Genomic DNA, 44863 nt, shown 5'->3' on the forward strand with positions numbered 1-44863 from the left:
CGGGTGTTACCATCCGGGTGAAGAATAAAACAGCCGGTACATTGACGGATGGGGAAGGCAAATTTTCCATTACTGCCAGCATTGGCGATACTTTGATTTTCAATCACCTTTCCTATAATATGCTGACGATTCCCGTTAAAAACGGGTCGCCGTTGACGATATCGCTGGAATCGCTCAGCAAAACCGTGAACGAAGTGGTAGTAGTGGGTTATGGCACGCAGAAAAAAGCTACCCTCACAGGGTCCATTTCCCTGGTGAAGGGCGCCGACATCGTGCAAAGTCCGCAGCCCAACGTATCCAATGCCCTAACGGGCCGCTTTTCCGGGATCATTGCGAACAACCGTTCCGGAGAACCCGGCTACGACGGCTCCCGCATTACCATCCGCGGTCTGGCAACCACCGGTAATAACGATGTATTGATAGTAGTAGACGGTGTGCCGGGGCAAATAGGCGGTTTGGAACGCCTGGATCCCAACGACATAGAAAGCATTTCCGTTCTGAAAGACGCTTCCGCCGCTGTATATGGCAGCAGGGCGGCCAACGGCGTTATGCTCATCACCACCAAAAGGGGAAAAACGGGTAAGCCGATCATCAACTACAGCTTCAACCAGGGCTTTTCGTCTCCTACCCGGCTCCCAAAAATGGCAGATGCAGCCACCTATGCGCAAATCCGGAACGAGATACAATATTATACCAACAAGGCCGGTGGAATGAACCAGTTTTATACGGAAGAACAATTACAGAAATTCCGGGATGGGTCTGATCCGGTGAACTATCCCAATACCAACTGGCGGAAAGCTACTCTGAAAAACATGGCTACCCAAAACCAGCATAGTCTTTCTGTAAATGGTGGAGGTGAAAATGTACGGTATTATGTATCGCTTGGCATGCTTGGCCAGAACGGGTTGTATAAAAACGGGGTTACCAAATACAATCAATATAATTTCAGGTCCAACATCGATGCTGATATCACCAAAAGATTAAAGGTGAGTTTGTATGTATCCGGCCGTGAAGAGGACCGTTTGTTCCCCACTACCGGCGCCGGCGATATTTTCCGGAGCATCTACCGCGCCTATCCCACAGTGCTGGACCGGTATCCGAATGGCCTGCCTACCACCGGTATAGAAAACAATAACCCGGTGATGCAGGTAACAGACGCAGGAGGTACCAACCGTAACCCTACGCAGGTATTTAATGGTATATTGAAAGGATCCTACGCTATTCCCGGTGTAGAAGGCCTATCACTGGATGGTTACCTGTCGGCCGATAAATCCTGGACCTTTGGTAAATCATTCAGCACTCCTTATAAAGAATATACCTTTAACAAAACTACCCAGGCCTACGATAAAACCGTTGTAGGCGGTTCTAATGGCAAGGCGTCCCTGCTGGAGCAGCATCAGAATATGTCGCTGATCACGAGCAACATTAAACTGAACTATGCCCGTCGCTTTGGCCAGCATAATGTGAGTGCGTTTGTTGGTTATGAGCAGAGCAAAACGGCGCGGGATAGCCTCAGCGCCACCCGCCTGAACTTCCCTACACCACAAACACCTGAACTGTCGCAGGGAGGATCTGCCGCAACAGATAAAAATAACTCCGGTACCAGTTACAGTTTCACCAGGAAAAGTTATTTCGGCCGTATCGCCTATGACTACATGGAGAAATACCTGCTCGAAGTACAGGCGCGTGTCGACGGTTCTTCTACCTTCCCTAAAGGCGAACAGTATGGCTTCTTCCCATCAGTATCTGCCGGCTGGCGTATTTCAAAAGAAGACTGGTTTGCGCCGGTTAAGTTTATCAACGACCTGAAACTTCGTGGTTCTTACGGTACCTTAGGTAATGATAATGTGGGCCTGTTCCAATACTTCGATAACTACTCCTTTTTAAACCAGTATGTTTTGGGCGGGCAGATTCAACCCGGACTGGATCTCACCAAGCTGGCTAACCCACATATTACCTGGGAAATAGCCAAGAAGATGGATCTCGGGTTGAACGCAGTTTTCCTGGAGCACTTCTCCCTGGAGTTTATTTACTTCCAGCAAAAGCGTTCCAAGATATTAACCCAGCGTAACGCCTCCCTGCCGCAAACATCCGGTATTGTAAATCCGTTCGATAAGAATAACCCGCTGGTACCTGCCGAAAACATCGGCAAAGTGAACAGCAATGGTATAGAAGCCACACTGGGCTATGACAATACCACCAACGGCGGTTTCCACTATAATATTTCCGGTAACATTACCTATGCCAAAAACAAGATCATCTTTATGGACGAAGCTGCCGGCGCATTGCCCTATCAACGGGAAACCGGCGGACCGATGAATACCGAACTGTTATACAATGTGATCGGTATTTTCAGAACAGCGGACGATCTGAAAAACCATGTACACCTGCCCAATGCACAACTGGGTGACCTGATTTACCAGGATTACAACAACGATCAGAAGATCGATGCCAATGACGCCGTAAGAAGTAAATACGGTAACATTCCTGAGATCACTTATGGTATCATCTTAGGCGGCGATTACAAAGGGTTTGACCTGTCTGTGCTCCTGGCCGGACAGAGCCATGTAAGCCAGTACGTACTGCCGGAATCCGGCACTATCGGTAACTTCTACAGCAGCTGGGCCGACAATCGCTGGAGTCCGTCCAATACCGGTGGCAGCTATCCGCGGGTAGACGAGCGCGCTTCTTCCTCTATCAATGGCGGACTTTATAAGAATAACTTCTGGTTGAACGACGCGTCATTCCTGCGGTTAAAAAATATCTCGCTGGGATACACCATTCCTGCAACGCTGTTATCGCGCGCAAAAATCGGGGGATTACGCGTATACGTTAACGCTTTTAACCTCTTCACCATTACCAAGGTAAAAGATTATGATCCGGAAGGCTTCAGCAACAGCGGGCAGTTTTATCCGCAGCAACGGATCGTGAATGTGGGGGTAAATGTTAAGTTCTAAACCGTAAAAAAACAAGCAATGAAAACTTCGAATATCATATACAGCCTGGCTTTAGCAGCCGCGGGATTATTTTCCGCCTGCCAGAAAGATTACCTGAACATTACGCCAACGGACCGGGTGCTGGGCAGCGCCGTACTGGCCGATTCTTCTTTATTTGAAGACTATGTGATTAATCGCTACCTGAGTATCAGAATGCAGGATAAAGAAGGGGAAGGCACCAACCCCGGATTTGGAAGAGGCTTTGAATACGGGCTGTGGAGTTCTGTTACAGACGAATCTATTTACAATAACGATGATAATACCTGGGTTATTCAGCAGGGCCAGATGGCGCCGGAAAATACCGGTATTGCAGGTACTATCTGGGGGAGAAGTTATCGCAGTATCCGCGAATGCAACTACGCCATTAACAACATCGACAGCGTAGAAATGAGTGCAGATCTGCGGAAGAGGCTGATGGCCGAACTCCGTTTCATCCGTGCCTTCCGTTATCATGACCTGATCCGTAACTATGGCGGTGTAGTGATGATGGGTAATAAGGAATATAGTTTGAATAATGACCTTACAGATCCTGCTTTGTTCAAAAGAGCTACCATAAAGGAATCCATGGATTATGCCGTTGCAGAGCTGACAGCAGCTGCCGCCGATCTTCCCACCGCCAATGGCGACAAGTGGAAGGCTGGTCGCGCTACGCAGGGAGCTGCACTGGCACTGAAAGCCCGCCTGCAGTTATATGCAGCAAGTCCCCTGTATAATGCAGGCACCTGGACTGCCGCTGCTGCCGCTGCCAAAGTGGTGATGGACCTGAGTAAATATTCGTTGGCAGCTGATTACAGCCAGTTGTTCTTAAAATCAGACAACAACGAGATCATTTTTGCCCGTCAATATGCAGTAGGCGCCCGTCACGTATGCCTGGAAATATCCAATGGCGCCAACGGTTACGGCGGATGGGCCGGTAATACCCCGCTGCAGAATATGGTAGACGCTTACGAAATGAAAAACGGTAAACCTATCACCGACGCCACTTCCGGGTATAATCCACAAAAGCCATATGAAAACCGCGACGCCCGGTTTTACGCCACCATTCTTTACAATGGCGCACCATACCGCGGATCTACTATCCAAACATTTTCACCCGGTGGTAAAGATGGCAAGGATGGTCCTTCCAACTGGAATTCCACCAAAACAGGTTACTATCTCCGTAAATTCATGGATGATAATAATCCTATCGACAATCCCTGGGACGTGGCCGGGCTACAACCCTGGATCTACCTGCGTTATGCCGAAGTATTGCTGAACTATGCAGAAGCTCAAAACGAAGCAGCAGGTCCGGATGCCAGCGTATACAGCGCCGTTAACCAGATCCGGCAGCGCAGCAGCGTTAACCAGCCAGCGCTGGCGCCCGGGTTATCAAAAGACCAGATGCGGGACGCCATTCGTCGCGAAAGACAGGTGGAGCTGGCCTTTGAAGAGCACCGTTTCTATGATGTACGCAGGTGGAAGATTGCCAACGTAACAGAAAACACACCCGCTTATGGCGTAGATGTTTCCATTAACGGTGGCGTATATACGTATACCAGGAAAACAGCGCTGCCCAATAAATCGTTCAGTGATAAAAATTACTGGCTGCCTATCCCAAGAGCAGAAATACTGGCCTCCAACAATAAACTGGAGCAAAATGCCGGTTATTAATTCATAGTGTCAATGGTAACCGCAGCGCCGCAAAAGAAACAAGTGACATTACCACCGCAAAGCAATAGATACCGGTCAACATTCTTTTAAAATATTCAACCTGTATTTTATTACTTTCGGACCTCACTTCCATCTTTTGCGGCTTTGCGTGAACCAGGCCGCTTTATTATTGAACATGAAAAAAATATTTAGCCTGCTACTATTGTGTTTTATGCTACAGAAAGGCATATCGCAGCACAACAGGTCCGTTACCGCCACAATAAATCTTCACCAAACGGTGCAAACCATTCAGAACTTCGCGGCTTCTGATGCCTGGGCGTGCCAGTTTACCGGCCATTGGCCGGACAACAAAAAAGAGCAGCTGGCCGACTGGTTGTTTAGCAGCGATACCAGCGCCAGCGGTCAACCCAAAGGCATTGGTTTATCGATGTGGCGGTTTAACATCGGCGCCGGCAGCGCAGAACAAGGCGACGCCAGCGGCATCAAAGATGAATGGCGCAGGGCCGCATGTTTCCTGCAACCGGATCATACCTACAACTGGGAAAAACAATCCGGGCAGCTATGGTTTTTACAGGCAGCCAGGGCAAGAGGCGTTACCCGTTTCCTGGGATTCCTGAATAGCCCGCCGGTGATGTTTACCCGCAATGGCAAAGCCTTTGCCGACAAAGGCGCCTGCAATATTGCACCAGATCAATATACCGCCGTTGCCGTTTTTTTGAAAGATGTGATACGCGGTGTACAAAAAAAGACAGGAGTTGCGCTCAGTTATATCAGCCCGATAAACGAGCCGCAATGGGATTGGAGTGACGGTGGACAGGAAGGTTGTCCCTATAACAATGAACAGATCTACGGACTTACCAAAGCCATTGATCAACAGTTTAAAGCGGACCAGGTGCCCGCCAAACTGCTGATCACAGAAGCCGGACAGCTCAATTACCTCTATTCGGGCGAAAAGAAGCCCGAGAAGGGCATGCAGATAAACGCTTTTTTTAATCCCCACAGTGCTACCTATTTGGGTAGCCATAAAAATATTTACCAGGGAATAGCAGGTCACAGCTATTTCACTACTTCCCCTGTTGATACGGCCATCGCTATACGAAAAAGACTGGCCGCCGCATTGAAGGGTATTGAATTCTGGCAATCGGAATACTGCATACTGGGTGATAATGCCGGCGAAATAGATGGCGGCAAAGCAGACCTCAGCATGGATGCCGCGTTGTATATGGCGCGTGTGATCCACACAGATCTTACCGTAGCGAATGCGGCCGCATGGCAGTGGTGGCTGGCGATATCTCCCTATGATTATAAAGATGGATTGATTTACGTGGATAAAAACAAAACAGACGGAGAGATCCGCGACAGCAAAATGTTGTGGGTATTAGGTAACTACAGTCGTTTTGTACGTCCCGGGGCTAAAAGAATTACAACAGCACTGAACGATAGTACAGCAGGGAAAAATTTCTTACTGTCTGCCTATAAAAATACAGACAACAGTATAAACATTGTTATCATCAACAACGGTGATACCAGTGTAACGGTTAACCTTGAGGGCAAAGGCATTGGTACTGGCGGCATGCGCAGCTATACCACTAATGCCACCCAAAACCTTGCGCCCGCTTATATTTCCGGAAACACAGCGAGCATTCCGGCACGCTCTGTAGTAACACTGACCAGAAAAATAAAGTAATAAAACGTAAATGATGAAAAAGATCAGCGTAGTAATTTTGATGATGTTGTGCTGCTTCCAGCTATCGGCGCAGCATACCTTTCAGCTGGGCGACTCCACGTTCCAGCTGGATGGGAAACCATTCCAGATGATTTCCGGAGAAATCCATTACCTGCGTGTGCCCCGGGAATCGTGGCGCGACCGGATCAAAATGGCCAAGGCCATGGGACTGAATACCATTGGCACCTATGTATTCTGGAATATGCATGAACCGGAACAGGGGCATTATGACTTTTCCGGTAACAATGATGTAGCTGCCTTTGTAAAAATAGCCCAGGAAGAAGGTATGTGGATCATATTGCGTCCCAGTCCCTATGCCTGCGCAGAATGGGAATTTGGCGGCTATCCTTACTGGTTGCAAAATAAGAAAGGACTGGAAGTAAGAAGCAAAGAGCCGCAGTACCTGGCAGCCTATCACAATTATATCAAGGCCGTAGGCAAACAGCTGGCTCCGCTGCAAATCAATCATGGTGGCAATATCCTGATGGTGCAGATAGAAAATGAATATGGCTCTTATTCCAATGATAAATCCTACCTGGAAATTAACCGGAAAATGTTTGTTGATGCAGGATTTGATGGTTTATTGTATACCTGTGATCCGGCGGCAGACGTGGCCAGCGGTCATTTACCAGGGTTATTGCCGGCGGTAAATGGCGTGGATGACCCGGTAAAAGTAAAACAGCTGGTGCGTGACAATCACAATGGCAAAGGACCTTTTTACATTGCAGAATGGTATCCCGCCTGGTTTGATTCCTGGGGACAGAAGCATCATACAGTACCTTACGAAACTTTCCTGAGCCGCCTGGATCGGGTACTGGCAGCGGGTATTTCCATTAACATGTATATGTTTCATGGTGGTACCACCCGTGGTTTTATGAATGGCGCCAACTATAACGACAAGAGTCCTTATGAGCCACAGGTAAGCAGCTACGACTACGATGCGCCGCTGGACGAAGCCGGTAATGCGACCCCTAAGTTTATGAAATTCAGGGAAGTGATTGCCAAACATTTACCGGCAGGGCAAACATTACCGGAAGTACCGGCAAAAAAACCGGTGATCGCCACGCCTGTTATTACGTTTAGCCGTAACAGTGATATTTTTAAAATGTTGCCGGCAGCTGTTAAAAGCGTTAACCCGTTAACGTTTGAGGACCTGCAGCAAGCATACGGATATGTATTATATCGTACTACCATCACCGGTGGCAAGGAAGCTTTGCTTAAAATAAAGGACCTGCGTGACTATGGCCTGGTATTTATCAATGGTAAAAGAGTGGCTGTTCTGGACAGGCGTTTAGCGCAGGACAGTGTGGCAGTGAATCTTCCGGCAGGTAAGGTAACCCTGGATATTTTGGTTGAAAATCTCGGTCGCATCAACTTTGGTCCTTATCTTCTGAAAAATAAAAAGGGTATTACCAATGAAGTGCTGCTCAATGGGCAGGCGATACACAACTGGCAGCAGTTTAAATTACCGTTTGATAAACAGCCGGCTGTAAAGGCCGGCCCGGTTAATCCCGAAGCGCCGGTACTGAAAGAAGGCAGCTTCCAACTGGATGCTGTTGGCGATACCTACCTGGATATGACCAATTGGGGTAAAGGCGTGGTATGGGTTAACGGCCATCATTTAGGCAGATACTGGCAGGTAGGTCCGCAACAAACTTTATATGTGCCGGCGGAATGGCTGAAGAAAGGCAGTAATAAAATCACAGTGCTGGAAATGATAAAGCCCGCTGCCAGTACGTTACAGGGGATAGATCACCCGATACTGGACGTATTACAATAAGACACTGACATTTACAAAGCTATTGGAGCGGATCTTTCCGTTTCAATAGCTTTTTTTTATGCGGCATCCCTCACAAGAAAAGTATAAGTGATTGGAGCGGTTTTTGCAATTGTAGTAACGTTAAAAAGCGTTACTGTTTAGCCAATCATCCCGCAATTGCCTGTTATGAAAAAATATTTTTTGTTAGTTATTATCTGCATTGGCAGTTTACATGTTTCTTCACAAAATTTTATACACGCTGCCGGGCTTTCAGTATTCATTGATCATACGTCCCGCTCTCCTAACATTGCCAGTTACGGCCTTACTTATTCGCCTCGTTTTAATGTAATGCAAAACAGCAAAATGTCGGTATCAGTGGGTATTCCGCTAACCGTGGGTGGTTCCGGTGGCAGTGGCGGGAAGCAGCCGGATGGTTATTGGATCGACGATCAATATTATTACAATTATGATAACGGTTATGAAGCACCAGAGGTGAAAGCCAGGTGGATGGTAGATGTACCGGTTATTGTAAGCCTGAACTTCGGGGCTCTTTCTTCCCTATACAATACCCGGAGAATAGGCTTTTTCCTGGGTGGTGGATTTGGTTATCATTTGGGGCCTGTAAATGTGGACCACAGGGATCTCAGGGGCAATCACTATATTGATTCCACTTACCAGAATTTAGCCGGTCCTGTGGGCAACCTGGGTATCCGCATCAGAACCGGTCCAAAATATTCGACAGAAGGTATTGAAATAAAGGGTTCCTATATGAAAAGTGTAACCAGGAAACAACCGGATGTTTATGGTATCAGCATTATGTACGTGTTTAGATGACCCATACGCCGCTAGCAGTTGTTAACGTTTAGGCGACACCGTTACTTCTACACTCCATTCGCTGCCGCTTCCGATATGATGTACAGCGGCAAAATTATCCTGGTTCAGTGCAAAAGAGAGTTGCAATAAACTGTTCAGGTAACTGAGCGGTTTTCCTACGGGCACTGCCCCAAAGGTTTGGCTGTAAGGCGCATCCGTTTCATATACTTTTTCCCCTTTGTGGAAGAAAACCACATGGAGCATGTCTCCATAATTTAGCGGCAACCGGTTTACCAGGTCGGTAGTGATGTTTGTCCATATGTTACCATATTGCACATCCAGCACGGAAATATTTCCTTTCAGTTTTCCTCCTTCCAGTACAGCAGCCTGGTAAGGGATATTTATCACCTGTTTAGGCAGCTGCGGCCCCACCTGTTCGTAAGTGATGGTACCGGATGCCAACCTGGCGCCGGTATACGCATATACATCCCTGCCATGGAAGGTGTAGGATTGCCGGGAATCTTTGCGGCGGTTTACGGCTTCATCTATTTCTCGTATGGCTGCAATACCTAGTGAAGCAGCCACGAGGGTAAGCGTACCATTATCCGGTGTAACAATAAAATGGCCGCTGTTTGTTTTCAGCACCACTGATTTGCGGTCGGTACCCACACCCGGATCTACTACGGATACGAATACGGTGCCGGCCGGCCAGTAAGGAACAGTTTGTTCCAGCCGATAGGCGGCTTCCCATATATTATACGCAGGTATTTCGTGGGTGAGATCGTAGAGTTTAAGATCCCGGGAAACGCCGGTGGCTACCCCTTTCATGGCAGAAACGGCGCCATCTTTAAGACCGAAGTCGGACTGAAAAACCAGTACTTTGTTTTGGGCATATCCAATGCCGGCAACAAACAATAATAGCAGGCAGCTGATAAAACGGGCATTCTTTCTCATGGGAGTTAATTAGTCTGCGAATTTAGCAGATTACATGAAAATGGTTAAAAATTCTTACCTTGAAGATAATTCATCTGCCCGATAATGAAGTACCAGGAAATACCACCTCCAGCTTATCTTCAGCACTATGTCCGTTATTTCTGGACACTGGAAAGTAGTGGTAAGGAACATTTACCGCATATCTTCGGCCCGGTGGCGGATGGCTGCCCGGGGCTTATGTTTCAGCAATCGACCAATGGAAGTCTCTTCCTGGATAATAGGCAGTTGCCCGACCTGTTGTTATATGGGCAAACTACGCGATATACAGAACTGCATTTAACGGGTGTTTTTTGTTCCATAGGCGTTTGTTGTTATCCTAATGCGTTGAAATCTATTTTTGGTTTGAATGCCGACGAGTTGACCAACACCTGCCTGGATCTGGATTTGCTGGCGGCAAGCAAAGATTTTCATCTTGCTGAAAAATTATGGGACATGCCTTCGATGGCAGGAAAGATCGATATCATTGCATCGTTCCTGTTTAAGCAGGTCAATAAAAATGATGGGGCAGCAGATGAAATTACCCGGTTTGCGCTATCGCAGATCATTGCGTCAAAAGGCAGTATTCCATTAAAGGATTTGCAGCAACAGTTGCAGTTAACGGAAAGAAGTTTTGAGCGCCGGTTCAAACAGGGCGTGGGCATCTCCCCCAAATTATTTTCCCGGATATGCCGTTTTCAGAACTCGCTGGAGCAATTGAGGAACAATAATTTCAGTAAGCTCTCGGACATTGCTTTTGAAAATGACTATGCCGATCAATCCCACTATATCCGTGCCTTCAAAGAGTTTGCCGGATTCTCCCCTTATCAGTATCAAAAAAAGTCAAACGAAGTAGTCGCTAATTTCCTGTTGATGGAGAAATAGCCGGTGTTGTTTTTTGGCATTCCTTATTGGAATATCCTTTAAATTGGGGCCAACAAAACGAAAACGAGCAATGGAGATATTTGCCTCAACCACACGGCTGATCCTCAGAGAAATGATTCCCGCCGATGCCCCGGGCATGTTTGCCCTTGACTCTGACGCAGCAGTGCAACGTTATGTAGGCAATAGGCCTATCACCACCATCGCAGAAGCCAGGGAAAAGATCGCCTATATCCGGCAGCAATACCAGGAGCTGGGTATTGGCAGATGGGCAGTGATAGAAAAAGCGTCCAACACATTTGTGGGCTGGGCTGGTCTGAAGCTGGTGAAGGAGCCTATGAACAATCATACAGACTATTACGATCTCGGATACCGGTTTATTAAAGACTACTGGGGGAAAGGATATGCGACTGAATGCGCGGTGGCATCGCTGGAGTACGGCTTTGGCCGGATGAAACTGGCAACGGTTTATGCCTGGGCGGATGCCGGCAACCAGGCGTCGTGCCATGTACTGGAAAAGGCCGGGTTAGAGATGATAAAAACGTTTTACCATGAAGAGGCGCTGCACCAATGGTTTAAGATCAGCCGGGAGGACTGGGAGCAGCGCCGTTAACAGGCCGATACTGACTGAGGTGTAGTTACAGCAGGGGGTGTTAACTTGCTATACACAATTGTAAGCCGGTTACAATCCATTACCCTCAATCAGTATCCCATTTATGAAGATTAACAGTATACAATTCCTACGTGCCATAGCAGTGATCCTCGTTGTACATGTACACGCCATTGATACACAAGAGGCTTTTGCAGTATCCCATCAGCAAAAATTCTATTTCCTGGAAAACTTCGGCGCCATTGGTGTGGATCTGTTTTTCGGTATCTCTGGTTTTATTATCAGTTATGTTGCCAACAGCTATTTTGGTGTAAGGGAAGGCGTGGATTTTTTGAAGAAACGTTTTTTAAGGATCAATCCTATATACTATGTAGCCAGTTTACTGTTTATGGTGATGTTTTGTTTTTTCGACAAATTCTTCCCTGTAATAGCGGTATTGAACGGGTTAAGGGATACGATTTTAATGTTGCCGGTATTGAACGTACAGAAGTGGCTGATGCCGATATTAATTGTGGGTTGGTCACTCAGCTTTGAGTGGTGGTTTTACATGTTGTTTTTCCTGCTTATTTTATTCCGTGTAAAAAATAAAGCGTTCTTGCTGTTACTTGTTATTCCGGCTTTGGTGGTGATAGGCAGATTGCTGCATCCTACCGATTTCAGGATGATCTTTTACACCAACCCGATCATGCTGGAGTTTCTTTTTGGCGTTATTATTTACTGGTTGTACCGTCATGTTAATGTAGCCACCGGTATTGCCGCGTTGCTGCTGGTATTGGGAATTGGTGGTTATGTGTATAATGTGATCTACGGTTTTGGCAACATTTCCGAACTGGGAAGTGTGACCAGTGGTAGCGGCAGTTTGAAAAGGGTATTGTTATGGGGTTTGCCCAGCGCCTGTATACTGGCCGGATGTATTTTCCTGGAGAAGAAAGGAGTATTTGCCAAACTATGGAATAACCGGTTTGGTCTGCTGGTGGGAGATGCCTCATATTCCATTTATTTAACACACTACACGTTTTTCTATGTATTGAGCCAGGTGTATCTGTATACCGGGTATTTCCTCAATGCAGATCTTTCCATATTTGTACATATGGCGCTGGCGGTGGGTGCGGGCATTTGGTTCTACCTGAAGGTGGAGCGCCCGTTGATCAAGCTGCTGCATTCCAAGCCACCTGTACAAACGCCTGTCCATGCTGCTATGCCATGATTCAATATCAGGGGGTATTGGGTAACCAGCCCCCTCTTTTCATCCACCAGATCATAGGGTCGAGCCATTCGTTTACGGGTAACCGTTGGGTGAAGCCATGATTGCCGGTGGGATACAGGTGCAGTTCGGCAGGGATTCCTCCTCTTACCATTGCCTGATAGAAGGCTATGCTGTTGTTAACGTTTACCACCATATCATCGTTGGTATGCGTGATGTATGCGGGCGGCGTATTATTATTTACCCATTCTTCGTTGGAGAAAAAAGCGATTTTTTCCGGAGCCGGGTCATTTCCGATTAAACTCACCCGGGAACCTACATGAGCCAGGTCTTTATTCATGCTGATGACGGGGTATACCAGGATCATAAAATCGGGGCGTAGTTCGATATTTTCCTTATTAGGAATATAGCTTTTGCCGCTGTGGGTACCCAGCGTAGCTGCCAGGTGGCCGCCGGCGGAATATCCGGCGATACCAATTTTATTTTTATCCAGGCCCCATTCGGCGGCATTCATCCGCACCAGTTTAATCGCCTGTTGGGCATCCTGCAGGGGGCCCATACTTTTGTCCCGCATGGTGGCATCGGAGGGCAGCCGGTATTTGACCACAAAGGCCGTCACACCTTTTGTTTTAAAGGCTTCCGCTATTTTAATACCTTCTTCGTCGAAGGCCAGGAAAGCGTATGCACCGCCGGGAAAAATGATCACAGCTGTACCATTCGGCTTCGTTGGTTTATAAATAGTAATCGTAGGGGCGTCGACTTTACCGATGCTGTTGGGGATGGAGTCCTTATACAGCGGTCGTACTTCCTGGGCTTTTAATAGCGGGGTAACAAATAGTGCCGGTATAAAAAACAAAAGGGCCAAAGACTTTTTCATGCGCAGATAATTGTGTTCAGTTATCTGTCAAAAGAAAAAATTTTGGCCCGGAAATATGTTTACAGATTGTAAACACACCGCTGATTAACAAATGCTTTACTATTTCTCTGCCACTGCCAGCAGGAACCAGGCGGCAGCCATTGTATTTATCTCCTTAAAATAACCCATAGATTTTTGACAACAGCAGGCATTGTGAAAATATATTTTACTGATTATCAATATATTATAAAATATCTGTCACGTTTTTTAAAAAAAAATAAAAATCCCGTCACGTTTTGCTCCGCTTCTCTGTCTTATTACCGTAACTCGTTTATAACAACAAAAAAACATACAAAAATGGAACAGCGAATTTCTTACCAGGACACCAGCAAAGGTCTTTTTGACGGATTAATGAAAACAGAATTTTACTTCAAGAAATCAGGAGCGGATCTGAAATTACTGGAGTTGATGAAGTACCGGATTTCCCAGATCAACGGATGTGCTTATTGTTTGGATGCTCATCACAAAGAATCGATCCATATGGGTGAAACAGAGCAGCGGCTGCATTCATTGGCAGTATGGAGAGAATGCCCATATTATAACGACAGGGAAAGGGCGGCACTGGCATTTGCAGAAGCGCTGACCAATACCAGCCGGGAAGAGGTAAATGATGAATTGTTTACTACACTGGAGGGCTTATTCACCAAAGCAGAGATAGCTGACCTGACCGTGGCCATTGCGCAGATCAATGCCTGGAACCGGATCAATAAAGCATTCCGTACTACGCCCGGTAACTATAAAGTGGGGCAATTTTAATATTATTGTGCCGCTTTACACTGGCTGTTTCAAATATCTTAACCTAAATTATCACCTGTGTTGAAAGACTATCAGCATATATTATTTCCATACGCCTATAATATCCTGGGGGCTGTAGAAGATGCAAAAGACGCCATCCAGGATGTGTTGTACAATTATCTTGCTACGCCCAGGGAAAATGTGGATAACGAAAAAAACTACCTGATCAAAAGCGTGATCAACCAGGCGATCAATATACGGAATAAGAAAAAGCAGGTGAAGCTGGGAGATGTGTGGCTGCCGGAACCGGTGGCCACGGAGGGGGCAGACAGCAATATCAACCTGCACGATATTGCCTCATATTCCATGCTGGTATTGCTGGAGCAACTCAATCCGAAAGAGCGGGCGGTATTTATCCTGAAAGAAAGCTTTGGTTATTCGCATGAAGAAATTGCGGAGGTGCTATCCATCACTACGGAGGGATCGCGGAAATTGCTCAGCCGTGCACGTACACGGCTAAACGAATCAAAGCAGCCGGCCACCAACCGTAAAGCTATTCCCAGTGGGATACTGGACGATTATATTCATGCTATCAGGAGCCGCAATACACATACCCTGGAAAATTTACTTTCGCGGGAGGTGACCTTCTTTGCGGATGGAGGCACTAAGATGAATGTGGTGAAAAAGGTATCTGTTGGTTTGCATGAAGTGGCCGAACTGCTGCTCTACATCTATGAAAAATATGATAAGGACCTATCGGTTGTTACAGCGGAGATCAATCATCAACCGGCATTGCTGTATTACAATGATACCAGGTTAGTGGCCTGCCAGGTATTTGGCGTATCAGCGGCCGACGGCAAAATATTCCAGATCAATAATGTGGTGGATCCGGATAAACTCAAAACTATCGATAAAGCATGAGCTGAGCATTACGAATTTCAAATTACGAATTACGGCTTAGTGAAAGATAGCAGCGAACGTTTTTCGCGTCTATTAATTTCACTAAGCCGTAATTCGTAATTTGAAATTCGCAATGCTCGGCCTCATCTGGTTTCCCTCCCGGCAAAATCGTTATTCTACTAATACTCCCGCGTGTCGTGGTTTCCCCATTCTTAACCTATAAATAATTTCCGCTGCGTTGGAGAAAGCAATATTCCGGTGTATTTTTAAGTATAAACCTCTCCACTATGAAGCAAAAAACCCTCTTCCTGGCTTTGGCCGCCCTTTCTTTCTTTGGTTGTAAAAAAGACCTGGTAAACCCAACTGCCAACAACGGCATTGAAACAGGCAACAATACCCTTACAACCTCCACGTTAACAGTGTCTCTCCCTGGCTGGATGGGATCTGTTGCAGACAACACCAATCTTGCTGCCTTGTCTATTCCCGGCACGCACGACAGTGGCGCCCGCACGGAGCCGGTTAGTGGTACTGCCAAGTGTCAGAACCTGAGTATCCGCGAACAGCTGGATGCAGGCACCCGCTTCCTGGATATCCGCTGCCGCCACATTGGGGATGCCTTTGCCATACACCATGGCTCTATTTACCAGAATCTGAACTTTACCGATGTATTAACCGCCTGCTACAGTTTCCTGGCGGCCAATCCAACAGAAACTATTGTAATGTGCGTAAAAGAAGAGTACGACCCAACCAACAACACCCGCACATTTGAACAAACTTTTGACAGCTATACACAGCTGCAGCCTTCCAAATGGTATTTGGGAGATGCTGTTCCCAACCTGGGTTCCGTAAGAGGCAAAATTGTATTGCTGAGAAGATTCGGCGCATCCAACACACCAAAAGGTATTGAAGCCACCAACTGGGCCGATAATACCACCTTCTCCATTAACAATACCAACTCCAGTCTGCGTGTACAGGATCAATATGTAGTTCCCGACAATAATGGAAAATGGACCGGGATCACCAACCTGTTTACCGAAGCTAAAAACGGCAACCAGTCAGTATTATACCTCAACTTCACCAGTGGCTACAAATCGCTGATCTTTGGTATCCCCAGCATTACCACCGTTTCCAATGCTATTAATCCACAGATCAATACCTACTTTACCAATAATACGCATGGCAGGTATGGTATTATACCCATGGATTTTGCTGCAGCAGACAGGAATACGTTGATTATTAACACAAATTTTTAAAGACGCTGAAAGCATAAGGCAGAAAGCAAAAAGCTATCGAAGCAATTGATCAATGCGGAAATTCCATGTTAATCAATTGCTTCGATAGCTTTTTGCTTTCTGCCTTATGTCTTCCGCTTCCCCAATGTATCGATTTCCCGCTGCAGGGTTTTCTTTTCTGTCGCGGATTTCGTGAGCGTAATCGCTTTTTTATACAAAGCGATGGCTTTGTCAATATCGGTATCGGCGTATAGCCATGCCAGTAAGGAATGATAATAGCTGCTGTTTGTCAGTTCCAGCTTTTCTGCTTCTTTTAAGGCAGTCTGGTGCCCATACACTTTTGCAAACGCAAAAGTTCTGTTCAGAGCGGTCATAGGAGAATATTCCACCAGGATCAGCTGATTATACAACTGTAAAATATGTTCCCATTTATTATCGCCGGTAGGAGTAGTATGCCAGTAAGCAATCCCTGCTTCGAGATGGTACTTCGACAGTTCATTGCCGGTACAGGCATTGACCAGGTAATAATTCCCCTTTTCTATCAACTCAGTGCTCCACCGGCTTCTGTCCTGGTGTTCGAAGAGGATGGTTTCCCCGCTGTCGTCTTCCCGGGCGTCGAGCCGGGAGCTTTGAAAGCACATCAGCGACAGCAGTGCATTGGCTTCGGTGGTATTGGTCAGCGGACTCTCTGTAAGAATAAGCGCAAGCCGCATCGCTTCGGAGCAAAGATCCTTCCTGATCAGTTGATCACCGGACTGAGAAAAATACCCCTCATTAAACAGCAGGTACAATGTTCTCAGCACCACCTCCATCCTGGATTGTATGATCCCTTCATCCAGCGCCCTGATCTGAAAATTATCTTCCCGCAGTGTAGCTCTTGCCCGCAGTAAGCGTTTTTTTATCGTTTCTTTTTTGGTGAGAAAAGCATCTGCAATTTCTTCCACACTAAACCCGCAAAGGATTTGCAGTGCCAGGCATATTTGCGCCTCTTTTGAATTAGCCGGATTACAAACTGCAAAAATCATCGCCAGCTGGCTATCCGTAATTGTTTGCCTGTTGAACTCAAACGCCGGCCCGGGTTCATAGTCCGTTGTTTTAATAGCCCCCTTTATCTGCGTTTCGAAGAGGCTGATGCGGCGGAGATAGTCTTTCGTTTTATTCTTTGCCACCGTATATAGCCAACCTGCGGGGTTCTCCGGGATACCGCTGACAGCCCATACCTCTGTTGCCTTTAAAAACGTTTCACTGGCAATATCTTCTGCTGTTTCAATATGTTTTAAGCCAAAATGACGGCATAGCACGGCCGTCATTTTGGAATACTCCAACCTGAATAAGTGAGGTAACAACTCCCGGTATGATGCCCCCTGTTCACTCATGGGTACTAATCTTTATCTTCCGGTGTTAGTATTTGTCTTATTTCTATATTTCCACCAGTTTTGAAAGTAGGGTTAGCCTTGGCCATTTCCACCACCTCTTCAATAGAATCGGCTTTAACAATCAAATAACCGCTGATAAATTCTTTGATTTCCGTGTAAGGGCCATCTGTGACCACATTTCCGGGTTGCACCGTTTTAGCCTGGGAAGCAGATAACCTGTTGCCTTTATCCACCAGCTTGTTCTGGGCAGCAATACTTCCCATCCAGTTCATCCTTTCCTGCAGCTGCTCCGGCGACGGGTTGCCGTGTGGATTAGTACTGTTCCTGAAAATTAATACGAACTCTTTCATTGTAATCAGATTTTATTGTTCATCCCAATGACGATCGATAGCCCGGGATGGGGACAAAGTCACCTACTTTTATGCCTGTCCGGCGCTAACAAAGTAGTATCACCGGTTTAGCTACCGAAGATAATGAATCCGGTTGGTATGAAAATGCGCGTTCAATATCCCAGGTCCTTCCAATAAAGGCTATACAAATTTTCCGTTTCCAGCAACGACTCGTGGCAACCGCTGCGTTCAATTGTTCCGTGTTCGATGATGAAGATCTTATCGCATATGGACTTTAGTACATGCAGACGGTGGGTTATAAAAATAATAGCCATTTCTTTTTTCAGCTGCGACAACAGGTTTAACAAAAACTGCTGTGAATCACGATCCAAGGCGGCATTTGTTTCGTCGAGAATCAGCAGTTGGGGCTGATGATACAAAGCGCGGGCAAACGCAATGATCTGTTTCTGGCCACCGGATAAATTAACACCCGCTTCTCCCAAAATGGTCATATACGATTGCGGTAAACTTTCCAGGAAGGGCGCAAAGTGATACTGTTGTATAAATGCCAGTACCCGTTGCGGGTTATTATCGGCATCTTCAAATGCTATATTCTCCAGCACATTTCCGTTGAAAATATGTACCTGTTGCTCTACTACCGCTATTTTTTTCCGCCAGGAAGAAAGTGAAATATTATCCAGCGGGATATGACCATTAACCAGTATTTCCCCATTTTCAACCTGGTAGCGCTTCTGCAAAATTTTACCAAGCGTACTTTTGCCACAACCATTTTCTCCCATCAGCGCTATAATTTCTCCTTTCCGTACCTGCAAACTGATATCCTTTAACAGCTCTACCCTACCCGGAAAGCGGAAAGAGATATGTTGCACAGATACTGAGGTGACTTCATCTACGGCGATACCCGCATCATTTTCGGTATCCATACCGGCATATTCGAACATCCTGTTGAAAGCTATCTTGGCTTCGTTCAGCGGAATGGTCACCAGCGCCAGGTTTGATACGCTGTTCAGCAAGGAAGAGCACATTCCCAGGACGGCAATCAATATCCCGGCTTTCATATTGCCGTGTAATACACTCCAGGAACAAAACAACAGGATCGACATCAGGAATATAACGCCAGCGGCATTTGCCAGAAACGTTAACCTGATCTGCGTTTTTCCAAGTACCAATACACTGTCCTGGTACTGCTCATAAACAGTTTTATTTCTACCTGCAAACAGGGCGTGCTTATCATAATTCTTGATATGGTCTATCCCCTGGAAAGTGGAAATATAATTTGACTCTGCATAGGCATAATTACTCATGATATTACGTTGCTGGGAAAGGATAGGTTTATTAAATCTATATATCAGCAGGTAGTAAAAGGGCAGCGTAACAATACATACCAGGGGCACCTGCCAGGAGTAAATAAACAACAGCGAAAGAGTTACCAGTGTTACCAGCGCATCGATAATGGTATTACCCACCAACTGGCTGATCACCTTTTGGATACGTGATGTATCGGAAAGGCGGGCACTGAATTCCCCTATCTTCCTGGTATCAAAAAAAGTAGCGGGTAACCTCAACAAACGGGTAAAAAAACTGTCCACAATCCGCAGATTGAACCATTTGCTCTGGCTGATCAGGAAGCGGGTTCTCATTACTGCAGCCCCTTCTTTCATCAACAGCAGCAGGAAAACGAGGGCGGCAGAGAGATACAGCTTATGAAAATCCCGGTCAGGAAGAATATGATCAATCAGTCGTTGTGAAAATATCATCATGGTAGCGCCCAGCAGCGCAATCAATATTCCCAGGAATGCAGAGATGACCAACAACGGGTAATCTTCTTTTATCAGTTGCTTAAACCAGGCTCGTTTCCTGTTTCGCACATCGGTCGATTTCTCAAAATGCCTGGCTGGTTTGAGTGTAAGACAATATTTTGATTTCCAGATATTTTGCAGTTCTTCTGCAGACATCAACCGGATTCCCTTACCGGGATCTCCGATCACAAACATATTTTGTGTACCCTGCCTGATCTGCCCATAGCACACCACATAGTGTTGCAAATAGTCGTTGATATGCACATGCAGGATCAATGGTTCCGGGTGGGTGGTTAAGGCCTCCCAATCGGCCTGGCAGCCCGCTGCATCAAATCCCGTCTTTTGTGCTGCGTGTAACAGCCCCAGCAGGGTGGTGCCGGTTTTGCTTGTTCCGCTGATATTCCTGAGCTGCTCAATATTACTATCTCCGCCATAGTACCTGGTCAGTGAAAGTAAACAAGCCACTCCACAATCAGAATAATCATGTTGCAGGAAGAAAGTTTTCCTGGTATGTTTTAGCTGTTGCTTGTTCATAAGTAACCTTTATAATTTTATCAGCGTATCGCTCAAAAGGTTGTTGATACGGGTTTCGCCCAGGAACTTATTCACCAGCCGGTTGTTCTTATATACGTAAAAGCTGGGGATAACACCTGCACCAAAATAGCCGGGAAACTTTATACCCGGATCCGACAATACAATGATGTTAGGCATTGTATTCAATTTATAGTCCTGGTAGAAATGAGCCACAGACAGGCTATCGCTAAAGGTGACCATCAGTATTTTACAGTTTTGCAGCTTCTCTTTTTCGGCTACATACTTTTGCGCAGTATATTGACAATGTTCACAATCAGGGCTGAAATACTCAATGATCAGGCGATCGGAGTAGTTATGCAAACTATCCAGGTTAAACTCTGTCTTATCCTGTTTATAAAACCGGAAGGCAGGCAGCGTATTGGCCTGCTGCCCGATTTCCTTTTTCTTTTTGATAGTTTTGAATATATGATAGCCCATAAAGGATACAAACAGCAGCAGTACGCCGCCGATTACCATAGACAGTTTCCTTTTCATGATTAGCTGAATTGAAGGGAGATAAAAATGATGACAACGATCCATACCAATAGCAGCGCGCCGTAGGTAGATGCGACTGTTTTCAACGCTTGTCCCCATTTCTGCTGCGAGAAATATTTTACCCCCATGGCGAGCAACACCCAATATGCCACTTCAAAAAGATTAAGCTGGGATAGCGGGTAGATAAAGTATTTGGGGATGGTGTTGATATTCATTAGCTGTGTGACCGACAGTGGAAAAAAATATTGGAATGACTTTGGTGACAATGAAGGCAGCAGCAGGAAGCAGGATATTTTTATAAGGGTAGACAAAAATGTTACCATCTCCGCCAGTATTACGATCCGGAGACAGTTCTTATATTCAATAGCAGGCCCGGACAGCATAGCGCCGGTATAAATGGCGCCGGAAAAGATCACACAGCGCAGCAGGAGCAGCAGGGGTTGCGCTACATAGCTGATCCATAAAAAATGCTGCCTCATTTCGATGGTTTTTGTGATCCGCTCTTCGTCAACAGTGCCGTGCAGTAGTGTTTCGTAAAACTCGCCGGTATAAACGTATGTGTTAGTGATGTAATAAAGGATAACATACAATAGGGACAACACCAGGAATACTCCCCAAAACCGGAAGGAATACAGTTCATTGGTTTTTACATCTTCTATCATCTTATTATGTTTATAAAAGGGTTAATAGTTACAGGTTAACGTATATGCGTTACAGGTATTTATGCGTTAAAAAAATCCTTTTTGAGCCGGAGCGAAAAATCATACAAATTTCTGCTGATGTATATCCAAAGCCCGATACCTGCAAGCAAAATAATTCCCAGCAGCACGTATAAATACAGGGGCATATTGTATAAAAATCCGGCTGCCATAGCTGGCAACAACTGAGCAAGCGTGTAACGCCTGGAAGTTTTTGCTCTAAACCGGTTAAAGTCGAACGCTGCCGGAACAGGAAAATATTTACTGAAAGAACTGATAATTCCGATAGTGATGGAAAAAAAAGCAAACACCAGGTAGGTGGCTGCTATCTTCCATTCAATCATATGCGCAATACCCAGGCAAACAAAAGTGAGCACAATATCTGTGATCAGGGCCGGGAACAGGAGCTCCAGGTACATTTTGACATATCGCTGCGGACTCGCCTGGATGATCAGGTTATTCAGGGCCACGCTATAAAAATATCCCCAGATATTATTGTATACATAACTGAACAGGATAATGGGAATAATAAGACATAATATAAAAGGCACCTTATCCATTACCATATAGAGGTTACCACCTTTCAGAAAAAGAAAGTTTGATACAATCAACAATTTGAATCCAATTCCAATCAGCAATACGGTTACAACGGCCCTGTTCCTGAGTACGAGCACCCAGTGCAGGTTACGGCTTACCGGCTGGCCCGCGGAAGATGTTGCGGAAGATGCCCTTTCATCGCCGGCGCTACTTTCATAACTTCTTTCATAATAAAAAAAGTAAAGGGTAACATTCAGTATTACCACCAATACGGACAACGGCAGATTCCAGGCGGCGCTGTAACGGGCGGCTGTGATGAGGTATTGTCCGGCTGCTGCCAGCAATACAAGCAGCAGGTAAAAGTATTTTCGCCAGGAAACAGCGTTGATAATATTTTCGGCCGACAGAATACCGGTTGCCAGCAGCAGAAAAAGAGATAATACGTCCGCGCTGTTCACATGGCTGGCGATACAAGCGTACACCGCGATGTATAATACGTAGATGGCATACCTGGTCCGGTATAACGACAGCGCCAGGAGATCCAGGGCAGCCACCATATTTTTGCTCAGCGGATATTCTGCACCGATAAATGTTCTCTTCATACTGAAAGAAGGGAATAGTTTCAATATCAGCGGGCTAACCAGCACCGTGAGTTTCACTGCGTGAAAAAGCAACGCTGCATCAAATTTACCAGCGGGATGCTGTATGGCGTAATTATGCAGTACTGCCAGTGCTACGGCGCTAACCAGGAGCAACACGGCCAGCAGGAGGTCCCCCAACTGTTCTTTCCAATTGCCTGACAACGAAAAATAAGCCGCTGTCCTTTTTTTGAGCAGAAAGGTAAATAGCTTCATTTTATACGATTGACTCAATCAATGACAGATCCCTGGATGGCGGATTCAGGTACTTCAACAACGCGGCGTCAATGGATCCTTCCACATTATCGGTAAAGTGGCTGGCGGTATCATTAAAAACAAGCGCTTTTTTATGCAGTATACCAATATGTGTAGCCACCTTACTGACATATAACAGGTCGTGTGAAGATATCAGTATGATTCTTTGCGAAGCGCGATAGGCGCTGATAAAATCGCATAATTTATGACAGGCAACGGGGTCGAGATTAGCAAAGGGCTCGTCCAGTATCAACAGGTCAGGTTTATGCAATACAGCGGCACAGATCGCCAATTTTTTCTGCATACCGGAAGAGTAGGTCTTGGCCGGCTTCCGGAGGTCTTCTTCCTCTTCAAAAAAATACGCCAGCAAATTTCTCCGCTGTGTGAGCAGTTCCGGTTGAGGCATATTGTATAGCAGCCCTATCCAGGAAAGAAAATCAAACGCATTCAGTTCTCCTATCACCTGGTTAAACTGGCTCTGCACGCCCATTTTCTGCTTAATCAGCAAGGGTGCTGTAGCATAGGAATGATCGTTGATGGTTAATTGACCGGTGGTAGGTTCAATGATATTGGCAATAATATTCAACAGGGTACTTTTTCCGGATCCGTTGCTGCCTAGCAAACAATAAACAGCATCGCCGGGAATGGAAAAGGTGATGTTCTCCACGGCAAACAGTTTGCCGTCATATGATTTGCTGATGCTCTCCAGCTGTACGCTCATGAATAATCGCTTTATTTTCGTCTGGCGCTGTAAATACCGTATACGAGGTATCCAATTCCAACCAGTATACAGGCCACTGCTTTAAATGTGATATTGCCGGCATGTTGCACATAGTTATACACGGCAAAGGCAATAAATCCGGCCGACAGGATAAATTTTGAGTAGATGCTCACCAGGCTTCTCGTAAAAGTGCTTTTCTCCGACATGGAAATAAAAATATAAAGTTGATAAAGTGCGGCGGCTATAAGCCGCCACACTTATTGCTATGATTGCGAACATTCATCAGTCGTCCGACAGCAGTGCAGAGCCACAGCCAGCTGCAGCCAATGCAAGTCCAACACCTGTTTCAGCAGTAATAATACCTGCTGCGCATAAAGCACCAGCTGCGAGGGAAGCCCAGGGAAATCCTGCTTCTACCTGTGCCAGTTCATTCTGATTCAAAGTTTTCATAACCATTTTTTGATAAGTTAAAAATTGGATCAACACTTACTGTAAATAGGGAACTTAGTTCATTGCGGCAGCGCATGCTGCAGCAGTGCCTTCTCCAATTGCCAGTGCTGTTTCAGGTTGTGCGATCATAGCAACAATGCCGAATCCGCATGCGAAAGCAGCCCAATTTGTACCTCCCTGGATGTCGGCCATTTGCTCATTCTGTAAAGTTTTCATGTTTAGAAAATTTGTGGTTAAAAATTGAATTGCGGAGGATGGGTAACAACAACTAAAATTGGGTGGGTTCCATCCTTATTGTCTCTGGATAGGCCTATTCAGGTAGTCTAAAGTAGCGAATTCCACAACACGAAATTGATATCAATATTTCATTTTAATGATTTTAAGGAGATTTTAAGTTCACTAATATGATAGTGAGGAATCCCTCTTTAAGCTGTTTTTAATTTCCCGGATTAAAATCATGTAAACTCCCCGGATGACGCCGCTATCAACCATTACAAGCAAAAAACGGGGTACGGTTTATTGCTAAACCATATCCCGTTTCATGATCTGATCAATCAACAATATTCAAAACGCAGGCTTAAAAACCTATTTGGGTGCTATCTGCGCTCCAGTCAGTATTCAGTGATACCTTGAATCCGAAGTGAGGATCTATCTCAGGTCCGAAAAGCTTACCGGTAATGATCACTTTCTTATTCCATTCATTTGTGAAGCCTACTTTCCGCTCAGCCATTACCTTACCATTACCATCGTATGCGGTAATGATGGCCATCATTGACGTTGTTCGGTTCAGGATAAAACGCTCAAACTTTGTTGCGCTCACCCTTACAAAAGGTTTAATGATAAAGTCCTGTTCGGGGATACTCACGTCAGTGTAGGGAGCATCTGTTAAACCCGTTTTAAAAAAATAATATCCGCACTCTTTATCCAGTCTCACATAAATAGACTGGTTAGCCGCAGCATCTAAAATATTCACTTCTACCTTGCCTACAATCCTGTCAAGCGCCCTTGCAGCCACAATGGTATCGTTGTTAATATTGATCGTGAATTTGTTATAATATGCTTCTTTCGCCCAATACCAATTTACCACTCTAAAACTCAGGTAGGCTGAATCAAGTGACCACATAGGTGGTTTCCGGTCGGGATAACCTGCATTCCCCAACGTATCATGGCCATTGAATGGCAAATTAAAGGGGGATGCAAACATCAGGATTGTGTAAGGACCTCCCGGCTGAAGGGAGTCTTTGACGGTTCCAAAAGTGCTTCCAATGGAAGACTTCTGGAATTTCCTGCTTACTTCCTTACCGCGGTTATCATACGCCAGGTACCAGAAATACCGGACATAGGCGCCCATGGAATCAGTAGCAGCCAGCGCTGCCCTGTTTCCAGGCATATCAACGGTTTCCTGTGTAAATCCTGTTGCGCTAAAAGTAACGGCAACTTTCCCTTTCGGATCGGGTGTGGTGGGATTTTCAACAGGGTTGTCACTCTTCTTACATGCAAAGAAGAGCAGGCAAAGTGCAATCGCACTAAGAGACATGGCTTTCATAAGAATGTTTGGTTTAAAGGTTTCAAAAAAAGATATGGTTACTTAAAAAATAATCGTTTATGTCGGCCACCGACCCCACGCCGCTGCCAGCCTGGTATCCAAATCCATTTTGGCAGGAACTGCAGAATACGAATGCATATCCCCACGATGATCAAAACAAAAATGTGAAAGTTTTTATTGTTGACATAGCCGTTAATAATACTGGATAAGTTGAAACGTCGGACAAAGTTACTTGATCTGTCGCGCTATTATAGTAATTTAACGCCATGAATATCGGCTATTTCCTGGCCAGCACACAGCTGTTGAACGATACTTATTTTGAAGACGCCCTGCTTTTCATTGCTGAAAATAATGAAAACGGTGCGCTGGGATTTGTTGTGAACAAACTGTTTCCACGGAGGATCAATGAACTGGCAGAATTCCAACGCAGCATTCCATTTCCGTTATATGAAGGCGGACCTGTAGACCAGGAACATCTGTACTTTATACATCGACGGCCCGATCTGATAACAGGCGGCGAGCCAGTCACCGATAATATCTACCTGGGCGGAGACTTTAAAGCGGCCATGAAGCATATTAATAACGGCACTATTACAGGAAAGGACATACGGATTTTTATTGGATACTGTGGCTGGAATCAGCAGGAACTCGAAGAAGAAATAGCGGAAGGGTCCTGGGTGTTACCGGTAGATAAGCAACAGTTGTTTGATTATTAACACAGCACTGCGTTGTTCTATGCCACCGGCGCCACTGCAGCGGAGCTGAGCCGTTAAAAGCCAGCTACCTCAATTGCCCCGGTCCCTGCTGCAAGTGTTGTCACCCATCAACGGCATGTATGGGCAGCAATGCGGAGAAGATGAACCGGTGGGTCCGGACAATGAGGTACATGCATTCATCATACTATTTGTGGTTTATGATCCATTCATCCGCTGTAGTATTATTTGCACTGAATCATTCCCCAACGCCCCGGTCAGCGTTAATCGCCCTGCAGCGCTAACCGGAGACATCAAGCCGGTAAAGACAGGCTTCCCCGTTGGATTGTACCATTTCATTTCCAACTGATTGCCCTTCTTTTTATAAACTCCATACCATCTTCGTTGCATCGTGTTAAATTCAAATACACATCCGTTCTTAATATCAAAATATACCAGGGTAAGCGTACTGTCTGCACAACTGGCATTACTGATGACTTGTTGATTTACCAACAGCTGTTTCACTTCATACTTGCCCATAAGCTGCGGATCCCTGTTGGGCTTGGCATGCGTGGCAATTAACAGCAGGGGCACATAGATAACAGAAAGCCGGATGGCTATTTTTAAATATTTAGAAAGATGAAGAGCCGGCAACTGATCTTTTGCCATAAAGAAGAACTCCTTCAGGCGGTTAAATTCGATGAACAGGAAATACAGGACACCAGCCATCATGATGGAAGCATGGATGACTACCGTACCACCAATTTGATAAAAAATATCCATCAGCAAAATATTGGCGAGTACCGGCAGCAGTATAAAAACACCTGCCAGCCTTGTTCTGTGGAATAGCAGCAGCAGGGCGCCCACTATCTGGCATCCGGCTATGATACAGCCCAAAGGGTAAGAGCGACTAAAAAAAGTCCAGAACAGGTCCGAAGATGAAAAACTGCTGAATGGCAGATCAAGTTTACTTAGTGGTACGACAAACTGGAAATGAAAGATTTTCTCCCACCCGAATGTGGCCAGGTCAAATGCTACGCCATAGCGTAAAAGACCTTGCCAGAAGGCCAGGGTATCCGGGCTGCCTGTTCTTCTCAAAGACCATATCACCGCATAGATAATAGTGGCAGCCAATATAAGAGCGGGGACCATAGTTATAGTCCTTGCGGGCATCCAGGTTCTCATAAAGGTAAAGCCCATTCGTAACGTAAGCGCAGCAATGACCAGTCCTGCCAGTACGCAGGTAATGAGTTTTTGGGGGAAAGAGATTTTCTGCATACAACATAAAGTTGGTTGACAAGGATAATATACAAAAGCTGATGCATGAAAATAGATTTTCCATAAAAACAAACCATCAACAGGCAATAATTTCCCCGTCCTCCCCGGTGGGCATCAATAGTTGCAGGTAATTTCATTCTTTTTAAATAATTGCTTATATTTAGGATACATATTTCTTACTACCCCGTGGCTATCCTCAAAACGTCAACACCTGTAAAAAACCCCGACAACGAGCAAGATTTAACTGTCAAATTAAAAACTACGATTATGCCTAAGTATGTTATCGAACGCGACATTCCTGGTGCAGGTAAATTATCAGGAGAACAATTGAAAGCAATTTCACAAACTTCCTGTGGCGTCTTAAGCAATATGGGGCCACAAATTCAATGGGTACATAGTTATGTAACGGGCGACAAAATTTATTGTATTTACATCGCACCTAACGAAGAAATGGTTCGCGAGCACGCAAAACAGGGAGGATTTCCAGCCAACTCAGTAAACGAAGTGGCTACCATCATAGATCCTACAACTGCAGAGTAAAACTTACAAACACCTGTAAAAACACTACAAAGCCTTAAAAAGGAAACACCCGTAAATGCCGGCATTTACAGGCGTGGAACTCTTTTTTTGATAGTATTTGATATTCATCCTTACGCTGCCAGTTTATACCTGATATACCCGGCTACATTTGCAATAGCCTCTCTGCCCTGATCTATTACACCTCCCATCTGAAAGAATCCGTGTATCATTTTGGGGTATACCTTTTCAGTTACCTCCACATTCGCGTCGCGAAGCTTTTTGGCGTAGGCCCCCGCTTCATCCCGCAGCGGGTCATATTCGGCTGTTATAATGAATGCATCCGGCATCCCGGACAAATCATCATTGAATATCGGTGCTGCCTTGATTTTATCTTCCGTATAATACTCCCATAACTCAACAGCACTCTTTAAAGTTAAAACAGGCCCATCTGCAAACTCAGACCAGGAAGGAGTTGCGAGAGAAGAGTCAGTAGCCGGGTATATGAGTACCTGGCATAAAATTTTATCCAGTTTTCCTGCTACAGCAGTAGCTAATGTGCCTCCCGCGCTATCTCCGGCTACTGCCATACGGTGGCTGTTTATTCCCAGCTCCGTTGCATGATTCATGATCCACGCTGTAGTATCGATACAGTCATTCAATCCATGAGGAAATGGATACTCCGGGGCAAGCCTGTAATCAACGGAAATAATGACTACCCCTGATAAATTGGCCAGCTGTCGCAAGGGACGATCATGCGATTCAATACTCCCTTTGAAAAATCCGCCTCCGTGAAAATAAACTAGTGCCGGTAATGCTTTATGGTTGCTGGGCCGGTAAATCCTGATGTTGATTTTTCTGTCCGGGAATATAATGCTCCTGTCTTCCACTGCAAATACGGCATCCTGTTGTCCTGCAAGTGGTATCAACCTTTCATAGGAAACTCTTGAGGCCTGTAGTTTGTCCCCTATGCTAACTTTAACAGACTTAATGTAAGTCAGTGCCTCCTGTACCTGTGGTAAAATTTCCATTTTATTATCATTTAGCAACAAAATTACCCCGTCCGGATATATAAATTAAATAATACAATTTATAGTCAGTCATAAAAATATTTATACCTTTAAAGTATGGTAAACCTCGAATGGTACAGAACCTTTAAGGCTGTTTATGAAACCGGCTCACTAACTGCCGCTTCAAAGGCGTTGTTTATATCGCAGCCCAATGTAAGTCAGCATCTCTCTTCTTTGGAAGCAAATATTGGGAAGACATTATTTGAGCGAAAGCCAAGAATAATGCCTACCGATTATGGTAAGTTGTTTTATACGCAGGTAGTGGAGCCATTGGAAAAGCTAGAGAAAGTAGAAGCGGGTTTCAATGCTGCATGTTTAAAAAAGCAGTCGCCTGTCATCCGGCTCGGTGCTGTGCAGGAGTATTTTCAGGCTGTATTATCTGAAAAAATATCCACTATCGATGCAAACCTTATTTTATCTTTTGGACGCACCAAAGAGCTTCTCAGCAGGCTGCAAAAAGGTACATTGGATTTTGTGGTAGCTACCAGGTTGTCTGAATACAAAAACCTGGTTTTTGAACCTGTGCGCCAGGAAACGTTTATCATCGCCGGTAATAAAGCCATCGACACCACTAAATTTGATAAATATATCAGGAAAGGAAACCTGGAGAATGCAGAAGCATGGCTGTTATCACAGCCATGGATAGCGTATACCACCGATCTTGCCATTATACGCAGGTTTTGGCAAAAAAACTTTTACAAACGCCCGGTTATTAAACCATACAGTGTAATACCCGATATGAATATTATTTTAAAATCACTCAGGGGCAGCGCTGCTTTAACAATAGCAGCAGATTACCTGTTAAACGATGACCTGAAGATAATCTGGAGGGGTATAGTGCCGGTAGAGAATACCTTATACCTGGCTTATGATCAAACGAGGGTTACGTCAAACCCGGTGAAGTCAATGAAGCAATTTTGTTCATAAGCTTTCTAATCTTTGCGGTTTTTTTTGTCAACTTGCCTCTTTGTTATATTTATTCCTGTATTCCAAAGGCGACATACCGGTGATTTTGCGAAAAAGCTCCCGGAATGCCTTTACATCCGAATAGCCTACTTCATACATCACTTCATTGATTGTTTTACGGGTATTTTCAAATGCTTTTTTGGCCCATTCGATCTTGACCCGTTGTGCGTACTCCACTGGCGTATTGCCGGTAGCTTTGATAAATCTGCGGTCAAAATTTCGCCGGCCTACTGCAAACTTTGAAGACAGGTCCTCCACGGAGATCTTTTCATCCGGTTTGCTTTCAATATATAACTGCGCTTCTTTTACCATTTCATCGTCATGCAATTTCTGTCCGGTAAAGATGATGAAGGCCGACTGTCTTTGGCGGTCTATTTCCACCTGCAGAATTTTGGAACAATAAATAGCTGTTTGTCTGTCGTAGTATTTCTCCACGAGATAGATAGCCAGGTTAAGGAAAGAATAACCGCCGCCATTGGTATAAATGCCTTTTTCATCTGTAATCAGGTTCTCTTCTTCCAGGATCACGTTGGGAAATACTGTTCTGAAATTATTCATGGTATGCCAGTGTGTAGAGCATTTTCTCCCGTCCAGTAACCCGGATGATGCCAGCATATATGCACCGGTGCACATACTGGCTACTTCAGCACCATTCCTGTATTGTTTCGCTATCCATTCTGCCAGTAATTTGTTCCCGGGCCTGGCACCCTGAAAATCGTGGACCAGTGCAGGTACGAGGATGAGATCTGTTTTCCTGACCGTTGAAACAGGAGAAAGATGCTTTAACGACAACATGCCATCCTGGAATTCGCTTTCTTCCGAAATACCAGCCAACTCGATTTTAAACAGCTCATCCCTGCCGTTCTCCTTCCAGTACGCATTGGCTGTTGCAAACATCTCATGTGCGCCAACTATACAGGCCACACTGCTTAAGGTGCTTTGCCCATCAGGGACTATTATCGTAAGATGTTTCATCGTTTTCTTCCAAAGTTAACCATTTGTAGTGTCCAAATCAACCCATCATAAAGTCCATATTGCCGACCACCAAAGTCCTTTTTGGAAAATAGTTTTGTACTGAATTATTCAGGCATAAACACTCATCTTATGAAAAGGTCAATTTTCATTTTAGCGCTTGGTGGTTTTGGTATTATTACCACTGAGTTCAGCGTGATCGGTATTTTACCCGTCATTGCAAAAGAATTTCAGATCTCCATTGATACAGCGGGTTGGTTACTGAGCGGCTTTGCACTCACTATCGCGGTCACCGGTCCTTTTACGGTGCTGCTGACATCCCGGATAAACCGGAAATGGCTGATGGCGGGCGCATTATCACTTTTCGTACTATCTAATATTGCTTCGGCGCTTGCACCCAATTTTACGGTGCTGATGATAGCCCGTATTGTACCGGCCCTGATGCATCCCGTGTTCTGGTCGGTAGCTATTGCAGCGGCGTCGCGACAGGTTGCGCCAAAAGATGTGCCGAAGGCAGTGGCTATCATAATGGGAGCGATCAGCATAGGCACTGTATTGGGTGTACCACTTACCACCTATATCGCTGACCTGGTAAACTGGCAGGCTGCTTTTATTGCGGCCGGCGTTATTAACCTCATAGGCCTCTCCGCATTAGTGACATACATTCCTTCCATGCCTGTTACCGGGAAAAGCGCGCCACAGCATCAGATTAGCGCTTTGGCAAACCCTCAGCTATGGGTAAATCTTTTAGCCACCATTATCATGATTTCCGGTATGTTCTCTACCTATGGTTACCTCGCAGCGTTTCTGTCGAAAGTGTCTTTAATGAATGGTAAAGAGATCAGCCTGATGTTGCTTTTGTTCGGAGGTGCCAGTGTTGCAGGAAACTGGCTGGCCGGCGTTCTCCTGAGTAAAAATGTAATGCTTACCACGCGCCTGTTTATTGTTGCCCTTATTGGTGTACACATGCTGGCTTATTTTTTTGGTGGGCACTTTACGCCCATCGCCATTATAATTACACTCTGGGGACTTATTCACACAGGCGGTTTCCTGATCTGTCAAACGCGTATTACTGCAGAAGCACCGGATGCGCCTGAGCTGGCCACCAGCCTGATGGTATCTTTCGGGAATGCAGGTTTTGCGCTGGGCTCTTTCCTGGGTGGTATCATGATCACCCGTTTGGGGATACAACATGTTGTTTGGATGAGTATCCTGCTATTACTGCTAACCCTGGTACTTAGTTTTATATCTATAAAAAAACGTACCGCAGAAACAGCCATGCTCGCGAAAGGAGCCGCTATAGCCGTTTGAATACTGATTAAATCATCATCTCAATAAAACAATTTGTTATGAAAAGTATTTGTCACCGGCTTTTAATCAAAGCCTCACCTGAAAAAATTTACGCTGCATTAACCCTGCAGGAAGGCCTGGCAGGATGGTGGACGCCTGAAACAACCGCGAAACCGGAAACAGGCGGTATTGCGCGGTTTACCTTTGGTCCGGATTACTTTAAAGAAATGAAGATCACTAACCTGGAACCACAAAAAAAGGTAGAATGGGTTTGTATCAAAGCTTATGAGGAATGGATCGATACCACGATCACTTTCGAACTGGACCCAAAAGATAAAGGCACCGTACTGTTCTTTCATCATGATGGCTGGAAAGAATACACACCCGGATATGCTTCGTGCAGCTATGATTGGGCGCTGTTTTTAAGAAGTCTGCGCCTGTTGTGCGAAACAGGAAAGGGAAAGCCCTACCCGGATTTCCAGTAATGCTATTGTGTGTAAAGAAGCCCTCTCAAATAGAAGCCTTACAGCAAAGGGCTGTTGCAAGGCTTCTATTTGCGTAAAAAACTCCTGCAAAAAATCATTTTTTTTTCCTGGTCATCAATGCAGGATATTGGGCCGCAGATATCGCGAAACTAAAATCACCGAAGATATTATTGTTCACTGAGTCGGCCGGAAAAGGTGCAATGGTGCTATACTTATGACAGCTGAAACAGGTGTTGGTAGTTTGCACATAGCTTTCAAGGGTTGTATTGGCAACAATACGGGCCCCGCTCAGCATAGAAGATGTATTTAGCGGAAACGGCGCCTGAATAGGCGTAGTCTTGTCCGGCTGCAGGATCTGCGACCAGATAACATCTACCAGTTGATAATATTGAAAAACAGATTTAGGATAAAATTTCCTGATGTTGTTTTGCATACTATCATTGATGGGCACAGCATCTGCCGGATCAATATTATTTAACCTGGTAACCTGTACTGGTACAGGGCCCGCCTGCGACAGGTAATAGGGCGGCGAAGTATTAGGCGTGCAACCTACTGTGGCGGTACCTCCGCTATTCAGGTTTACCTGGCGGGAAGTACAATTCGCATTAAAAAAGTTATATCCGTATGGCGGCGTTGTTTTACTATTGACATCCGGCACATTATCTACCTGTTCAAAAGTAGCCCATACCCAGGTCGGTTGATTCTGTGTTTTGTGCAGGATGTGCAAACCCACCAAAGCTACATCGGTTTCTCTCAATTTCCCCGTGGCGGAATCAAATACAGTTGCCCTGGAGAGCTTATATCGCTCCCATTTAGGTGAATTGATATTGTCCACTTCCATCCAGGCGGCTTTTACTTCTATAGCACCTACGGTGCCGTTGTATACCCCTTGCGGGAAGTTAAGCGGAATGCCATTTTTAGCCGAGTCATGCTGTGTTACGGCATTATAATAACCGTTCTTGATGACAAAATCATAATAATCCTTGTTCAGCTTGATCTCGTACCATACATTGGTATTATTTTGCGCACCCAGCCAGTTGGGTTTGCCGAACGGTGCTGCCTGATCAGGAAGCAGGCCAAATGTACTATCAACAGCAAACTTGGTGCTGAAAGTTAAAAGTTTCGTTGTAGTGGGGTTCATCAATAACTTTTGTGTTTTAAACCTGGCGGCAAACTGCGGCGAAACAAGCGTTCCCCAGGAAGACGGCTTTGCTCCGCCCGGCGGAAACAGCACATCTATCGGCATATATTTTTCCCAGCCTACAGGTGAAAAATCCCGGGGAGCACCAAAATATGCCGAAGGGTTAACGGACCAGTTCAAGGCAATGAATTCCTGCCAGGCAAAGCAATCCGCCTGGGATTGATTATTAAATGCCGCAAGGTCTCCAGGCACCTGGTTGTTGAATCGGATAACAATATTATAAAGAGAAGAATTAGCGTAACAATTGCAGGTGTTTGTTGACCGTAGCAACTGGCTGTCCCTGTTTTCCGGCTTGAAAGCTGTTATGATGAACTGGGTGAAAAATAATGCCGTGCAGGAAATAAGGAGGATGGTAACGGGTCTGTTCATTTTTGCAGGATTTAAATGAGGTAGTACATATAGTTTGAGAGGCACATATTTACCTATATGTGCCTCTCTCTTTTATCGATCCGACAGGTTGATATTTTGCTTTACTCAGCGCACATCAATGCTGACGATGATGGCTCCTATATTATCCGTTAATCCGGCGCCATACATTCCGGTCAGGTCATCATTGATGCATAATTGTATCTCGCCGCTGAGGTTATAAGGAACAGTAGTACCCATGCCAACCAGGAAAGTTGTATTGCCAACTTTGCCAATAAGTGCGCCTTCATTTTGCCCAAGCATCGTATAACCTTGCTTAGCAGGAATAAAGTTTGGATTACCCGCAGCATTGTAAAGCTGCCCTCCGTTATCCTGCGGGTTAGCAGTCCACAAACCCGCTACATAATTTATGGAAGTCGTATTGGCTGGGGTAATCACCACACCGGTATTTTGCCATGCAATATCGGCCCGTACTGTTACCGGCGATACCATAAACAGCGCCGGCATGGCTGCCTGGCGTTGCTGGCCAACATTAGTGACATATACGCCCTGTTGTCCGGTTTTGGCATTGGCGCCAACGGACACCGTGATATACAACGCGGTGTTAGCGCTGGGTTGACTGTTACCCGGTATAGCGTAGCTGATGTTCTCTTTTACAGCAGTTACGGTTGCCTTAATATTGGGATCATCGAAGGTTACAGCCGGATAGGTAGCCGGTTGGTTTTCCTTCGCGGTGCAGGTGCCCACCACCACTACCATGCTGGCAGATGTAGTGCCAACGTTAATATCAGAAGGCACATACGTGCTGTTACTTAATAATGGTATCGGGTGGTTAACAGGGTTCGGTACATTGATGCTATATAAGGTATCAAAATAGTCCTGGTAAAAGAGTTGAAGCGGTTGCGCAAATGTATTTTCCGGGCTTGTATCACCTACCGGCTCATACCCGCCTGGAGCAGTACCCTGATAGGCACTGGCTACAATCTGCATTTTGAAGGTGAATGCCACCTGGGATCCCCATTTGATAGGTTCGCCTGAAATAGTAATATCGCTTACCGTGTAATTCTTATCGGCGGGCACTTCATATACGGCATGCAGGATAAAATTACCGGGTAAGGTTTTGCCATTCTGATCAGTCAGTGTTTCGCTGCCCCGTTTAATGGTCCAGAAAGAAGCCGCATCAGTACCATCAGGTGTCTGGTAGCTGGAAAAATCCGGCATCTGAATATAGAGTCCTGGCGGATCTGCAAGGGTCAGTACAAACCCTGAGGTAACGAAATTATTTACAGTACCTCCTATGTTAGGATCACTGTTCCGGAACCGCTGACCAAACTGGCCCACGCAAATTAAATTATTGTATTGCGCCGATGGCCACATTGTATTGGTAGTAGCCGGAGGAGGAGGAGGGTTGAAGCGCTGAATAGTGGAAGTAGTGGCTAAACCTATTTCAGTTTGTATGGTGTTGGGAGTACTGGTCAGATGTATAGCGCCTCCCGTAGTGGCACTGGATACCGGTCCGGTGTTCCATTTGTTCAATGGGTTGTACACTGGCTGATTAGTGATGGGATTCACTATACCTGGTACGGAGAGATCCTGCAAAGTAATCTGAGGCTTATTGAGGATAGATTGATACAGTGCCAGTACCTTGTTAGGATCCACTTCCCACAAAGTGTTCCAGTATTCAGGATTTTCACAGGTAAAATCAATGCGTGTAATTTTTCCTGCAGCATTCCGGGTAACTGCCCATTCACAATATTCATCCTGCCAACCTCTGGGACCATAGGGGAAATAGGCAACATTTTCGCCCGTACCACAGGGGTTGTTCGATATCTGTCCGGGCATTGATCCGGTATCAGCCATCTGGTACAACTGATCCTGCGTTGCATTGGGGAAGTTATACTCCAGCCTCCCCGGAAACGCCAGCCATTGAATGCCGGCAGCTTCGCTTGGTGGATTGTTGTCGATGGGATTGAAGTAATTTGTTGTAGGAGGGGTGTTGGTGGAATTCCATGCATTGTTCAGCATTCCCTGTTGGATAAATCCATCCAGGTTGTTACTCCATAAACTGTTCATCATTTTTTGTTTTGCCGGATCAGCAGCAAAATCCTGAATGTTTGCAGGAGTACGGAATTGAAATCCTGAAGCAGCAGAAGGCGCTTTCTTTTCCGGGGCAAGTTTTTCTACACTTTGCATTTTGTTTGGTTTTAAATGGTTATTTAAATTGAGCAAGAGACTAACGCGGGTGTTAGGGTTTTGGTTATTTTGAGATAATGATATAGTAAGGGGTCCCCATTATTAGTTTCAAAGATAGGACATCAGCTAATTAAACCCAAGGGGAAAATACCTTTTTTGTGGAAGATTAATTTCAGTATATTGAGAAATACCCAAACAAAAAACGGAAGCATCCAATATACATATAATTGATATAAAAGCAGGTAACAACTGTATTAGAAAATACATATGTTCGGATACCAAACAAATTTAGTTTGTAAATAATCGGGGCAACAAGAAGCGGCCGTGTCATTTATGACACGGCCGCTTCTTTTATTATGGCCTTACTATCTTAAATCCGAAGAAGGCATTATTATTCAATAAATAAACACTCAACCACACGGGCAGCATCATTTCTGTGCTGCGGGCATGCCGGATATTTCCCAGGTCTATGATATCTGACCATCCAAATTGCCGGAGAATTGCTTCTACCTCTTTTTTTGCCGCAGCATTATTTCCAGCCATTAACATAGTGGCTTCTCCGCCGCATCTTGCAGCGTCAACCATCACATCGCTGGTAACAATATTCAATGTTTTAACTACATGTGTGCCGGGCAATAACTCCTGCAACGCTTCACCCAGTGAATTTGAATTGCATAAAGCGGGGATCAGCGTGGGAGGCATTCCATTTGAGAAGTCGAGCGGATTGCTGATGTCTATCAGTATTTTACCCTCCAGGTTCCCTGCCGCCAGTTTTATCACATCCTGTGAGATATCTCCTTTAGTACAGTTGAAAACAATATCGCCAAAAGCAGCTGCATCTGTAAATGTACCCTGAGAAGCCTTGTCGCCACTACTTTTCACCCAGGCCGCCGCTTTTTCATTATCCGCAGACCTGGCGCCCATTTTTACTTCATATCCCAGGGCTATCAGTTTTGAGGCAATAGTTTTACCTACGGTACCTGTTCCAAAAACTCCAATTTTCTTCATCGTGGTTATTAATTTTTGTGTGATAAGCTTATCAATTCCCGGCCAACGCGGTCTGCAGAAAGTGATACCATAAACTGGCAGCCATAATCCGGGAAGAGGGAAATCATCTTTTGTTCAAAAGCTTTCCGTGTTTCTTCTGTAAAAATTCCGCTGCCCTTTGTTGCTTTTAACACCTCCGCGCAATAGATATTCATGTAATCTTTCTGCTTTGCCATATCGGCAAAATCGCAAACGCCTCCGTGGCCCACGTAATAGTTATTAAATGACTTCAGTACAGGGCTAAGGTTCTCGAGATTAGCTATCCAACGCAGGATGCTGCCATCATTCATATAGGTATGGTTATTCTTGTAGAGCAGATCACCAATGAAAGCGACTTTATTCTCATCTTCCAGTAACCAGATACTGTTGGCATCACAATCTCCTCCGGAACCAATATCCATTACGTGAAAATCCAGTCCTGCAATTTTCACGGTATCTCCGTCATTCACCATTTCATTCGGATAAACCCATTTCGGCACCCACTCATCACCAAACATAGGTCCCCATTGCTCATGCTTTGCGGCTTCTGTATCTTCCATTAGTTTTTTAACAGATGGGAGTGCAAAAATGGGAATGTTCCCTGTTGGCGTAATATTGTAGGTACCTGCAATGTGATCCGGATGCCCATGGGTAAGCAGTACACCTGCTACCGGTTTTCCCAGGTCGTCTGCCATGCGGCGCAGCGCTTTACTGTCGCTCATAGTAAGGGTAGTGTCTATAATAACAAGTTCTTTCGCGGTTTCTGCTATAAATGCGTTTACTTTCAGCATAGGTTCAGCAGAGGTAAATGTGTGGATTCTGGTTTGCATATCAATAAAAAAATTAAATGTACTATATTTTTTACAGTTACAAACTTAATTATAGTATTTTAGTCGGGCAATAGCTGTCAATGTTGACAGTTCAAATTTAACGCTATGGTAATAAATGGAAAACATTTTGCCTACCGGCTAAACGGGGATTTATATCATTGCGCGATGGACATCACGCAAAAATATATCGGTGGAAAATGGAAAAGTGTAGTCCTCTGGTATTTGAAGAACAGCGCACACCGTTTCTCAGAACTAAAGCGGAAAATTCCGGACATTACGGAAAAAATGCTCAGTATCCAGCTAAAAGCGTTGGAAGAAGACGGCCTGATAAAACGGGAAGTCTTTGGATCCAAACCACCGGTACGGGTGGAATATTCACTGACAGATTTTGGAAAATCCCTGGTTCCTGTGCTGAATGCAATAGCTAAATGGGGTCGTGATCTGGGAGATTCAACAGGAGAGATGGTAACAATGGAAGAGGAGTAAGTTTCTGGTGATTTTTATTTATATTAACTGTTATGATAGATTTATCTCATGCTGAGAATCAGATTCGTTGTGTCGCAAATTTCCAGGACCTTATTTCTACAGCATTTAATGGAGAAATAAATGCCATTTGCTGGCCCCGTAAACTAACAGGTGATTTTTCTGAGATTGTTAAAAAGGTAGCGCTGAGCGGAAATATAACGACAATTGAAGAAGAGGAACTTCATGAACTTCAGTTGAGTGAACAAGGGCAACTGGCCCGTGAAATTCTTTTGGATGACCTGAAGGCGTTGAAAGCTCATGGCGCATCGCCAATCCTGAATGTGATCAACTACTATGACCGGGATGACACCTACCCGTTTTTTCCAACCGATGTTTATTCCTTTCATGTAGATCGTTCTCCCATACCAACCGATACTTTTTTATGCACTTACTATGGCGAGTCGAGCGAAATATTACCAAATTCACAAGCTATAAAGAAAGTGCTTATTCCGGAAATACGTGCCGAACTCAAAAAACTATATCATGGAACTGATAAAGGTTTTGAATCATTCTTAAGTGAGCATTTCTTTGACCTGCACTATCAGACCAAACCCGATGCACGCCCAATAAGCTTAGGCCTCGGTCACCTATGGAGGTTGGCGGTTGATCATCCTGAAATCCAGGTTCCGCCTTGTGTTCACCGTGCGCCAAAGGAAAAATCCGGGCAGTATAGGTTGTTGATGATCTGTTGAAGATACATTTCTGTTATCCCTTAACCTTTGACCAGCCCAATAATAAATTTTAATTATTAACAAATTTTTCTTGTACTTTTCATAAACCATGTGAAAAGGGAAGCTATTGCGAAATGTACTGTTTGCTGGTTTCCATAATACCATATTCAGTTTATTGAGAAACAGCCATGTGTTGGTTTTCAACTTTTTTTACCCGTGCTGCTTCATTGCATCAACCCGCAGGGCAGGCTTCCTGGCAGTAAAATTTATTTTTTCACCCTCAAAATGCTATAAAATGACAAACGAAGAAAGTTTAATGCAGTCAACCGGGGAACTGGAGAATGATCCGGATTGCAACATTAACATTAACAACCAAGGTCCTATCAATTATTATTATTCGCCTGATCCTGACAATGTACAGGATGCCAACAATGGTATTTCCCAGTTGACATATGCCAACATCTGGATGGCGCCACCTTTCAGAATGACGGTTGGAACAGTCATGCTGGAAGTGCGGGCAGTACTGGCAGGCAATGGCCGGCAATGGCAGATAAATGCAAATGATACAGGAGGCGTCAGTACTATTGCATCCGTTATTATACAGGGAAATCTGGCTACTGCATCCACCAGGGAAAGACGGGCTTATGTGCTTAGTATGGTAAAGAAAGCAGTGCAACAGAGCCTGGATAATGGACAGGAGATGAATGTAAATGGCCCCTGTAAGTAATGATCTGTTTTACTGTCGTCCTAATTACCATCGGTTTTATCCTATACGGTTTAACAGTAATGGTATATCGCAAACAAAAAGCCCGCTCTTTCCGAGTGGGCTTTTTGTTGTTTGTCCAATCTTTTATTTACGAAGCTTACATTTTCATTTACAATCGAAATTCCCCTGGCTGAAAGGTATCAGTGATTACCCATTTTAACTCAATAACCGTTGCAGGTATAATTGGAATTGGGACTAGAAAAATGTCCTTGTACAGCATTTAGGTTTCCTTTGGGAGTGTAACCATCGGGTGCATAATGAGATCAGAAGAGAAGCAGGAGGTAAGTTTGGCGTCTTCCATGCTGTCGAACGAGGTGAGCTTCCACTGAAAGTGTTTGTGATGTGCGATGAGTGCGGGAAGGCTATACCGGCTATGTAACTATAAGAATGGAAATGTTGGCCTGTCCTACGATAAATGCCCGTACCTCGGATGCAGCTGCAATGTCAACGCCGCAGATCTCAAATGTCTTTAAAACAAAATGGGAACAAATGTGACTAGATCTGTCCATTTGTTCCCATTTATGCACTGTCGGGACAACTGGACACATTTCGAACTTTTTTATTGCGAATCTAATCGAAATACAGCTATTTGGCCCCCCTCACTAACCATAAGTCTATAAAAATCAATACCTTATTTCAAAAATTTGCTTCTCACACAGAGTATACCTAACTTGTAACTATATATGATTTCTTTTTTCGAAAAAATAATAGCGATACTCCATGAACTCAATATCCCATATATGCTTTCAGGTAGTGTGGCGATGAGTTTATATATTGTACCAAGAGCAACAAGGGATTTTGATTTTATCATACATCTTGAATCTAAAGATATCGATCGCTTTATTGCAAATTTTGAAGCTGGGTATTACTGTGATAAAGATGCTATACAAGATGCAATAAATCGCAGAAGCATGTTTAACATTATTGATCATGCCTCTGGTTTTAAAGCGGACTTTGTTGTTTTGAAGTCTGATCCGTTCAGACAAATGGAGTTCAGCAGAAAAGTGCAAATAGATTTTTACGGCCAAGTTGTCTATGTCGTTTCGGTTGAAGATCTGCTTATTTCTAAACTTATATGGATTCAGACTTATCAATCACCGATACAAATGGAGGATATCAAGAATCTGGCTTCGCTCGATAATTTGGATTGGGGCTATATTAAAACATGGATTGACAACTTAAAATTAAACACTTTCAACCTTCTTGAAATATGACTGACACACCCACTCATATAAAACAACTGCAACTTAAAATCTGGCTTTCCAAGTCTCCGATGGAAAGGCTCAAACAGATGATGGAGGATAATACAGCTTTAAATGCGTTTTGGACAGCAACTAAAGAACAAAAGAAAAAGGCACTTAGTACTAACCAATAAAGTGTTATAAATTATGTATGTTCAAATAGATTTCTCCTGTCTCGATAACTTTTCTTCGCTTACGGAAAAGTAAATCTGGTAGACCTAAGTTATTATTCAAATATTTCTAATTCACTACTTTCTGTGATAAATCCTACAAGCATTTGTATAAATTCATTTCTGTATCTTTCAGCATGTCGATTTAAATACTTCAAAACATCACCTACAGATTCCTTATTTTGAACTATGATTATTATTCTAAAGCAATTTAGACCTCCTTCATGAATTTCATGATAAGCCCTCAAATATCTTTCCTGAAGACGAATCGTAAGGCTTCTTACGTCTCTAATCACCATTACATCAATTCCTTCTGTTTTCTCAGAATCCTTTATAATAAAATCTGTAAGCCCTCTTTCAATAATTAAAATTTCTTTCGCCGGCTCACTCTCTTGCAACCAGTTATAAACTAAGTTTTCTGCCAACTTACCAAAAGATTGAAAGTCATAACCATGACTTTGGACATTTATTTCTTTAATCTCAACCTCTTTAACGACCTCTTCCTTCGCACCTAGAATATTCAGCAGCTGTGATAACTTTATAACATGAAATGTTTTTTGGCCTGTAGAGTTCTTAAATTCTGTAATTAGTTCAAATCTTGGATACAAAGATTGATTTTCACTTCTGTATAACCAATCATTTTTTTCATCTCCAGAAATAAACACTACATCTTTTTTTGTCTCTTTAGCAACTTCAAGGATTGTTAACCAGATAATTAAATCTCCAACCCCAAAATCATCTTTAGACTTATCATTAAAGCCAGGTGGAATATTATACTTATTCCTTCTCTCCAATTCTTTAATAATTTCATCTTGTTTTAAACCGAGTTCTTTGATTACCTGAGGTTTAAACAATTCTTTATAAACAGAACTCACAGGATCATTCCAGCGCCACTGTTTGATCTGATCTAAAATCTGATCAATTTTCTTAGCATATTTTGCTTGAATTTTTTGTATTTCCTTCTCGAATAAAACGGCTTCTTTATAGTCATCCAATGATTCCAATAATGGATATTGTCCTGTAGCAGGCTTTTGAATCTTGCTTTTAGTTATGTTTAACTGCTGATAAAGATTCTTTATTTTTTCAGGGCGATTTTTTGCAAATTCTCGAGCTACTTGAGCCGGAATGATTAGTTGATCTTTTTTTATCAGCTTTGAAAAAGCTTTTTTTATTTCTTCGAAGCCTGATGATGTCGTCGTGTATGGCAACAGTAAAACATTCGTATCAACAACAAAAATGCAATCATCAATTATTTCCTCTAATGGTTTAATATCGACATCGAAAATATCAGATGCATTAGGATATATTGAATGATGCAAAAAAATTAGCTCTTTATCCATTATTCTTTATTAAAGATTTTCACTTACACACAATATATAAAATATTATGAGCTATATGATTCCAATCTTTATGAAATATTAGAGCATTGTCCTAATCACGGTAAAAAAGACTTGGCATAATCCTACAACCATACCTCAAACTGCAGAAAGTCAATCAACCAATCATTCATGACCAATTAGCCGGAGCATAATACACCCGCCTTATACTTTGTAATCACGGTGATACATCCGCCGTTTCCAGTCATAATAACCTTGGTTCTGGAGTATATACATAATGAGGTATAACAAACATTTTTCTCCAAAAAAAAGCCCTGCATAAATGCAAAGCTTTTTTTTAAGTCGCCCTCCCTGTACAAATTTCGAACTTATTTTTAATGGATTTAAGACGGCTTGCGAGCATAGCTATTTAATAGCCAATTGCTTGTAAGCCGTTTCTATTGTACATAATTAATGTGAACCTGAAAAACGTGTGTATGAAAAATTTAATGTGTGCAGAGGCTAAACAAATTGATCTTGTTGACTATTTGGCCTCATTGGGTCACCAACCCCAAAAAGTAAGAAATCAAGACTATTGGTATCTCTCCCCGTTGCGGGATGAAAAAACACCATCCTTCAAAGTAAATAGGGCGTTAAACGTCTGGTATGATCATGGAACCGGAAAGGGCGGTAATTTGGTAGACTTTGGAACGCTTTATTTTAATTGTAGTGTTGCCGACTTATTACAACGTTTATCGCAAAACCAACCCGCCCCGGCTTTTTCTTTTCATCCGCCTACCACTTTGGGCAGCCAGCATTCTGTCCCCGCTTTTCTTGCTGGTGAAAAAAAAGATACCCCCGACAGCAAAATTGTTATCCTAGATGCCCACCCGCTTAAAGAAAAATCCCTGCTGGACTACCTGCAAAAAAGATGTATCCCGGTGGAAATTGCCAACCGTTTTTGCAAAGAGGTGGATTTTCTTTTGTACGGGAAGAAGCATACCGTTATCGGCTTCCTAAACAACGCCGGAGGATATGAACTGCGAAGCGAAAATTTTAAAGGTAGCAGTTCCCCTAAAGATACCACTTTGCAAATAGGCAAACACTCAGAAGGTCTTGCAGTTTTCGAAGGCTTTTTTAGCTTCCTGTCTTTTCAAGCTATTAACCGCAGTAAGGAAGCTCCCCTGTCAGATTGTCTTGTACTTAATTCTCTTTCTTTCTTTGAAAAGAGCCGCCCGATAATGGAAGAATACAATCAAGTTCACTTGGTTTTAGACAGAGATACAGCAGGCATTAACAACACACGGAAGGCTTTGGAATGGAATACCGGCAAGCAAGATAAATATATAGACAGAAGCGAGTTTTACAAAGGCTATAAAGATTTAAACGACTGGCTTATTCATCATCACCACAGCCCAAAAGAGAGCCAGCGGATAGGCAAAAGGCTTTGACGTTCGGG

The 44863-nt window shown here is 44.3% G+C and carries 43 protein-coding genes (1 of these 43 only partly in view); 22 read left to right on the top strand and 21 right to left on the bottom strand.

Annotated elements, in window-relative coordinates; translation table 11 throughout:
• The 5 genes from KE626_RS28670 to KE626_RS28690 form a co-directional block, all read left to right on the top strand.
• On the top strand, positions 1 to 2957 hold the 3' portion of the coding sequence (locus KE626_RS28670; protein ID WP_249207761.1) for a SusC/RagA family TonB-linked outer membrane protein. 166 nt of this gene lie to the left of the window's left edge; only the last 2957 of its 3123 coding nucleotides appear in the window; its start codon lies off the left edge, out of view; its stop codon occupies positions 2955 to 2957.
• A gap of 18 nt (positions 2958 to 2975) precedes the next feature.
• Positions 2976 to 4646 (top strand): RagB/SusD family nutrient uptake outer membrane protein, encoded by a 1671-nt coding sequence (locus KE626_RS28675; protein ID WP_211976501.1) that lies wholly within the window; start codon positions 2976 to 2978, stop codon positions 4644 to 4646.
• Positions 4647 to 4821: 175 nt separating this feature from the next.
• A complete protein-coding gene (locus KE626_RS28680) occupies positions 4822 to 6333 on the top strand; it encodes a glycoside hydrolase (protein ID WP_211976502.1) in 1512 nt (503 codons plus the stop codon).
• Between the two features lie 13 nt (positions 6334 to 6346).
• On the top strand, positions 6347 to 8152 hold the full coding sequence (locus KE626_RS28685; protein ID WP_211976503.1) for a glycoside hydrolase family 35 protein: 1806 nt from the start codon (positions 6347 to 6349) through the stop codon (positions 8150 to 8152).
• A 165-nt stretch (positions 8153 to 8317) separates the two neighbouring features.
• Positions 8318 to 8965, top strand: coding sequence for a hypothetical protein (locus tag KE626_RS28690; protein WP_211976504.1), 648 nt, complete (start codon positions 8318 to 8320; stop codon positions 8963 to 8965).
• Positions 8966 to 8986: 21 nt separating this feature from the next.
• Here the strand turns inward: KE626_RS28690 and KE626_RS28695 are convergent, their stop codons facing one another.
• Positions 8987 to 9898, bottom strand: a complete 912-nt coding sequence (locus KE626_RS28695) for an SAM hydrolase/SAM-dependent halogenase family protein (protein WP_211976505.1) — start codon at positions 9896 to 9898, stop codon at positions 8987 to 8989.
• An 84-nt stretch (positions 9899 to 9982) separates the two neighbouring features.
• Between KE626_RS28695 and KE626_RS28700 the strand changes: the two genes are divergently transcribed.
• The 3 genes from KE626_RS28700 to KE626_RS28710 all read left to right on the top strand — a co-directional run bounded on the left by KE626_RS28700 (position 9983) and on the right by KE626_RS28710 (position 12612).
• Positions 9983 to 10798, top strand: a complete 816-nt coding sequence (locus KE626_RS28700; RefSeq protein ID WP_211976506.1) for a DUF6597 domain-containing transcriptional factor — start codon at positions 9983 to 9985, stop codon at positions 10796 to 10798.
• A 70-nt stretch (positions 10799 to 10868) separates the two neighbouring features.
• Entirely contained in the window at positions 10869 to 11408 is a 540-nt protein-coding gene (locus KE626_RS28705) for a GNAT family N-acetyltransferase (RefSeq protein ID WP_211976507.1), read from the top strand.
• 103 nt (positions 11409 to 11511) lie between these two features.
• A complete protein-coding gene (locus KE626_RS28710) occupies positions 11512 to 12612 on the top strand; it encodes an acyltransferase family protein (RefSeq protein WP_211976508.1) in 1101 nt (366 codons plus the stop codon).
• Between the two features lie 7 nt (positions 12613 to 12619).
• Here the strand turns inward: KE626_RS28710 and KE626_RS28715 are convergent, their stop codons facing one another.
• Positions 12620 to 13486, bottom strand: coding sequence for an alpha/beta hydrolase (locus tag KE626_RS28715; RefSeq protein ID WP_211976509.1), 867 nt, complete (start codon positions 13484 to 13486; stop codon positions 12620 to 12622).
• A gap of 336 nt (positions 13487 to 13822) precedes the next feature.
• Between KE626_RS28715 and KE626_RS28720 the strand changes: the two genes are divergently transcribed.
• The 3 genes from KE626_RS28720 (at position 13823) to KE626_RS28730 (ending at position 16413) form a co-directional block, all read left to right on the top strand.
• Positions 13823 to 14281: a carboxymuconolactone decarboxylase family protein gene (locus KE626_RS28720; RefSeq protein ID WP_211976510.1), complete on the top strand. Its 459-nt coding sequence runs from the start codon at positions 13823 to 13825 to the stop codon at positions 14279 to 14281.
• A gap of 57 nt (positions 14282 to 14338) precedes the next feature.
• Positions 14339 to 15181 (top strand): sigma-70 family RNA polymerase sigma factor, encoded by an 843-nt coding sequence (locus KE626_RS28725; protein ID WP_211976511.1) that lies wholly within the window; start codon positions 14339 to 14341, stop codon positions 15179 to 15181.
• A 266-nt stretch (positions 15182 to 15447) separates the two neighbouring features.
• Positions 15448 to 16413 (top strand): phosphatidylinositol-specific phospholipase C, encoded by a 966-nt coding sequence (locus KE626_RS28730; RefSeq protein WP_211976512.1) that lies wholly within the window; start codon positions 15448 to 15450, stop codon positions 16411 to 16413.
• Between the two features lie 104 nt (positions 16414 to 16517).
• Here KE626_RS28730 and KE626_RS28735 read toward each other — a convergent pair whose 3' ends face one another.
• The 11 genes from KE626_RS28735 to KE626_RS28785 all read right to left on the bottom strand — a co-directional run bounded on the left by KE626_RS28735 (position 16518) and on the right by KE626_RS28785 (position 25830).
• Positions 16518 to 17768 carry an RNA polymerase sigma factor gene (locus tag KE626_RS28735; RefSeq protein WP_211976513.1) on the bottom strand — a complete coding sequence of 417 codons (1251 nt, stop codon included), beginning with the start codon at positions 17766 to 17768 and terminating at the stop codon, positions 16518 to 16520.
• Positions 17769 to 17773: 5 nt separating this feature from the next.
• Positions 17774 to 18118 (bottom strand): YciI family protein, encoded by a 345-nt coding sequence (locus KE626_RS28740; protein ID WP_211976514.1) that lies wholly within the window; start codon positions 18116 to 18118, stop codon positions 17774 to 17776.
• 152 nt (positions 18119 to 18270) lie between these two features.
• Positions 18271 to 20451 (bottom strand): peptidase domain-containing ABC transporter, encoded by a 2181-nt coding sequence (locus KE626_RS28745; RefSeq protein ID WP_211976515.1) that lies wholly within the window; start codon positions 20449 to 20451, stop codon positions 18271 to 18273.
• 9 nt (positions 20452 to 20460) lie between these two features.
• On the bottom strand, positions 20461 to 20985 hold the full coding sequence (locus KE626_RS28750) for a peroxiredoxin family protein (protein ID WP_211976516.1): 525 nt from the start codon (positions 20983 to 20985) through the stop codon (positions 20461 to 20463).
• Positions 20986 to 20987: 2 nt separating this feature from the next.
• A complete protein-coding gene (locus KE626_RS28755; protein WP_211976517.1) occupies positions 20988 to 21647 on the bottom strand; it encodes a hypothetical protein in 660 nt (219 codons plus the stop codon).
• 59 nt (positions 21648 to 21706) lie between these two features.
• Complete coding sequence (locus KE626_RS28760) at positions 21707 to 23074, bottom strand: hypothetical protein (RefSeq protein WP_211976518.1); 1368 nt, start codon at positions 23072 to 23074, stop codon at positions 21707 to 21709.
• 1 nt (position 23075) lies between these two features.
• Positions 23076 to 23834 (bottom strand): ABC transporter ATP-binding protein, encoded by a 759-nt coding sequence (locus tag KE626_RS28765; protein WP_211976519.1) that lies wholly within the window; start codon positions 23832 to 23834, stop codon positions 23076 to 23078.
• An 11-nt stretch (positions 23835 to 23845) separates the two neighbouring features.
• Positions 23846 to 24040 carry a hypothetical protein gene (locus KE626_RS28770; protein WP_211976520.1) on the bottom strand — a complete coding sequence of 65 codons (195 nt, stop codon included), beginning with the start codon at positions 24038 to 24040 and terminating at the stop codon, positions 23846 to 23848.
• A gap of 76 nt (positions 24041 to 24116) precedes the next feature.
• On the bottom strand, positions 24117 to 24284 hold the full coding sequence (locus tag KE626_RS28775) for a hypothetical protein (RefSeq protein ID WP_211976521.1): 168 nt from the start codon (positions 24282 to 24284) through the stop codon (positions 24117 to 24119).
• Positions 24285 to 24338: 54 nt separating this feature from the next.
• Positions 24339 to 24500 (bottom strand): hypothetical protein, encoded by a 162-nt coding sequence (locus tag KE626_RS28780; protein ID WP_211976522.1) that lies wholly within the window; start codon positions 24498 to 24500, stop codon positions 24339 to 24341.
• Positions 24501 to 24861: 361 nt separating this feature from the next.
• Positions 24862 to 25830, bottom strand: coding sequence for a hypothetical protein (locus tag KE626_RS28785; RefSeq protein ID WP_211976523.1), 969 nt, complete (start codon positions 25828 to 25830; stop codon positions 24862 to 24864).
• Positions 25831 to 26096: 266 nt separating this feature from the next.
• On the opposite strand from KE626_RS28785, the gene KE626_RS28790 reads away from it, so the two are divergent.
• The gene (locus KE626_RS28790) at positions 26097 to 26546 is read left to right on the top strand and encodes a YqgE/AlgH family protein (protein ID WP_211976524.1); all 450 of its coding nucleotides are present in this window, start codon (positions 26097 to 26099) and stop codon (positions 26544 to 26546) included.
• A gap of 195 nt (positions 26547 to 26741) precedes the next feature.
• Here the strand turns inward: KE626_RS28790 and KE626_RS28795 are convergent, their stop codons facing one another.
• Positions 26742 to 27800: a hypothetical protein gene (locus tag KE626_RS28795; RefSeq protein WP_211976525.1), complete on the bottom strand. Its 1059-nt coding sequence runs from the start codon at positions 27798 to 27800 to the stop codon at positions 26742 to 26744.
• A gap of 267 nt (positions 27801 to 28067) precedes the next feature.
• Here KE626_RS28795 and KE626_RS28800 point away from each other — a divergent pair, with 267 nt between their 5' ends.
• Positions 28068 to 28340, top strand: a complete 273-nt coding sequence (locus tag KE626_RS28800) for a DUF4242 domain-containing protein (protein WP_211976526.1) — start codon at positions 28068 to 28070, stop codon at positions 28338 to 28340.
• Positions 28341 to 28450: 110 nt separating this feature from the next.
• On the opposite strand, the gene KE626_RS28805 is transcribed toward KE626_RS28800, so the two are convergent.
• The gene (locus tag KE626_RS28805; RefSeq protein WP_211976527.1) at positions 28451 to 29347 is read right to left on the bottom strand and encodes an alpha/beta hydrolase; all 897 of its coding nucleotides are present in this window, start codon (positions 29345 to 29347) and stop codon (positions 28451 to 28453) included.
• Positions 29348 to 29443: 96 nt separating this feature from the next.
• Between KE626_RS28805 and KE626_RS28810 the strand changes: the two genes are divergently transcribed.
• Positions 29444 to 30313 carry a LysR family transcriptional regulator gene (locus tag KE626_RS28810; protein WP_211976528.1) on the top strand — a complete coding sequence of 290 codons (870 nt, stop codon included), beginning with the start codon at positions 29444 to 29446 and terminating at the stop codon, positions 30311 to 30313.
• Between the two features lie 27 nt (positions 30314 to 30340).
• On the opposite strand, the gene KE626_RS28815 is transcribed toward KE626_RS28810, so the two are convergent.
• Positions 30341 to 31327, bottom strand: a complete 987-nt coding sequence (locus tag KE626_RS28815; RefSeq protein WP_211976529.1) for a GlxA family transcriptional regulator — start codon at positions 31325 to 31327, stop codon at positions 30341 to 30343.
• Between the two features lie 129 nt (positions 31328 to 31456).
• Between KE626_RS28815 and KE626_RS28820 the strand changes: the two genes are divergently transcribed.
• Together KE626_RS28820 and KE626_RS28825 are read left to right on the top strand one after the other, a co-directional pair.
• Positions 31457 to 32635: an MFS transporter gene (locus KE626_RS28820; protein ID WP_211976530.1), complete on the top strand. Its 1179-nt coding sequence runs from the start codon at positions 31457 to 31459 to the stop codon at positions 32633 to 32635.
• A gap of 38 nt (positions 32636 to 32673) precedes the next feature.
• Positions 32674 to 33099: an SRPBCC family protein gene (locus KE626_RS28825; RefSeq protein ID WP_211976531.1), complete on the top strand. Its 426-nt coding sequence runs from the start codon at positions 32674 to 32676 to the stop codon at positions 33097 to 33099.
• 94 nt (positions 33100 to 33193) lie between these two features.
• On the opposite strand, the gene KE626_RS28830 is transcribed toward KE626_RS28825, so the two are convergent.
• The 4 genes from KE626_RS28830 to KE626_RS28845 all read right to left on the bottom strand — a co-directional run bounded on the left by KE626_RS28830 (position 33194) and on the right by KE626_RS28845 (position 38715).
• Positions 33194 to 34669 carry a hypothetical protein gene (locus KE626_RS28830; protein WP_211976532.1) on the bottom strand — a complete coding sequence of 492 codons (1476 nt, stop codon included), beginning with the start codon at positions 34667 to 34669 and terminating at the stop codon, positions 33194 to 33196.
• A gap of 105 nt (positions 34670 to 34774) precedes the next feature.
• A complete protein-coding gene (locus tag KE626_RS28835; RefSeq protein WP_211976533.1) occupies positions 34775 to 36859 on the bottom strand; it encodes a hypothetical protein in 2085 nt (694 codons plus the stop codon).
• 354 nt (positions 36860 to 37213) lie between these two features.
• The gene (locus KE626_RS28840) at positions 37214 to 37867 is read right to left on the bottom strand and encodes an NADPH-dependent F420 reductase (RefSeq protein WP_211976534.1); all 654 of its coding nucleotides are present in this window, start codon (positions 37865 to 37867) and stop codon (positions 37214 to 37216) included.
• Positions 37868 to 37875: 8 nt separating this feature from the next.
• Positions 37876 to 38715, bottom strand: coding sequence for an MBL fold metallo-hydrolase (locus KE626_RS28845; protein ID WP_211976535.1), 840 nt, complete (start codon positions 38713 to 38715; stop codon positions 37876 to 37878).
• 105 nt (positions 38716 to 38820) lie between these two features.
• Between KE626_RS28845 and KE626_RS28850 the strand changes: the two genes are divergently transcribed.
• The 5 genes from KE626_RS28850 to KE626_RS28870 all read left to right on the top strand — a co-directional run bounded on the left by KE626_RS28850 (position 38821) and on the right by KE626_RS28870 (position 42052).
• Positions 38821 to 39201: a winged helix-turn-helix transcriptional regulator gene (locus KE626_RS28850; RefSeq protein WP_211976536.1), complete on the top strand. Its 381-nt coding sequence runs from the start codon at positions 38821 to 38823 to the stop codon at positions 39199 to 39201.
• 32 nt (positions 39202 to 39233) lie between these two features.
• Positions 39234 to 39932, top strand: coding sequence for a hypothetical protein (locus tag KE626_RS28855; RefSeq protein ID WP_211976537.1), 699 nt, complete (start codon positions 39234 to 39236; stop codon positions 39930 to 39932).
• 274 nt (positions 39933 to 40206) lie between these two features.
• Positions 40207 to 40638: a hypothetical protein gene (locus KE626_RS28860; RefSeq protein WP_211976538.1), complete on the top strand. Its 432-nt coding sequence runs from the start codon at positions 40207 to 40209 to the stop codon at positions 40636 to 40638.
• A gap of 722 nt (positions 40639 to 41360) precedes the next feature.
• A complete protein-coding gene (locus KE626_RS28865) occupies positions 41361 to 41891 on the top strand; it encodes a DUF6036 family nucleotidyltransferase (RefSeq protein WP_211976539.1) in 531 nt (176 codons plus the stop codon).
• Entirely contained in the window at positions 41888 to 42052 is a 165-nt protein-coding gene (locus KE626_RS28870; protein WP_211976540.1) for a hypothetical protein, read from the top strand. Before KE626_RS28865 ends, KE626_RS28870 begins: the two co-directional genes overlap by 4 nt.
• 92 nt (positions 42053 to 42144) lie before the next feature.
• Here KE626_RS28870 and KE626_RS28875 read toward each other — a convergent pair whose 3' ends face one another.
• The gene (locus KE626_RS28875) at positions 42145 to 43428 is read right to left on the bottom strand and encodes a PIN domain-containing protein (protein ID WP_211976541.1); all 1284 of its coding nucleotides are present in this window, start codon (positions 43426 to 43428) and stop codon (positions 42145 to 42147) included.
• Positions 43429 to 43901: 473 nt separating this feature from the next.
• Between KE626_RS28875 and KE626_RS28880 the strand changes: the two genes are divergently transcribed.
• Positions 43902 to 44855: a toprim domain-containing protein gene (locus tag KE626_RS28880; protein ID WP_211976542.1), complete on the top strand. Its 954-nt coding sequence runs from the start codon at positions 43902 to 43904 to the stop codon at positions 44853 to 44855.
• Positions 44856 to 44863: the final 8 nt, after the last annotated feature.

It is taken from the genome of Chitinophaga hostae, assembly GCF_018224885.1.
In the GTDB taxonomy this organism is placed as follows: domain Bacteria; phylum Bacteroidota; class Bacteroidia; order Chitinophagales; family Chitinophagaceae; genus Chitinophaga; species Chitinophaga hostae.

Coding starts and splice junctions, on each gene's coding strand:
- KE626_RS28675 (WP_211976501.1), top strand. CDS start 2,976: ATGAAAACTTCGAATATCATATACAGCCTGGCTTTAGCAGCCGCGGGA.
- KE626_RS28680 (WP_211976502.1), top strand. CDS start 4,822: ATGAAAAAAATATTTAGCCTGCTACTATTGTGTTTTATGCTACAGAAA.
- KE626_RS28685 (WP_211976503.1), top strand. CDS start 6,347: ATGAAAAAGATCAGCGTAGTAATTTTGATGATGTTGTGCTGCTTCCAG.
- KE626_RS28690 (WP_211976504.1), top strand. CDS start 8,318: ATGAAAAAATATTTTTTGTTAGTTATTATCTGCATTGGCAGTTTACAT.
- KE626_RS28695 (WP_211976505.1), bottom strand. CDS start 9,898: ATGAGAAAGAATGCCCGTTTTATCAGCTGCCTGCTATTATTGTTTGTT.
- KE626_RS28700 (WP_211976506.1), top strand. CDS start 9,983: ATGAAGTACCAGGAAATACCACCTCCAGCTTATCTTCAGCACTATGTC.
- KE626_RS28705 (WP_211976507.1), top strand. CDS start 10,869: ATGGAGATATTTGCCTCAACCACACGGCTGATCCTCAGAGAAATGATT.
- KE626_RS28710 (WP_211976508.1), top strand. CDS start 11,512: ATGAAGATTAACAGTATACAATTCCTACGTGCCATAGCAGTGATCCTC.
- KE626_RS28715 (WP_211976509.1), bottom strand. CDS start 13,486: ATGAAAAAGTCTTTGGCCCTTTTGTTTTTTATACCGGCACTATTTGTT.
- KE626_RS28720 (WP_211976510.1), top strand. CDS start 13,823: ATGGAACAGCGAATTTCTTACCAGGACACCAGCAAAGGTCTTTTTGAC.
- KE626_RS28730 (WP_211976512.1), top strand. CDS start 15,448: ATGAAGCAAAAAACCCTCTTCCTGGCTTTGGCCGCCCTTTCTTTCTTT.
- KE626_RS28735 (WP_211976513.1), bottom strand. CDS start 17,768: ATGAGTGAACAGGGGGCATCATACCGGGAGTTGTTACCTCACTTATTC.
- KE626_RS28740 (WP_211976514.1), bottom strand. CDS start 18,118: ATGAAAGAGTTCGTATTAATTTTCAGGAACAGTACTAATCCACACGGC.
- KE626_RS28745 (WP_211976515.1), bottom strand. CDS start 20,451: ATGAACAAGCAACAGCTAAAACATACCAGGAAAACTTTCTTCCTGCAA.
- KE626_RS28750 (WP_211976516.1), bottom strand. CDS start 20,985: ATGAAAAGGAAACTGTCTATGGTAATCGGCGGCGTACTGCTGCTGTTT.
- KE626_RS28755 (WP_211976517.1), bottom strand. CDS start 21,647: ATGATAGAAGATGTAAAAACCAATGAACTGTATTCCTTCCGGTTTTGG.
- KE626_RS28760 (WP_211976518.1), bottom strand. CDS start 23,074: ATGAAGCTATTTACCTTTCTGCTCAAAAAAAGGACAGCGGCTTATTTT.
- KE626_RS28765 (WP_211976519.1), bottom strand. CDS start 23,834: ATGAGCGTACAGCTGGAGAGCATCAGCAAATCATATGACGGCAAACTG.
- KE626_RS28770 (WP_211976520.1), bottom strand. CDS start 24,040: ATGTCGGAGAAAAGCACTTTTACGAGAAGCCTGGTGAGCATCTACTCA.
- KE626_RS28775 (WP_211976521.1), bottom strand. CDS start 24,284: ATGAAAACTTTGAATCAGAATGAACTGGCACAGGTAGAAGCAGGATTT.
- KE626_RS28780 (WP_211976522.1), bottom strand. CDS start 24,500: ATGAAAACTTTACAGAATGAGCAAATGGCCGACATCCAGGGAGGTACA.
- KE626_RS28785 (WP_211976523.1), bottom strand. CDS start 25,830: ATGAAAGCCATGTCTCTTAGTGCGATTGCACTTTGCCTGCTCTTCTTT.
- KE626_RS28790 (WP_211976524.1), top strand. CDS start 26,097: ATGAATATCGGCTATTTCCTGGCCAGCACACAGCTGTTGAACGATACT.
- KE626_RS28795 (WP_211976525.1), bottom strand. CDS start 27,800: ATGCAGAAAATCTCTTTCCCCCAAAAACTCATTACCTGCGTACTGGCA.
- KE626_RS28800 (WP_211976526.1), top strand. CDS start 28,068: ATGCCTAAGTATGTTATCGAACGCGACATTCCTGGTGCAGGTAAATTA.
- KE626_RS28805 (WP_211976527.1), bottom strand. CDS start 29,347: ATGGAAATTTTACCACAGGTACAGGAGGCACTGACTTACATTAAGTCT.
- KE626_RS28810 (WP_211976528.1), top strand. CDS start 29,444: ATGGTAAACCTCGAATGGTACAGAACCTTTAAGGCTGTTTATGAAACC.
- KE626_RS28815 (WP_211976529.1), bottom strand. CDS start 31,327: ATGAAACATCTTACGATAATAGTCCCTGATGGGCAAAGCACCTTAAGC.
- KE626_RS28820 (WP_211976530.1), top strand. CDS start 31,457: ATGAAAAGGTCAATTTTCATTTTAGCGCTTGGTGGTTTTGGTATTATT.
- KE626_RS28825 (WP_211976531.1), top strand. CDS start 32,674: ATGAAAAGTATTTGTCACCGGCTTTTAATCAAAGCCTCACCTGAAAAA.
- KE626_RS28830 (WP_211976532.1), bottom strand. CDS start 34,669: ATGAACAGACCCGTTACCATCCTCCTTATTTCCTGCACGGCATTATTT.
- KE626_RS28835 (WP_211976533.1), bottom strand. CDS start 36,859: ATGCAAAGTGTAGAAAAACTTGCCCCGGAAAAGAAAGCGCCTTCTGCT.
- KE626_RS28840 (WP_211976534.1), bottom strand. CDS start 37,867: ATGAAGAAAATTGGAGTTTTTGGAACAGGTACCGTAGGTAAAACTATT.
- KE626_RS28845 (WP_211976535.1), bottom strand. CDS start 38,715: ATGCAAACCAGAATCCACACATTTACCTCTGCTGAACCTATGCTGAAA.
- KE626_RS28850 (WP_211976536.1), top strand. CDS start 38,821: ATGGTAATAAATGGAAAACATTTTGCCTACCGGCTAAACGGGGATTTA.
- KE626_RS28855 (WP_211976537.1), top strand. CDS start 39,234: ATGATAGATTTATCTCATGCTGAGAATCAGATTCGTTGTGTCGCAAAT.
- KE626_RS28860 (WP_211976538.1), top strand. CDS start 40,207: ATGACAAACGAAGAAAGTTTAATGCAGTCAACCGGGGAACTGGAGAAT.
- KE626_RS28865 (WP_211976539.1), top strand. CDS start 41,361: ATGATTTCTTTTTTCGAAAAAATAATAGCGATACTCCATGAACTCAAT.
- KE626_RS28870 (WP_211976540.1), top strand. CDS start 41,888: ATGACTGACACACCCACTCATATAAAACAACTGCAACTTAAAATCTGG.
- KE626_RS28875 (WP_211976541.1), bottom strand. CDS start 43,428: ATGGATAAAGAGCTAATTTTTTTGCATCATTCAATATATCCTAATGCA.
- KE626_RS28880 (WP_211976542.1), top strand. CDS start 43,902: ATGAAAAATTTAATGTGTGCAGAGGCTAAACAAATTGATCTTGTTGAC.